Annotated in this window: 59 protein-coding genes (2 of these 59 running past the window's edge); 19 read left to right on the top strand and 40 right to left on the bottom strand. The window is 43.7% G+C overall.

Annotation, left to right across the window (positions count from 1 at the left end; genetic code table 11):
- The 16 genes from EV210_RS15625 to EV210_RS15550 all read left to right on the top strand — a co-directional run.
- Positions 1 to 107, top strand: partial view of an amidohydrolase gene (locus EV210_RS15625; protein WP_132082281.1) — the end only. The gene continues 1,174 nt to the left of window position 1, outside the view; 107 of the gene's 1,281 nt are visible here — the last part of the coding sequence; its start codon lies off the left edge, out of view; it ends in the stop codon at positions 105 to 107.
- Positions 108 to 132: 25 nt separating this feature from the next.
- Positions 133 to 969: a sulfide/dihydroorotate dehydrogenase-like FAD/NAD-binding protein gene (locus tag EV210_RS15620; protein WP_132082280.1), complete on the top strand. Its 837-nt coding sequence runs from the start codon at positions 133 to 135 to the stop codon at positions 967 to 969.
- Positions 957 to 2,351: an NADPH-dependent glutamate synthase gene (gene gltA, locus EV210_RS15615; RefSeq protein WP_132082279.1), complete on the top strand. Its 1,395-nt coding sequence runs from the start codon at positions 957 to 959 to the stop codon at positions 2,349 to 2,351. The genes EV210_RS15620 and gltA overlap by 13 nt, the downstream gene beginning before the upstream one ends.
- Before the next feature lie 67 nt (positions 2,352 to 2,418).
- Positions 2,419 to 3,591 carry an LL-diaminopimelate aminotransferase gene (locus EV210_RS15610; RefSeq protein ID WP_243650581.1) on the top strand — a complete coding sequence of 391 codons (1,173 nt, stop codon included), beginning with the start codon at positions 2,419 to 2,421 and terminating at the stop codon, positions 3,589 to 3,591.
- A gap of 16 nt (positions 3,592 to 3,607) precedes the next feature.
- The gene (locus EV210_RS15605; protein WP_132082278.1) at positions 3,608 to 3,955 is read left to right on the top strand and encodes an ASCH domain-containing protein; all 348 of its coding nucleotides are present in this window, start codon (positions 3,608 to 3,610) and stop codon (positions 3,953 to 3,955) included.
- A 37-nt stretch (positions 3,956 to 3,992) separates the two neighbouring features.
- The gene (gene pduL / locus EV210_RS15600) at positions 3,993 to 4,571 is read left to right on the top strand and encodes a phosphate propanoyltransferase (protein WP_132082277.1); all 579 of its coding nucleotides are present in this window, start codon (positions 3,993 to 3,995) and stop codon (positions 4,569 to 4,571) included.
- Positions 4,572 to 4,722: 151 nt separating this feature from the next.
- Positions 4,723 to 5,490 carry an IclR family transcriptional regulator gene (locus tag EV210_RS15595; RefSeq protein WP_132082276.1) on the top strand — a complete coding sequence of 256 codons (768 nt, stop codon included), beginning with the start codon at positions 4,723 to 4,725 and terminating at the stop codon, positions 5,488 to 5,490.
- Between the two features lie 42 nt (positions 5,491 to 5,532).
- Complete coding sequence (locus EV210_RS15590) at positions 5,533 to 5,736, top strand: 4Fe-4S dicluster domain-containing protein (protein ID WP_132082275.1); 204 nt, start codon at positions 5,533 to 5,535, stop codon at positions 5,734 to 5,736.
- Positions 5,737 to 5,757: 21 nt separating this feature from the next.
- Positions 5,758 to 6,825: a 3-methyl-2-oxobutanoate dehydrogenase subunit VorB gene (locus EV210_RS15585; RefSeq protein ID WP_132082274.1), complete on the top strand. Its 1,068-nt coding sequence runs from the start codon at positions 5,758 to 5,760 to the stop codon at positions 6,823 to 6,825.
- Position 6,826: 1 nt separating this feature from the next.
- Positions 6,827 to 7,579: a thiamine pyrophosphate-dependent enzyme gene (locus tag EV210_RS15580; RefSeq protein WP_132082273.1), complete on the top strand. Its 753-nt coding sequence runs from the start codon at positions 6,827 to 6,829 to the stop codon at positions 7,577 to 7,579.
- Positions 7,576 to 8,112 carry a 2-oxoacid:acceptor oxidoreductase family protein gene (locus EV210_RS15575; protein ID WP_132082272.1) on the top strand — a complete coding sequence of 179 codons (537 nt, stop codon included), beginning with the start codon at positions 7,576 to 7,578 and terminating at the stop codon, positions 8,110 to 8,112. Before EV210_RS15580 ends, EV210_RS15575 begins: the two co-directional genes overlap by 4 nt.
- 135 nt (positions 8,113 to 8,247) lie before the next feature.
- On the top strand, positions 8,248 to 9,723 hold the full coding sequence (locus tag EV210_RS15570; RefSeq protein WP_132082271.1) for a GGDEF domain-containing protein: 1,476 nt from the start codon (positions 8,248 to 8,250) through the stop codon (positions 9,721 to 9,723).
- Between the two features lie 57 nt (positions 9,724 to 9,780).
- Positions 9,781 to 10,491, top strand: a complete 711-nt coding sequence (locus EV210_RS15565) for a class I SAM-dependent methyltransferase (RefSeq protein ID WP_132082270.1) — start codon at positions 9,781 to 9,783, stop codon at positions 10,489 to 10,491.
- Between the two features lie 121 nt (positions 10,492 to 10,612).
- Positions 10,613 to 11,539, top strand: coding sequence for a patatin-like phospholipase family protein (locus EV210_RS15560; protein WP_132082269.1), 927 nt, complete (start codon positions 10,613 to 10,615; stop codon positions 11,537 to 11,539).
- Between the two features lie 42 nt (positions 11,540 to 11,581).
- A complete protein-coding gene (locus EV210_RS15555) occupies positions 11,582 to 12,586 on the top strand; it encodes a chymotrypsin family serine protease (RefSeq protein WP_132082268.1) in 1,005 nt (334 codons plus the stop codon).
- 197 nt (positions 12,587 to 12,783) lie between these two features.
- Positions 12,784 to 13,767 (top strand): site-specific integrase, encoded by a 984-nt coding sequence (locus EV210_RS15550; protein WP_243650580.1) that lies wholly within the window; start codon positions 12,784 to 12,786, stop codon positions 13,765 to 13,767.
- 77 nt (positions 13,768 to 13,844) lie between these two features.
- Here EV210_RS15550 and yneA read toward each other — a convergent pair whose 3' ends face one another.
- Positions 13,845 to 14,147 (bottom strand): cell division suppressor protein YneA, encoded by a 303-nt coding sequence (gene yneA, locus EV210_RS15545; protein WP_132082267.1) that lies wholly within the window; start codon positions 14,145 to 14,147, stop codon positions 13,845 to 13,847.
- 168 nt (positions 14,148 to 14,315) lie between these two features.
- On the opposite strand from yneA, the gene lexA reads away from it, so the two are divergent.
- A complete protein-coding gene (lexA, locus tag EV210_RS15540; RefSeq protein WP_132082266.1) occupies positions 14,316 to 14,930 on the top strand; it encodes a transcriptional repressor LexA in 615 nt (204 codons plus the stop codon).
- A 78-nt stretch (positions 14,931 to 15,008) separates the two neighbouring features.
- Here the strand turns inward: lexA and EV210_RS15535 are convergent, their stop codons facing one another.
- The 26 genes from EV210_RS15535 to recA form a co-directional block, all read right to left on the bottom strand.
- A complete protein-coding gene (locus EV210_RS15535; protein WP_132082265.1) occupies positions 15,009 to 16,382 on the bottom strand; it encodes a VanW family protein in 1,374 nt (457 codons plus the stop codon).
- 73 nt (positions 16,383 to 16,455) lie between these two features.
- Positions 16,456 to 17,262, bottom strand: a complete 807-nt coding sequence (locus EV210_RS15530) for a PRC-barrel domain-containing protein (protein WP_132082264.1) — start codon at positions 17,260 to 17,262, stop codon at positions 16,456 to 16,458.
- Between the two features lie 30 nt (positions 17,263 to 17,292).
- Positions 17,293 to 18,567 (bottom strand): tetratricopeptide repeat protein, encoded by a 1,275-nt coding sequence (locus tag EV210_RS15525; protein WP_132082263.1) that lies wholly within the window; start codon positions 18,565 to 18,567, stop codon positions 17,293 to 17,295.
- A gap of 101 nt (positions 18,568 to 18,668) precedes the next feature.
- Positions 18,669 to 19,871, bottom strand: coding sequence for a methionine gamma-lyase family protein (locus EV210_RS15520; RefSeq protein WP_376746806.1), 1,203 nt, complete (start codon positions 19,869 to 19,871; stop codon positions 18,669 to 18,671).
- 47 nt (positions 19,872 to 19,918) lie between these two features.
- On the bottom strand, positions 19,919 to 21,715 hold the full coding sequence (gene hflX / locus EV210_RS15515) for a GTPase HflX (RefSeq protein ID WP_132082261.1): 1,797 nt from the start codon (positions 21,713 to 21,715) through the stop codon (positions 19,919 to 19,921).
- A gap of 89 nt (positions 21,716 to 21,804) precedes the next feature.
- Entirely contained in the window at positions 21,805 to 22,116 is a 312-nt protein-coding gene (locus tag EV210_RS15510) for a hypothetical protein (RefSeq protein ID WP_132082260.1), read from the bottom strand.
- Between the two features lie 57 nt (positions 22,117 to 22,173).
- A complete protein-coding gene (locus EV210_RS15505; RefSeq protein WP_132082259.1) occupies positions 22,174 to 22,386 on the bottom strand; it encodes a hypothetical protein in 213 nt (70 codons plus the stop codon).
- Positions 22,379 to 22,972 (bottom strand): hypothetical protein, encoded by a 594-nt coding sequence (locus EV210_RS15500; protein WP_132082258.1) that lies wholly within the window; start codon positions 22,970 to 22,972, stop codon positions 22,379 to 22,381. Before EV210_RS15500 ends, EV210_RS15505 begins: the two co-directional genes overlap by 8 nt.
- Entirely contained in the window at positions 22,953 to 23,555 is a 603-nt protein-coding gene (locus tag EV210_RS15495) for a GTPase domain-containing protein (RefSeq protein WP_132082257.1), read from the bottom strand. The genes EV210_RS15500 and EV210_RS15495 overlap by 20 nt, the downstream gene beginning before the upstream one ends.
- Positions 23,552 to 24,505, bottom strand: coding sequence for an AAA family ATPase (locus EV210_RS15490; protein WP_132082256.1), 954 nt, complete (start codon positions 24,503 to 24,505; stop codon positions 23,552 to 23,554). Before EV210_RS15490 ends, EV210_RS15495 begins: the two co-directional genes overlap by 4 nt.
- Before the next feature lie 99 nt (positions 24,506 to 24,604).
- Complete coding sequence (gene hfq / locus EV210_RS15485; protein ID WP_132082255.1) at positions 24,605 to 24,868, bottom strand: RNA chaperone Hfq; 264 nt, start codon at positions 24,866 to 24,868, stop codon at positions 24,605 to 24,607.
- A gap of 51 nt (positions 24,869 to 24,919) precedes the next feature.
- A complete protein-coding gene (gene miaA, locus EV210_RS15480) occupies positions 24,920 to 25,849 on the bottom strand; it encodes a tRNA (adenosine(37)-N6)-dimethylallyltransferase MiaA (RefSeq protein ID WP_132082254.1) in 930 nt (309 codons plus the stop codon).
- A 1-nt stretch (position 25,850) separates the two neighbouring features.
- On the bottom strand, positions 25,851 to 26,636 hold the full coding sequence (locus EV210_RS15475) for a class I SAM-dependent methyltransferase (RefSeq protein WP_132082253.1): 786 nt from the start codon (positions 26,634 to 26,636) through the stop codon (positions 25,851 to 25,853).
- A gap of 12 nt (positions 26,637 to 26,648) precedes the next feature.
- Complete coding sequence (mutL, locus tag EV210_RS15470) at positions 26,649 to 28,463, bottom strand: DNA mismatch repair endonuclease MutL (RefSeq protein ID WP_132082252.1); 1,815 nt, start codon at positions 28,461 to 28,463, stop codon at positions 26,649 to 26,651.
- The gene (mutS, locus tag EV210_RS15465; RefSeq protein WP_132082251.1) at positions 28,460 to 31,066 is read right to left on the bottom strand and encodes a DNA mismatch repair protein MutS; all 2,607 of its coding nucleotides are present in this window, start codon (positions 31,064 to 31,066) and stop codon (positions 28,460 to 28,462) included. Before mutS ends, mutL begins: the two co-directional genes overlap by 4 nt.
- A 19-nt stretch (positions 31,067 to 31,085) precedes the next feature.
- Entirely contained in the window at positions 31,086 to 32,468 is a 1,383-nt protein-coding gene (gene miaB, locus EV210_RS15460) for a tRNA (N6-isopentenyl adenosine(37)-C2)-methylthiotransferase MiaB (RefSeq protein ID WP_132082250.1), read from the bottom strand.
- Between the two features lie 223 nt (positions 32,469 to 32,691).
- Positions 32,692 to 33,036: a DUF3870 domain-containing protein gene (locus EV210_RS15455; RefSeq protein ID WP_132082249.1), complete on the bottom strand. Its 345-nt coding sequence runs from the start codon at positions 33,034 to 33,036 to the stop codon at positions 32,692 to 32,694.
- Between the two features lie 16 nt (positions 33,037 to 33,052).
- Positions 33,053 to 33,877 carry an Asp23/Gls24 family envelope stress response protein gene (locus EV210_RS15450; protein ID WP_132082248.1) on the bottom strand — a complete coding sequence of 275 codons (825 nt, stop codon included), beginning with the start codon at positions 33,875 to 33,877 and terminating at the stop codon, positions 33,053 to 33,055.
- Between the two features lie 56 nt (positions 33,878 to 33,933).
- Complete coding sequence (locus EV210_RS15445; RefSeq protein WP_132082247.1) at positions 33,934 to 34,227, bottom strand: translation initiation factor 2; 294 nt, start codon at positions 34,225 to 34,227, stop codon at positions 33,934 to 33,936.
- Positions 34,228 to 34,260: 33 nt separating this feature from the next.
- Positions 34,261 to 35,109: a PHP domain-containing protein gene (locus EV210_RS15440; RefSeq protein ID WP_132082246.1), complete on the bottom strand. Its 849-nt coding sequence runs from the start codon at positions 35,107 to 35,109 to the stop codon at positions 34,261 to 34,263.
- Positions 35,110 to 35,115: 6 nt separating this feature from the next.
- On the bottom strand, positions 35,116 to 36,609 hold the full coding sequence (locus tag EV210_RS15435) for a leucyl aminopeptidase (protein ID WP_132082245.1): 1,494 nt from the start codon (positions 36,607 to 36,609) through the stop codon (positions 35,116 to 35,118).
- A 99-nt stretch (positions 36,610 to 36,708) separates the two neighbouring features.
- The gene (locus EV210_RS15430; RefSeq protein WP_132082244.1) at positions 36,709 to 36,969 is read right to left on the bottom strand and encodes a stage V sporulation protein S; all 261 of its coding nucleotides are present in this window, start codon (positions 36,967 to 36,969) and stop codon (positions 36,709 to 36,711) included.
- A gap of 185 nt (positions 36,970 to 37,154) precedes the next feature.
- Positions 37,155 to 37,673: a hypothetical protein gene (locus tag EV210_RS15425; protein WP_132082243.1), complete on the bottom strand. Its 519-nt coding sequence runs from the start codon at positions 37,671 to 37,673 to the stop codon at positions 37,155 to 37,157.
- Positions 37,674 to 37,813: 140 nt separating this feature from the next.
- Positions 37,814 to 39,358 carry a ribonuclease Y gene (gene rny, locus EV210_RS15420; RefSeq protein ID WP_132082242.1) on the bottom strand — a complete coding sequence of 515 codons (1,545 nt, stop codon included), beginning with the start codon at positions 39,356 to 39,358 and terminating at the stop codon, positions 37,814 to 37,816.
- Positions 39,359 to 39,543: 185 nt separating this feature from the next.
- On the bottom strand, positions 39,544 to 39,999 hold the full coding sequence (locus EV210_RS15415; RefSeq protein WP_132082241.1) for a regulatory protein RecX: 456 nt from the start codon (positions 39,997 to 39,999) through the stop codon (positions 39,544 to 39,546).
- Positions 39,986 to 41,014, bottom strand: coding sequence for a recombinase RecA (recA, locus tag EV210_RS15410; RefSeq protein WP_132082240.1), 1,029 nt, complete (start codon positions 41,012 to 41,014; stop codon positions 39,986 to 39,988). The genes EV210_RS15415 and recA overlap by 14 nt, the downstream gene beginning before the upstream one ends.
- Positions 41,015 to 41,154: 140 nt before the next feature.
- Between recA and rpmE the strand changes: the two genes are divergently transcribed.
- Complete coding sequence (rpmE, locus tag EV210_RS15405) at positions 41,155 to 41,361, top strand: 50S ribosomal protein L31 (protein ID WP_132082239.1); 207 nt, start codon at positions 41,155 to 41,157, stop codon at positions 41,359 to 41,361.
- Positions 41,362 to 41,366: 5 nt separating this feature from the next.
- Here rpmE and EV210_RS15400 read toward each other — a convergent pair whose 3' ends face one another.
- The 4 genes from EV210_RS15400 to EV210_RS15385 form a co-directional block, all read right to left on the bottom strand.
- Positions 41,367 to 42,944 carry a DEAD/DEAH box helicase gene (locus tag EV210_RS15400; protein ID WP_243650579.1) on the bottom strand — a complete coding sequence of 526 codons (1,578 nt, stop codon included), beginning with the start codon at positions 42,942 to 42,944 and terminating at the stop codon, positions 41,367 to 41,369.
- A 7-nt stretch (positions 42,945 to 42,951) separates the two neighbouring features.
- On the bottom strand, positions 42,952 to 44,193 hold the full coding sequence (locus EV210_RS15395) for a competence/damage-inducible protein A (protein ID WP_132082237.1): 1,242 nt from the start codon (positions 44,191 to 44,193) through the stop codon (positions 42,952 to 42,954).
- 128 nt (positions 44,194 to 44,321) lie between these two features.
- A complete protein-coding gene (gene rimO / locus EV210_RS15390) occupies positions 44,322 to 45,650 on the bottom strand; it encodes a 30S ribosomal protein S12 methylthiotransferase RimO (RefSeq protein ID WP_132082236.1) in 1,329 nt (442 codons plus the stop codon).
- A 16-nt stretch (positions 45,651 to 45,666) separates the two neighbouring features.
- Positions 45,667 to 46,698 carry an extracellular solute-binding protein gene (locus EV210_RS15385; RefSeq protein ID WP_132082235.1) on the bottom strand — a complete coding sequence of 344 codons (1,032 nt, stop codon included), beginning with the start codon at positions 46,696 to 46,698 and terminating at the stop codon, positions 45,667 to 45,669.
- Positions 46,699 to 46,913: 215 nt separating this feature from the next.
- On the opposite strand from EV210_RS15385, the gene EV210_RS15380 reads away from it, so the two are divergent.
- On the top strand, positions 46,914 to 47,309 hold the full coding sequence (locus tag EV210_RS15380; protein ID WP_132082234.1) for a hypothetical protein: 396 nt from the start codon (positions 46,914 to 46,916) through the stop codon (positions 47,307 to 47,309).
- A 16-nt stretch (positions 47,310 to 47,325) separates the two neighbouring features.
- On the opposite strand, the gene EV210_RS15375 is transcribed toward EV210_RS15380, so the two are convergent.
- The 9 genes from EV210_RS15375 to EV210_RS15335 all read right to left on the bottom strand — a co-directional run.
- On the bottom strand, positions 47,326 to 49,215 hold the full coding sequence (locus tag EV210_RS15375; RefSeq protein ID WP_132082233.1) for a YgiQ family radical SAM protein: 1,890 nt from the start codon (positions 49,213 to 49,215) through the stop codon (positions 47,326 to 47,328).
- A 64-nt stretch (positions 49,216 to 49,279) separates the two neighbouring features.
- Positions 49,280 to 50,023, bottom strand: coding sequence for a helix-turn-helix domain-containing protein (locus tag EV210_RS15370; protein WP_132082232.1), 744 nt, complete (start codon positions 50,021 to 50,023; stop codon positions 49,280 to 49,282).
- A gap of 97 nt (positions 50,024 to 50,120) precedes the next feature.
- Complete coding sequence (locus EV210_RS15365; RefSeq protein WP_132082231.1) at positions 50,121 to 52,286, bottom strand: FtsK/SpoIIIE family DNA translocase; 2,166 nt, start codon at positions 52,284 to 52,286, stop codon at positions 50,121 to 50,123.
- A gap of 107 nt (positions 52,287 to 52,393) precedes the next feature.
- Positions 52,394 to 52,633: a YlzJ-like family protein gene (locus EV210_RS15360; protein WP_132082230.1), complete on the bottom strand. Its 240-nt coding sequence runs from the start codon at positions 52,631 to 52,633 to the stop codon at positions 52,394 to 52,396.
- Positions 52,633 to 53,421 carry a ClpP family protease gene (locus EV210_RS15355; protein WP_132082229.1) on the bottom strand — a complete coding sequence of 263 codons (789 nt, stop codon included), beginning with the start codon at positions 53,419 to 53,421 and terminating at the stop codon, positions 52,633 to 52,635. The genes EV210_RS15360 and EV210_RS15355 overlap by 1 nt, the downstream gene beginning before the upstream one ends.
- 101 nt (positions 53,422 to 53,522) lie before the next feature.
- Positions 53,523 to 55,187, bottom strand: coding sequence for a ribonuclease J (locus EV210_RS15350; RefSeq protein WP_132082228.1), 1,665 nt, complete (start codon positions 55,185 to 55,187; stop codon positions 53,523 to 53,525).
- 239 nt (positions 55,188 to 55,426) lie between these two features.
- Positions 55,427 to 56,311: a 4-hydroxy-tetrahydrodipicolinate synthase gene (gene dapA, locus EV210_RS15345; protein ID WP_132082227.1), complete on the bottom strand. Its 885-nt coding sequence runs from the start codon at positions 56,309 to 56,311 to the stop codon at positions 55,427 to 55,429.
- A gap of 13 nt (positions 56,312 to 56,324) precedes the next feature.
- Positions 56,325 to 57,545, bottom strand: coding sequence for an aspartate kinase (gene dapG / locus EV210_RS15340; RefSeq protein ID WP_132082226.1), 1,221 nt, complete (start codon positions 57,543 to 57,545; stop codon positions 56,325 to 56,327).
- Between the two features lie 10 nt (positions 57,546 to 57,555).
- On the bottom strand, positions 57,556 to 57,671 hold the 3' portion of the coding sequence (locus tag EV210_RS15335) for an aspartate-semialdehyde dehydrogenase (RefSeq protein WP_132082293.1). It continues 916 nt past the right edge of the window; 116 of the gene's 1,032 nt are visible here — the last part of the coding sequence; the start codon falls outside the window, past its right edge; the stop codon is at positions 57,556 to 57,558.

Below are 57,671 nucleotides of genomic sequence, written 5' to 3'. Positions count from 1 at the left end.
TTATCGTAGACGGTAAAATTTTGCTGGATAACCGTACGCTTACAACAATTGATGAAGAACAGATGCTGAAGGAAGTACAACAGCGTGGCATGAGACTTATACAATAGATGAATTGGCAGGAGGAGAGAATTAGTGTATACCATTGTTTACTCAGAAGAACTGGCACCTAGTGTAAAGCTTTTTCATGTACAAGCGCCTCTGATCGCAAAAAAGTGCCAGCCAGGGCAGTTTGTCATTGTCCGGATGGATGATGAGGGTGAACGAATTCCGTTAACTATTGCTGATTTTGATCGCGAGAAGGGTACGATTACGCTTATTTTTCAAGAAGTTGGTCACAGTACGCGGCAGATGGGCAGCTTAAAGCAAGGGGATCAATTCCTGGATGTGGCAGGACCGCTGGGGAAAGCCACGCATATTGAAAAGTTCGGCACTGTCGTATGTATTGGCGGAGGCATTGGTGTAGCGCCTGTGTATCCGATTGCCAGAGCGTACAAAGAGGCGGGCAACAAAGTTATTTCGATTATTGGCGCCCGTAATAAAGACTTATTGATTCTCGAAAAAGAAATGGCAGCAGTCAGCGACGTTTTCCATATAACGACTGATGACGGTTCTAAGGGTCGTAAAGGTCTTGTCATCGATCCGCTTAAAGAGCTGATCGAAGCAGGAGAAGAAATTGCTGTCGTTATGGCAATTGGACCAGTAGTCATGATGCGCAGCGTAGCGGAAGTTACCCGTCCGTATAGTATCCATACGATTGTAAGCCTCAACCCGATAATGGTTGATGGTACGGGAATGTGTGGCGGCTGCCGGGTAAGCGTTGCCAATGAGAATAAATTTGCCTGCGTTGACGGACCGGAATTTGATGCTCACGAAGTTGATTTTGCAGGACTAATGGCCCGGCAAAGAATGTATCATCATCATGAAAAGCAAGAACGTCCTCAAGGGGGTAGCTGCAAATGTCATGGGTAAAAAATAAAATGCCGGAACAGGAACCGCAGGAAAGACGGAGAAATTTTTCGGAAGTTGCTTTGGGGTATGCACCTGATACGGCACAAAGCGAAGCGAAACGCTGTTTGCAATGCAAAACTGCCCCCTGCCGTCAAGGCTGTCCGGTAGGGATAAATATCCCGGAGTTTATCAAGCATATTAAAGATGGTGATTTTGATTCTGCAATTGCTGAGATAAAAACAAAAAATAACCTTCCTGCAGTATGCGGCCGTGTGTGTCCGCAAGAAGATCAATGCGAAAAATACTGCGTTGTCGGCAAAAGAGGCGAACCAGTAGCGATTGGCAGATTAGAGCGTTTTGCTGCTGATCAATTCCGCTTATCAGAAACTAAGCAGCCTGCCCAACCGGCTGAACTTAACCAGGGGAAGGTTGCCATTATTGGAGCTGGCCCGGCAGGACTGGCGGCAGCTGGTGATTTAGCCCGTTTAGGCTATAAAGTAACCGTAATGGAAGCCCTGCACGCTCCTGGTGGTGTCTTAATGTACGGCATCCCGGAATTTCGTTTGCCCAAAGAAATTGTTGCCAGCGAAATTAATGAATTAAAAGAGCTTGGCGTAGAAATTATGGTTAATGCTATTGTTGGAAAAACATTTACCATAGATGAGCTGTTAAACGAAGAAGGTTACGACAGTGTGTTTATTTCAACAGGTGCTGGTCTGCCTCACTTTCTGGAAATACCGGGTGAAAATCTGAATGGTGTTTACTCGGCTAATGAATTTCTGACGCGGGTTAACTTAATGAAGGCTTATAAATATCCGGCAGCAGGCACACCTGTACATGCTGGCCAAAATGTAGCGGTTGTGGGAGCTGGCAATGTTGCGATGGATGCTGCCCGTACTGCTTTGCGGCTGGGGGCCGAGAATGTTTATATTGTCTATCGCCGCTCAGAAGATGAAATGCCTGCCAGAGCAGAAGAGAAGGAGCATGCAAAAGAAGAAGGCGTTCAGTTCCGACTGCTTACAAACCCTATGGCCATAGTTGGTGACGACAAAGGCTGGGTAAAGGGCTTAGAATGCATTCGCATGGAATTAGGTGAACCGGATTCATCGGGACGCCGCAAACCGATTGCCATTCCGTCCTCTAATTTTGTTCTTGATGTTGATACTGTTATTATGGCAATCGGGCAGGGCCCCAATCCACTTGTTCAACAAACGACTCCGGGGCTGGAGGTAGATCGTCGCGGTAATATCAAGGCTGATGAAAACGGTCAAACATCTAAAGAGGGTGTTTTTGCCGGCGGTGATATTGTTACAGGAGCTGCAACCGTTATTTTAGCAATGGGAGCAGGGAAGAAAGCGGCTCTTGCTATTCATGAATATATCCAGAAAAAGAAAGGCTGCTAACAGGATTTAACGGTTTTTTTCTGGAACTAATAGAAAGAGTACGGATTCTTGAGGAAGGTGACTGGAAGTGGAGTTTCGCCAAGCACAGCGTATGCAGGGCCTGACATCGGCTATTTTTACTGAAGTAGATAATTTGCGCAAAGAGCAGGTTGCCGCAGGCAAAGATATTATTACGCTTAGTATCGGCAGTCCTGACTTAGCACCTGCGGGTCATATTATTGAGGCTCTGCAGCAAGGGGTGGGGAACCGGAATAATTATGGCTACACGTTATCCAAAGGAATACCTGCTTTTTCCAATGCAGTTTCCAACTGGTACAAGAGCCATTTTGATGTTGATCTGGATGCACAGACAGAAGTGTATTCGCTTATCGGCTCTCAGGACGGACTGGCTCATATTGCATTATGCCTTGTGAATCCTGGAGATGTGGTATTAGTTCCTGATCCCGGATATCCGATTTTCAGTGCCGGGCCGCTTATGGCCGGAGCGGAATTGTATCGGATGCCTCTAACGGCGGCGAATCATTATCTGCCGGATCTTTCTGCAATCAGTGAGGCGGTGCTGAAGCGGGCAAAAATGATGATTATTAATTATCCTAATAATCCGTTAGCTGCAACTGCACCGCGCGAATTCTTTGAGCAAGTCGTCGCATTTGCCAAACGCTATAATATATTGGTTTGCCACGATTTTGCTTATAGTGAATTGGTTTTCGATGGCTACAGACCAGATAGTTTCCTTAGTATTCCTGGCGCAAAAGAAGTCGCTATTGAATTCCATTCCTTGTCGAAAACCTATAATATGGCTGGCTGCCGTGCTGGAATGGTTGTTGGTAACAAAGAAGTTATTGCTTTACTGGGCAAAGTAAAGTCAAATTTCGATTATGGGATCTTTCAACCGATTCAACAAGCTGCTGTAGCCGCTTTAACCGGACCGCAGGATTGTGTTAGAGAGACGGCATTGACTTATCAGCGGCGTAGAGATATTATTGTTAATGGATTGAATCAAATGGGATGGCAGGTTAACCGCCCTCAAGCTTCGATGTATGTTTGGGCTCCGGTTCCGACGCAACAATCTTCTTTTGATTTTGTTGTGGATTTACTAAAACATGCAGGTGTGGCATTGATTCCGGGCAGTGGGTTTGGTCAATTTGGTGAAGGTTTTGTCCGAATTGCTCTCGTACAGCCTGAAGACAGGTTGTCGGAAGCTGTCCATCGTATTGAATCATGGCTGGGCAAATTATAATGAGGAGAGAGCTAGCATGCGAGCCTTAAATTTTTATTCTTCGAACTATCATAGTCAATTGGTTTGCCGTCGTAAAACCTGTACAATTCGTTTAGGCGATAAAACCCATAAATATACAGAAGGCGATATCGTCTGGGTTACAGTAGGGAAACGCTTTGCACAGAAAAAGAAAATATTTACGGCGATGATAGATCGTGTTCTGGTTAAACCCATTTCCCAGCTTACCTCAGATGACCTTCAAGGCGAAAACCCGGATATTGCCAGTGTGGAAGATTTCCTGGTTTTTATTCAGTCTATTTACGATAAAGTAATCACACCTGGTGACATTGTTACCGTTGTATATTTTTCCGAGATCATTGAGTAAATGATTATAGATTAGACGCAAAAGGAGTGCTGCTCAAGTGTTAGAAATTAAAGTTCCTATTGGTGTATCGGGTCGTCATGCCCACGTTTCGCGTGAACATTTGGATATTCTTTATGGAGAAGGCTATGAACTTACTTCTATTAAAGAATTGTCTCAGCCCGGGCAATTTGCTGCTCAGGAAACGATTGATTTAGTAACCGAAAAAGGATCCTTTAAAAATGTCCGCATCTTAGGACCGGTTCGCAGCAAGAGCCAAGTGGAAATTGCTCTGACTGATGCTGTCAAATTAGGTATTAAACCACCAGTTCGTGATTCTGGAGACCTTACAGGCTCTCCCGGTGTAACACTCGTTGGACCGAAAGGCTCTGTTCAATTGCAAGAAGGTGTTATTGCCGCCTGCAGACATATTCATATGACTCCAGCAGATGCAGAAAAAATGAATTTGACTGATAAAGAAATTGTTCAGGTGCGCTGTGGCGGGGATCGGGGACTTTTGTTTGATCAAGTCCTTGTCAGGGTCAGCCCATCGTATCAGCTGGAAATGCATATCGATACCGATGAAGGTAATGCAGGCATGGTAAAAACCGGCGAAATGGTAACTGTAATTAAAAAGTAAATTCTCCAATACCCCGCGCGAAAGCGCGGGGTATTTTGTATTCATTAATATATTTCTGCTAAAAAGCAGGATTTTTTAACAAATTTTAGAATATATTGATAACAAGAACAAGAACGATGTTCGGTCAGTGGAAACGGTAGGTGATAAGTTATTGGATAAACAAGTACAATATACGGTAGCTGCAGTAGACCGCGCCTTGGAAATCTTAAATTTATTAGGTAAATCTTCACGTGAACTGGGGATAACGGAACTGGCAAAGGTGTTAGGCGTGCAAAAAAGTACGGTTCACAGCTTGTTACAAACTATGCTGGCACGGGACTTTGTACAGCAGACGGAATCAGGGCGGTATGCATTGGGTGTTAAGTTATTGCAGCTTGGTGAGTTGTTTGCTCAGCGGCTTGATATTCGAACAGTAGCAAAACCGATTTTGACACAATTGGCAGATGAGACAGGAAAAGTTGCTTTACTGGCAGTGCTGTCAAAACAGGAATTAATTATTATTGACAAGGTTGAGCCTGAGCGGCCTTTTCTGATTATTCCCAAATTTGACTTCAGCCTGGCTTTTCATAGTACGGCTGTCGGCAAAGTCCTGCTGGCTTTTGCCGCCGAAGAAATTAGAGATGCCATCCTGGAGAAAGAGCTGGCTCCTTTCACTCCTTTTACAATTACTGATGTCGATGAAGTTAAAACAGAATTGAATAAAGTATATCTTGATGCCTATGCGATAGGCTGCGATGAAACAATCGAGGGCGTTACTTGTTTTGCAGTCCCTATTTACAATGCTGCCAATCAGGTTGTTGCCGCCTTGTCGGTATCAAGTGCCAGCTCTTTAGTAAACTTTAATGGTTATGACCCGATACTTGCAGTTTTAAAACAAAAGGCGGCCATTATTTCTCAGCGTCTCGGGCAACAATCATAAAAGTAAAGCCTTATATTTTATTAGTTTAAAGGAGGAGTTTCAATGCCAAGACCTGTATTTACGGAAGAACGCTGTAAAGGGTGTGCGTTATGTACAAAAGCATGCCCCAAAAAAATTATTGAAATTTCCACTCGCTTTAACAGCAAAGGATATCAGCCTGCGACCTGTACGGATGAAAGTAAGTGCATCGGCTGTTCCTTGTGCGCAAAAACATGTCCTGATATTGTAATTGAAATCCATAAATAAATTCAGAACGGGGGGATCACTGTGTCCGAAAAGGTACTAATGAAGGGGAATGAAGCCATTGGGGAAGCGGCTATTGTTGCCGGCTGCCGTCATTATTTCGGATATCCAATAACACCGCAGACCGAATTGACCGAATATATGGCCAAACGGATGCCGCAAGTCGATGGCGTATTTGTGCAGGCTGAAAGCGAAGTTGCTGCCATTAACATGGTATATGGAGCAGCGGGAGCCGGAGCCCGGACCATGACATCGTCTTCCAGTCCAGGTATTAGTCTCAAGCAAGAGGGAATTTCGTATATAGCGGGTGCGGAACTGCCTTGTGTGATTGTCAATATCATGCGCGGTGGACCCGGTCTTGGCGGTATTCAGCCTGGTCAGGGAGACTACTTTCAAGCTACTAAAGGCGGTGGACATGGCGATTACCGCAATATCGTTCTCGCGCCTAACTCCGTACAAGAATTAGTTGATATTACAATTCTATCCTTTGATTTAGCAGATAAATATCGGAACCCGGTCATGCTTTTGGGGGATGGGGCTTTAGGGCAAATGATGGAACCGGTAGCATTTACTCCCAGCTCATCTGTTCCACCGGAGAAACCTTGGGCTGCAGGAGGAATGCGGGGACGTAAAGAGCCTAATATTATTAACTCGCTTTATTTGCAGCCAGAGCAGCTGGAAAAGCACAATATACGGCTGCAAGAGAAATATGCAGTGATTGAAGAAAATGAAGTCCGTTATGAAGAATTACATACTGATGATGCAGAATTAATTATCGTCGCCTATGGAATCACATCACGAATTGCCAGATCAGCAATTGAAAAGGCACGGGCTGATGGTGTAAAAGTAGGGATGTTAAGACCGATTTCACTTTGGCCGTTCCCGTCTGCTCCCTTGGCAAGACTTGCATGTTCAGCCGAGGCCTTTCTTACTATTGAACTAAGTGCCGGCCAAATGGTGGAAGATGTCCGTTTGGCGGTTAATGGGGCCAAACCAGTATATTTTTATGGGCGTACCGGCGGCATGATGCCTAATCCCAAAGCCATCTATGAGCAAATTCTTAACGTCATGTCCGGTAAAGGAGGTAAATAGAGTGTCTGATAAAATCTTTCAAAGACCTCAAGCCTTAAAAGATGTTTCGTTTCACTACTGTCCAGGATGTCATCACGGTATTATTCATCGACTGGTAGCCGAAGTCATCGACGAATTAAACGCCAGCGATAAAACGATTGGTATTGCACCGGTAGGGTGTTCTGTTTTGGCATACGAATACTTTAACTGCGATATGTTTGAGGCTGCTCATGGCCGTGCGCCTGCTGTTGCTACAGGCGTAAAACGTGTTCATCCAGATGCATTGGTCTTTACCTATCAAGGCGATGGAGATTTAGCTGCTATTGGCTGTGCCGAAATTGTTCATGCAGCGGCACGAGGCGAGAAAATCACTACTATTTTTGTTAATAACGCGATTTATGGAATGACGGGAGGCCAGATGGCGCCTACCAGTTTGCTGGGGCAAGTTACCAATACTTCTCCCTATGGCAGAAGCGAAACCAGTGCGGGATTGCCAATTCGCGTATCAGAAATGCTGGCTACATTAGATGGGGCAAAATTTATTGCCCGTGTTGCCGTTAACAATCCGGCGAATATGGCTAAAGCAAAAGCTGCTATTAAAAAAGCTTTTGAACTCCAGCAAAAAGGAGAGGGTTTTTCTTTAGTTGAAGTGCTGTCAACCTGTCCAACCAATTGGGGAATGACTCCATTGGATTCGTCCGAGTGGCTGGAGAAACATATGATTCCTTATTATCCGCTGGCAACTTTTAAGACTCCTGAGGGGGTATCGAAATGATTCATGAAATCGTTATGGCAGGTTTTGGCGGGCAGGGGGTTATGCTCATCGGTCAGTTGATGACTTACGGAGGGATGCTGGCCAATAAACAAGTATCCTGGATTCCTTCGTATGGACCAGAGATGAGGGGCGGAACGGCCAATTGCTCTGTAATTGTTTCTGATGAGCCTATTGGTGCGCCGATCGTATCAGAGCCTACAGCTGTAATTGCGATGAATTTACCTTCTCTTGACAAATTTGAACCCTTACTTGTGCCAGGTGGAGTTTTAATTATAAATAGTTCCCTTATTGAGCGGAAGGCCAAACGTGATGATATTCACGTTTATTACGTTGCCGCAAATGACATTGCAGCTGAACTGGGGAATGCAAAAGTGGCCAATATGGTCGTTTTAGGGGCTTTACTTGAGGCCACGGCTGCAGTGGACAGCGATTCGGTGCTGCAGGCATTTGCCAAAATGTTTGCCAAAAAGCCGGAATTGCTGAGCATTAATCAACAGGCACTCAGTCAAGGTGCGAAGAATATAAAGAAATAGCTCTCTTTAATGAAAAAATCCCGGCCTAATCAGCCGGGATTTTTTCATTAAAGGGCTTATTTTTCCCCTATGAAGGATTTCTTTACCACATAGCGAATCCATTATAGATAATGAAGCTTTAGGTGGTCGATTCAGGTGAGTCAAATATCTCTCTATACAGCGATGCTGAATATGGCTATTGATACAACGCCCTCTGCTTTTATCGCTACTGATATGCTTGGAAATATTACGCATGTGTATATTTCGAAACAATCACAGCATAAACTACAATATCTGCTTGGTCAAAATGTCTTTCGAGTCAGCCGCTTGCTTTTTGGCGGCGATCGAGCTGATCAAATCATTGAAAACTGGCAGAAATGCGTTACTGAGCGGAACTCTGCAGAGATTAACCGCTTTGAGCATATAACATCTCACGGCCTTCCTGAGTACCTGGAATGGCGTTTTACGGCACAACCAAACATAGATAAAGTTATTATCTATATCCGCAGTACGACTGAAAGTGTTTTGATCGATGAAGAATTTGTCTGTTTTACGGAGCAGCATGAATCGGTTAATCGAGAGCTTTGCATTGCCATATCCAATCTCGATTTTCACTTAATGGATTTGGAGCAGGCGCGGAAGAAGCTTGCTGCTCTTTACCGGATAACGGCAATTGCCCAAAAAACGGTGAATGAGCACGAAGTGCTGGAAGAGATTCTCGATGGTATTACCCGGGAGCTTGGCTTTACCAATGCGGCAATCCTGTTGCTTGATGAGAATACGCAAGAATTAAAGGCACGTGCGCATCGTGGTTATCCGGAAGGAATTTGTGTACCCATAGGGAAAGGGATTACTGGCTATGCTGCACTTCATCGTGAATTAGTTTATGTGCCTGATGTCACAAAGGATGAGCGTTATATATCAGGGGCAGCTTCAGGCGTCAGTGAAGTCGCGGTTCCTTTAATTGTGGATGACCGGGTAATTGGTATTCTGGACGTAGAGTCATCGCAGGAAAAAATACTGCAGGACTATGATTTGGACATGCTGCGTTCCTTAGCCAGCCAAATCGCCATGACGATCGATCATGCCACACACGTTAGTAAAGTGGAAGTGCAGGCTATAACGGATGGAATGACAGGATTGTTTAACTACCGGCACTTTCAAACAATCCTGGAACGGGAATATAACCGGGCTACCCGTTATAATCGCATGATGTCACTTATTATGATTGATATTGATCATTTTAAAATATACAATGATACTAATGGTCATTTGCAAGGTGATGAAACATTACGCAAAGTAGCAGCATTGATTAAAAGCTCCTGCCGGGATGTTGACTTCGCTGTGCGCTATGGTGGTGAGGAGTTTGCTCTGCTGTTACCGGAAACTTCGGTTGAAGAAGCACAGTCGATTGCTGAGCGTATTCGTCAATCCATTGCTCAATATCCGTTCGCTAACCGCGAAAAGCAGCCGAATCACTGTCTTACGATAAGTCTGGGGATTGCTAATTATCCTACCGATGCTACTACGGTACTCGAACTGGTTGATCATGCTGATGCTGCGCTGTATCAAGCTAAGCATTCGACCCGTAATTGTGTATGCTTGTACCGCAGATATACTAATCCGCTATAATTTTTAACAAATTTCTTCTGCAATGCCAATTGCTTAAATGGTGGTGTCTATTCCAATATGCATGAAACTTTTGATGATTGGAAAACTTATTCACTGGCTGGAACCGAACAGGAAGTTCGGTTTATTGCTGATGTACTAAATCTTCCGTCACACTCTTTAATCCTTGATCTATATTGTGGTTATGGCCGTCATGCAATAGCCTTGGCGAAACGCAACTATATGTTAACCGGTGTTGATGCCACACAGGATTTTCTCGATATAGCCAGCCAAAAGGCGCAAGAGGAGGGTGTTGAAGTCACTTTTCGCCAGCGGGATATGCGGGAACTGGATTATTGCAATCAATTCGATGCCGTAATTAATATGTTTGCTGCATTTGGCTATTTTACTGATGAGGAGAACTCACGGGTATTGCAGCTGGTTGCTCAGTCGCTAAAACCAAATGGTGTTTTTTTAATTGACTTATTGAATCGGGAATGGATGGTACATAATAACCTGAATCGTTACTGGCGGCATCCAAGTGGTGAATATGTACTTTCTTATAAAGTGGAACTAAACCAGGGCATCGTTACGATGAAACGTCAGCTGATTAATCAAGTTACTGGTAAAAAAATGCAATATGAATTTGTTTTGCGGGCCTATTCCTTAACAGAGATGACGGATATTTTGACGCAAGCCGGGTTGTCAATCGAAACTACCTACGGTGGCTTTGATTACCGGCCGTATGATGCAGAAGCTCCCCGGATGATTATCCTGGCCAAGAAAACATAGAAAAGTAACTGCATACGTGATCAGTGAAAAAGACCATCCATGTTTATTACATGGATGGTCTTTTTCACCCTTCGCACTGATCTTCATAAGATAATATAGGAGGTCAGTGAGAGGTGATTGCATGATTGTACGTGTCAATGGAACAAATCACGAAAAAGGACGCCCGGTAAAAGTAGGCCTTGCTTTAAGTGGCGGGGGATTGCGAGGCGCCTCTCATATAGGTGTATTAGCGGCCCTAGCGCGTGAACGTATTCCGATTGATATGATATCCGGCACAAGTGCCGGGGCTATTATAGCGGGAATGTACGCTTGTGGTTATACGCCAAAACAAATGGTGAATTATGCACAGGCCTTAAAGACAAATGAATTAATTGATCTTAAGGTTACCGTAGGAGATCTGATCAAACATGGGGCAAAGTGGCTTTTTAGCGGAAAATTCCGCTTTTGGTCTGTTTTACCGACAGGCTTAATTAAAGGGGATCGTATCGAAAAATATTTATATAATTTTTGGCAAGAACGCACTGTACGGGATACGAAAATTCCTCTTGCCATTACAGCAGTGGATATTAATTCGGCAGATACGGTATTTTTTACTACGCCTATACCAGGCAGGCGGGATATACTAAACGCCCGGTATTATCACAATACATCACTTGTTGAAGCCGTACGGGCAAGCATATCTATTCCTGGGGTTTTTTTTCCTAAGAAATACCGGGGAATGACATTGGTAGACGGTGCAGTGAAGAATAACCTGCCTACTGATATTTTGCGTCATATGGGAGCAGATATTGTGATTGCTGTTGATTTAGGCTATGACGGTCAGCCAAATAATGAGATTAAAACTGTTGGTGAAATACTCATGCAGTGTATCGAGATAATGGGGCGTGAAGTTACGCTTTTAAAAGGAAGCCAATATGCAGATGTTGTAATTCGCCCTGGAGTTTATGATTTGGATATGAAAGATTCCAATTATATGCTAACGGCAATTGAGCGTGGTGAAAAAGCAACAAAAGAAAAAATCAATGAAATTAAAAAATTGCTTCCTTAGTCATCTGCAACAGGCAAGCCAGGGAGCAGGAGGGGATTGTTAGTGGCAAAACGAGGCATACCACCTCTATTTCAGGAGCTTTCAGAAAATGATAATATTATAGGGATTGGCGAGGGACATAAATGGATACGGGGAGAAAACACCGGGCAAAAAGCGACTGTGGTCTTAGTGAGAAAAAAGCTTGGAAAAGATAATTTGCTGCGTGGTTCGATCATTCCCCAGCGGCTTAATAATCGTCCGACCGATGTAATTGAAGTTGGCGATATTCGACTGTATAACGACCGAACAGGAATGATGCGGCCTGCCCGGCCAGGAATCAGTATTGGACATTATAAAGTTTCGGCAGGCACTTTGGGAGCAATTGTAAAAGATCGCCTGACAGGAGAAACATTGATTCTATCGAATAACCATGTCCTGGCTAATAGTTCTGATGGCACAGACGACAGAGCTGCCGCTGGCGATATAATCTTGCAGCCAGGCTCAATTGACGGGAGTAGCGATCCCGCAGAGGCAACAATCGGTTATTTAGAGCGGTTTATACCATTGAACCGGCGGGTAGCCGCTTCGCAGTGTCCTATAGCCAAATTATTTGAAACAACACTCAATAAATGTATTGCAATTTTCCGGCCTAATTATCAGATAAAAGTACTCCGGGAGAATGATGCAGTGAACGTTGTAGACTGTGCAGTTGCCAGGCCGGTGAGTGAAGCTGTTGTTACAGACGAGATCTTAGGTTTGGGAAAAGTAGCCGGCATTAAAGAACCGGAAATCGGCATGGAGATAAAGAAAAGTGGCCGCAGCAGTGGAATTACTTCCAGTTTTATCTTAGCAACCGACGTAACTGTACGAGTAGACGTAGGTAATAAAGAGTATGGCATCTTTACTGATCAAATCCTAGCCGGACCGATGAGTGTGCCTGGAGATAGCGGCTCATTGATTCTAACAGAAGACAATCATGCTGTTGGCTTGTTATTTGCTGGCTCAGAAAAAGTCACAATGCTGAATCGCATCGATCATGTGTTCGATGCCTTAAATATTCGCTTCTAGTCGTTTAAAAACCAGGAAGAACTCCTGGTTTTTAAATTTTAACTAAAAAAAGAATTTTGAGAATATTCAAGAGGATTGTAGGACGCATTTCATACAAAAAAATGCTTTTTTATAACTTCCGATAATTTATAGTTATCGGAAGTTGACAATGGATTTAGAATAGGTTACTATCAAATTAGATCATTGTGAGGTGTTTAGTGTTGCAGGTAAAAACAAAACAATTTTTTCTGCGAGAAAACGAATTTATTGAAAATAATGAAAAGCTAACGGAAAAAAGCAAACGCCGTATGAAGAAATCCAAAGCCGATAATACACTGCGTGCTTATGAAGCTGATTGGCTGGATTTTTATGATTGGTGTTTCCATCATGGTCACCAAGCTCTGCCGGCCGAACCGGAAACAATTGTCAATTATATTAATGATCTGGCTGACGATGCCAAAGCCAATACTGTTTCCAGACGTTTGAGCGCGATTTCGGAAAATCACAAAGCTGCCGGCTGTGAAGAAAATAATCCATGCCGTGGCGGACTTGTGAGAAATGCCTTAGATGCAATAAAAAGAGAAAAAGGAACGATCCAGCGAGGTAAATCCCCTCTTCTCATTGAGGATTTACAAGATATAGCCTGCTATTTCGATACTGCAGATATTGCTGGAATCCGTGATAAGGCTCTTCTGCTTACTGGGTTTATGGGAGCCTTTCGCCGCTCGGAGCTGGTTCGGATTGACTTCGAAGACTTAACGTTTGCCCGTGAGGGGGTTATTATCCTGGTTCATCAATCCAAAGGTGACCAGGAAGGTCAAGGCGAATATGTCGCCATCCCTTATAATTCCGATTCGGATGTTTGTGCAGTAATTGCGCTAAAGGAATGGATTGCGGCAGCTCAAATTAAAACAGGTGCCCTCTTCCGGCCTCTAAATAAGTACAAGCAAGTTCGACCACAGCGCCTGACAGATAAATCGGTAGCGCTGATTGTAAAAAAATATGCTGCTCTTGTGGGACGAAATGCTGATGACTTTGCCGGTCACAGCTTAAGGCGTGGTTTTGCAACCAGTGCAGCTCAACATGATGTGGACGAACGCACGATTATGCAGCAAACCAGGCATAAATCGGAAAAAATGGTTCGCAGATATATTGAGCAAGGTAATTTGTTTAAAAATAATGCTCTAAATAAAATGTTTTAAGAAAATGCCTGTCGCCATTCTAGGCGACAGGCATTTTCTTAAAACAAGTATACATAATATTTATTATCGGACCTTACTTACTCTTTCTGTCTAATGCTTGCCCAGCCGGAAATATCGGCGACTGGAATGCGTAAAGTTTGTCCCGGATATATTTGGACAGACTGATCTAAATGATTCGCTTGCTTTATCACCGCAATTACGTTCCGAATATCTTCCTGCTGTGTAGTATGTTTCGCGGCGATATTCCAGATGGTATCGCCTTTTTCGACAACAACCGTTTTATAGTGAACTACAGCTTCTTCATTAAAGTCAGTAAAAACATCGACCACTGATGTGGCTAATAGTACGAGGAAGAATATAAAAGTAAATTTATTCAACATTCATCAACACCCCTGAACACTTGTTCGCTCTCTTGGATTTATCATAACATAGTACATATGTTCTGGTCAAGCGATTTATGACTATTTTTCGAACGAGTGTTTGCGTTTTTATGCATAAATTGGTATAATAGGTTATGAGTTTTATCCGTTGATTAGGAGTGGATTCCTGTGAATAAAGAATGTTTGATAAATAATCGTCAGAAGCAAATTTTAAAACATATTAAGGATACTCTGCGTTCCAAAGGCTACCCGCCTTCCGTCAGGGAGATCGGTGAAGCAGTTGGTCTAAGTTCCAGTTCAACTGTTCATGGCCATTTGGCAAAATTAGAAGAGCTGGGCTTTATAAAACGGGATCCGACTAAGCCTAGAGCAATCGACGTACTCGATGAAGCTCCCTGGCGGCAAAAAAGCCTTACTCCTATACCGCTGATCGGGAAAGTGACAGCGGGGCAGCCTATCTTAGCAATAGAAAATATTGAAGAAACCTACCCCCTCCCTACCGAATTAGTTGGCGAAGCGGAAACATTCATGCTTACCGTTCAAGGTGATAGTATGATAAATGCCGGAATTTTAGACGGCGATCTGATTATCGTCCGCGTTCAGCGTTCAGCTAATAATGGCGATATTATCGTTGCCATGATTGATGAAGAAGCTACCGTAAAGCGTTTTTATAAAGAGCACGACCGGATCCGGCTGCAGCCGGAAAATCCCGCTTATGAACCCATTTTCAGCCGTGATGTTACAATCTTAGGAAAAGTGATCGGAGTTTTTCGTCTATTATAGACAGTAAACCCGCAAAAAAGCAACAACCGTTTCACGGCTGTTGCTTTTTTGCTTTTTGTGAGGCTATGATTCTCTATTCTATTTGGCATTTTGCTTGGGTAATGCCTTTATTCCAACGCGGATGACTTTATCGACTGGTTTAAATTCATCATTTGCCAGTAATTCACGACTAATTTCCTTATTATCATTTGCTTTTTTTATACGGTATGTGGTAACTTGAAAGCCCTTCTGCCCTTCCACCTCGGTAATCTGTGTACCCAGGTCGAGCGTGGAATCTTGCTTAATAATCGTTCTGGGTTCAAGTACCTTCGTATCCGTCGCAACTACTTGAATATCGGGACGGTGCTCCAGGCGTTTCCCCAGGATGTAAATAGTTAACTGATTGCCACTAACCTCACTTTTAATATATATATTCCCTTCAGAGGAATTTTTAAATTGAAAATCCAGTAAATTATCAGCAACTGTTGCATCTTGACCAATTGGTACATAGCCTGGCGGATAAAAATGCGAGGTTCTTTCTTCAATAACCATATCGGCCAGTAATACGGCATTGTACAAGGTGCTGCTCACCTGACAAACACCACCGCCCCAATCAGGTACAATCTTACCTTCAATAAATACTGGGGCTTCCTTATAACCATATTCGGCAAGACGAGGGCCTACATTACGGTTAAAAGAAAAGATTTCGCCTTGTTTGACAAGCATACCGTTAATACTACGAGCTGCCAGTGAAATATTTTCAGTACGGTTTGCATTAAACGCATCAAACTGTGTGCTGTAAGAAGCAAGCAAACTATCAATAGACTCTAAATCAGCAGCAAAAACAGTGGGAGTAATTTCCTCTACCACTAAGGGTATAGAAAAATTTAATTCATTATTAAACTGGGCAGTTACAGTTTCAATCGTTTTAGGAAGGGAAAGTCTTCTACCAGTCACTTCCGGCACAATAGAAACATCTACACCACTGTAGGCGACAGTCGCATTGCGAGCATTTCTATCCAGCGACTGAGCAATGATCTGAAGGATCGACTCCAGCTTAGTAGCGTCGTAGGCAACTGTTATTGGTATAGTAAAGCCACGATTTACAGTTAAGTAACGCTCTTGCAACTGGTGAAACATATTGCCATTTCGGCCTACTTTATAGGCCTCTTGAGCAAGCGATGATGCATCTATTGATAAACTGATTTCGTCGGCTGAAATGGACCATGATTTGTCTTTATATTTGAGTTCAATTGGCTGTGACATTTTAGAAACGATTTTTTCGCGGATTTTTTGTTCCGCCTCGTTTACTGAAAGGCCGCCAACTGGAATATCTGCTACGGTAACGCCACTATAAATTTCATTTGCGACGATGAATGCGGTATTAGCTGCAACAAAACTGATAATGCTAAATATAATAATTAGTCCTAAAAACAATATTAAATTCGTTCTGCGCGTAGTTGTTGCAGACATTTCTTACACTCCGATCTGTATTCCACTGCTAAGAATAAAGCCCCCATTAGCAAGGGGGCTTTTACTTATTAGACTAAATGCTCATTGATAACTCAACAAATTTTCCTGCCAGCTTTGCTTTCTGAAGGACTTCTTCTGTAATTTCTCCACCTTGCTCAATGATAACCATTCCGTTATCTGTTTCAATGCGACGGTTAGCTTTTTTGCCTAAAAGATATTTGCGGTGCTTATCGTCAAATTTCCGGGCTGCTTCTGAGCTAGCTTCATTCGGAGCAGCCGGCGCAGCAGGTACTTCAACCGGTGCTTCTGTTGCTGCCGGGGTCGAGACTGGTGCAGCTACGGGCTCAGGTACTGCTACTGGTGCAGGTTCGGCTATGGGCTGAGCAACAGTAGCTGCAGCTAAAGGTGCCTGCTCATCGGTATTTTCTTTTATGATCAGTACATCTTTACCATAGGTAAGAATGCGTTGGGCAGAAATCTCAGCTGGCTGTCCTGCTACGTCTTCTATTTCACAGGCAGTAATTTGCCCAGCATCATCAATAAGAATTTCCGTTACTTTGCCGTGAATACGGCCGCTTTTGGTCAAAATTTTAGTGCCAATTACTTTTATATCAGCAGCTAGCAATTTCTCAAATTCAGGAGCAGTTGAAATAGATGCCACTGCACTGCTATCCTCAATTGTTACAGCATATTCGCCAATACCGGTAATTGCTGAAAAAGGGAGTAATTTGGCCTCAAGGTACCATTTAACTTCGTCTCTAACCAGGGCGGTTACAATACCGCCATTTGGGTTTATCACCAGGCTTTTAACATTACCTAGCTCCTTGCCTTCCATTATGCTAATGACCGGTAATCCAAGAATATCAGTGCTTTTTTTCATATAAATTCATAACCCCCTATTAATTTTTAACTATATTAAATTACGCCACTCGCGAAATTCGGCATTAATTTCGTCCAATATATTAGCTGGGATTTTATGATAAGGAATGAGTCCAAGACGATGATGAATCAAGGCATTTTTAATAATTCGTAAATAGGCAATGGTATTGATAAATTCCTGTTCAAATTGATAATCAGCATGTACGGCTACATTAGCTCTTCCATCAACAAATACTTGGATAGCATCATCATAGGCGCCTAATTGTTTCAGGATATTGCCAATTTCAATCAAAACAAATGGGGCAGCTGCATCTTCCGGAAAAAGCTGCAATATGTAGCGGAATGCTGCCAGCGCTTCTTCATAAGCCTTATTTTCTTTATGCAAAAATGCATAATCAAGCAGGGAATCTAAATCCTGTGCAACCGGTAAGACCGGTTCGAAGGGATTAGACATTCGTTGAGTCATGGTACCAGCAACCTCTGTTACATTATGATAATTTTCACGATAAATATCCAGCTCTTGAGCAGCCACAGATTCTTCAGCAACCGGCTCTTGAGCAGCCACAGGTTCTTCAGCAACCAGCTCTTCAACAGCCACAGGTTCTTCAGCAACCAGCTCTTCAACAGTCACAGGTTCTTCAGTAATCAGCTCTTCAATAGCTACAGGTTCTTCAGTAACCGTCTCTTCAACAGCCACAGGTTCTTCAGCAACCAGCTCTTGAGCAGCCACAGGTTCTTCAGCAACCAGCTCTTCAATAGCTACAGGTTCTTCAGCAACCAACTCTTCAACAGCCACAGATTCTTCAGCAACCGGCTCTTGAGCAGCCACAGGTTCTTCAGCAACCAGCGCTTCAACAGCCACAGGTTCTTCAGCAACCAGCTCTTCAATAGCTACAGGTTCTTCAGCAACCGGCTCTTCAATAGCTACAGGTTCCTCAGTAACTAGCTGGGTCGCAAATGGCAAAGGTATAGCATCCGGTTTTCCAGGGGTAAAGCCTATGTCTTCCACAAGGGTTGAAAAAGATGGCGCCGCTTGTGGTGCAGGTTCATCCGTTTGCGCATCTTCGTAATAAGCAACAAAATAAGCAAATATAATGGCAAAAACAGCCAGCACGCCAATCGTTCCGGCTAATCCGGCAAACCCAACAATAATTCGTGGAAGAACAAGACTAAGAAATAGTGAGCAGATACCACATAGTGCCAGTGGTTTGATTCCCAAGCGAATGCCTAGAATGCGATTAGCTAGTTGGTGCACAAACAGCGTGGTAATCACTATTGCGAAAGTTGTAATTAGTGTATATTCCACACAATCCCACCAAACATGGTTTTTAGATACGTTATCTCATTCGACAAGATTAATTATTTTCCTGTCGAATAAAAGGCGTCATAATAAATATGTAAAGAAAATTATACTTTTTTATCGAGAATTGCCGAAGCTGCTCCCATCACGCCAAGCACAGCGTGTTCAAAGGTTAATCCCCCCTGGAGATAAATACTATACGGCGGTCGCAGCGGACCATCGGCACTAAGCTCAATTGATGAACCTTGCACAAAAGTACCCCCAGCCATTATCACGGCATCAGAGTATCCGGGCATAGCACTTGGTTCAGGACGCACAAAAGCATCTACTGGGGAGTAACTCTGCAGGCCCTGGCAAAATGCAATCATTTTTTCCGCAGAATCTAATTGAATGGCTTGGATAATATCACTGCGTTTTTCATCAAAAGCCGGTGTTGTTTCGTACCCCATCAAGGAAAACAGAGCAGCGGCGAAAATAGCCCCTTTGATGGATTGTGCTACAATATGTGGTGCTAAAAATAATCCTTGAAAGAATAGCCGATTGTCACTAAGCGTTGCACCTACATGGCTGCCAATACCCGGTGCAGTCAAGCGGCAGGCTGCCAGTTCAACCAAATCAGCCCGTCCTGCAACATAGCCGCCGGCTGGTGCAATTCCCCCGCCGGGATTTTTAATTAAGGAGCCTGCCATAATGTCAGCCCCTACTGCCGTTGGTTCCTTTGTATCAACAAACTCACCGTAGCAGTTATCAACAAAGCAAATGCAGTCTGGTTTAATTTGTTTAATAAAAGCACATAATTCAGCAATTTCAGCAATTTGCAGAGGCGGACGCATACTATAGCCCCGTGAACGCTGTATTAAGACTAATTTGGTTTGGTCGCTAATGGCCTGCTTAATAGCATCATAATCAACCTGATCATTCAGCAGGGGAATTTCATTATAATGAATCCCGTATTCTGTAAGTGATCCTACTGAAGGACTAGCAGAACCTATGACTGTCTGCATAGTGTCATAAGGAGCACCGGTGACAGCCAACAGCTCGTCTCCCGGTCTTAAAATACCAAAAAGTACGGAGGCCAGAGCATGTGTACCGGAAACAAAATGGCTGCGAACTAATGCCTTCTCCGCCCCACAAAGCTTTGCCCAGACCTCATCCAATTTATCTCTGCCGGCATCACCATAGCCGTAGCCGCTGGTGCTGCGAAAATGATAATCCGATACTTGTAATTCACGAAAAACATGTAGGAGTCGTTGGGTGTTATGTTCAGAAATTTGGTCGACAATCGCGAAATAAGGTTCGGATTGCCGCATTGCCTGCTCACGGTACGCTAGAAGCGCGGAAGAAAAATCGTTCACTTTTACTCATCTCCTGTGAAGTAACAACTAAACCGGGTAATCATTTCCGGAGCGGCAGATAACGTGATATAAATACCTGTTTCACGATATTCCGTATTGTGAACTTCCCCGATGTCATAAAGTTGTGAAATTATACCTGTGTCATTATAGGGTATTACCAGTTCTATGTCAACTTTTGATTGACGGAGAGTCTGCTGAATCAAGTCGAGCAGTTCCGGCAACCCGTGTCCAGATAACGCGGATATACCGACACTTGCGGCGTCGGACTGAAGCTGCTCTGTAACAAGTGGATTCTGGGCGGTATCCATTTTATTGTAAACGGTCAGTGTCAGTTTATTATCAGCACCAAGCTTACGGAGCACATCATGAACTGCTTTCATTTGCTCCTGGAAGCGTGTATGACTTGCATCGACAATATGTAAAATTAAGTCTGCTTCCAGCACCTCTTCCAATGTAGCCCGGAAAGCGGCAATAAGCTGATGGGGAAGTTTTTGAATAAAACCGACAGTATCTGTTAAGAGCATCTCTTGTGAATTCGGCAACGTTATTCGACGCGTAGTCGGATCTAATGTGGCAAATAACTTATTTTCCGCCAGTACGCCAGCTGCGGTTAGCGCATTTAATAAGGTCGACTTTCCTGCATTTGTATAGCCTACAAGCGCGACCGTAGGAATTCGACTGTTGATACGTCTTTTTCGCTGCAGAATACGCTGTTTTCGAATGGATTCAATTTCTTGTTCAATATCACTGATCCGGGAGCGAATCCGGCGTCTGTCAACTTCTAATTTTGTTTCTCCCGGCCCTCTTGTGCCTATTCCGCCGCCAAGCCGGGATAGTACCAATCCCTGGCCGCCTAAGCGGGGCAAATTATACCGCAGCTGAGCTAGTTCGACTTGCAATTTACCTTCATGACTGCGGGCCCGCTGTGCAAATATATCAAGAATTAAGGCTGTCCGGTCGACAATCTTACAGCCCAGCTCATGTTCCAGATTTCGCTGCTGCGCTGGTGATAATTCATCATCGAAAATGACGATACTGGCTCGTTGCTCCTGACGTAGATGATTAATTTCCTCTACTTTCCCTTTTCCGATAAATAAAGCAGCATCTGGTTTATCTCGCTTTTGCCAGGTCATGCCTGTTACAAGAGCGCCTGCTGTTTCAGCCAGCTGCTTTAACTCCCGGAGTGAATCCTGTACATCCCAGGCTCCTTGTCGCTCCACGCCTACGAGAAAAGCTCTCTCAATGGAAACCAGCTCGTCAGTCTGGGCTTGGTCGTCAAGTTGACGCTCAATCTCAGCTGTTAAATAAACAAGATCAATGCGTAAGAAGTCATCCACCGTTAATGGACCAACAGTTTGTACAATATAGTCACTTTTATTTGTTCCGTTAATAAATCCAAAACTGACTTGAGTCGGCTTGCCATCTTGAACACCAATGGCGGCCATCAAATCAAAGCGCAGCTCTTTTAATGACGCCACATCTAAACTGCTAAGCTGACTGTCGCCGCCGGGGTGTGTATGTATGCAGCGAATGCCGCATAGCCGTGAATTTGCTCGGCGTCCTTCTGCATCTGGAAGACTTACTGTACGAAGATCGCCAATTGCCACATGGGTAATTTGTCCCCTTCTATTTATGTATAAGGCGATTTCTCGTTTACTATCTTCTGTTAATCTGGCTAATATAGTAGTTAGTTCATCTGTTATCGTTTGTCCAAAAGGAATTTGCTGTTCATAAATTGCTTCAAGCTGCGCAATGTAGCTTTTTTTTAATCCTTTAGTATCTCCATAAATTTCGGCCATTTTCGCTCACCTCGTCTTATTTAATTTGATTTATCTTGTCCAAAATCCTGCCAATAGAGATAAGACTTGGTTTTTTTACCAAGTCTTATCTATCTCTCCAGACTGCTAAGTTCGCTCATTAATAAAATAAACATCAGGACATAGACAACAATTGTTGACGTCTTCAGCCAGCGGCTGGAAGCAGAAAGACCAGGAAGGTAAGAACGTATCTTATAAACGTTAAGCATAAGGAACTGAAAAAAAGTAAACATACCGGCTAACGTAAAAATCAGGGGACCGGGAAAATACCACGCCCAGTACAAAAATACTCCCCATATCAGGCCAGCCAGAGACAACATGAACTTACGACGCACCCTTTTACAGGCGGACTCTCTTCTTTGCGTGCGGGATAGCTGCATCATATTCCTCCTCGGAGTTTATTATGAGAAGGAGGTTCTGCTTTTATTCCCTATCTATTCCTATACGTTACGTTGTTTTATCTCCTTGCCGTCCTTCGACTGTGAGACAGTTTCCCGGCACAACAAGCAATATCCTTTTTCATACGATTGCTGACGCAAAGTAAGCGGATAAGCGGTGCGGAATTCTTGTTCTCCCAGGATGCGGCCGTTCTTCTTGCCGATTATATAGCCGGCAAAGAATGCCAATAATACCAGAACCAGCAACTCAAACATGATTGTTCACCACGGTGAATCGCAATAATCCGGCATAAGCCAGCACGATGCCTGTCACTACAGGGAAAAACAGCGCTTCATTCAGCCACCAGGCAAAGAGCAAGGCACATACAGCTGTTAAAACACACTCTACACAGCCTAAACGGCAGGCATAATTACGCTGGCCGCTGTGGGAATCAACATTTATATCAATACAATCATCGATAAGCTGCACTGCGAATACCAGGGCCAGCGAAAACACTGTGATTTCCCAGCCTAATAAGAGCAGACTGATGAATAGCGTCAGCAAGGATTCTTGCCAGCCTGTCAGTCCTAGTGGAAAACGACTCTGAAAATCATTAAACATTCCGATAATATAACTGGCAAAGAATAAGGAAAGACTGATATTGCTATTGATTGCGGCAGCAATGCTAAGAAAAAATATCGCATAAAACATGGTGCCAGGTCCCAATATATTCGTCCAATTCGCCTGTCCGGCCAAACGATCCTGCTCCTGATCCAGGTAATCGTCAGCAAGCTTTACAGCAATAGCACAGCAGGCTACCGCCGCAACAATGCAGATAAAGTCAAATATTGCGAGCCACATACGCTTTCACCTCTTTAAAGCCATCACTATACAATGCTGAAATTGGAATAACCTGAGCATGCGGAAATTCGGCGGACAATCGGGTGATATTTTCCTTAACCATTGGCAAATCAGTTTTATTAGCCAGCATAATATAATTTTGACGAGCAATTCCATATTGATAGATTTCCTGATCAATTTGCTGATCCTGCACTTCATTCTTGCGCATGCGGGATAAATCAATAATATGTAAAATGAAGTCTGCACAGCGTACCAGGCCCAGCGTTTGCGCCATTGCACAACGAATAGTTTGATCGCTGTGAATTTGTTCGGATATTCCGCATGTATCTGTTAATTTAAACATTACCGTTGCTTTACCAATCGGCATTTTAAGGACCATAGACTGTAAGAGGCGCGTTTTATGCAAGGCCATGCTGCATAATTCATTTTTGGCATCGGCTATCGATAAGTGACGGCAGGTCAGCAGCCCATCATAACTGCGAGCAGTAATGTCAACTGATTTGCTGCCAAGAAAACAGGCAAAATTCAGTGCAAACAGAGTTTTGCCAGAATTGGGATAGCCAACTATGACGCACTCTTTCATGTCTTCACCTCCGCAAAATCAGCAATCTCCAATAACATTAGCTCTTCCCTTGTTATATGCGATTTTGCTATTAACCGGACTGCTTGCTTGCGTATTGCCTTTTCGATCATATTTCTCACAGTCCGGGCGTTACCAAAATGATTATCTGCCTGTTCTTTCGGCGACTGCAAGCGCTTCAGAAGGAAAAGTTTTGCTTCATCACTTAGCTGATATTGTCGTTGCAGGCACATCTTTTCAGCAATTTTCATTAACTCATTCTGGCTGTAATCGGCAAAATGAATATGGATAGGGAGCCTTGAACGCAGCCCTGGATTTGTTTGCAGGAATGCTTCCATTTCCTGCTGATAGCCTGCTAATATGAGAATGAAATCATCCTTTTTGTCTTCCATCGCTTTCACTAGACAGTCGATTGCCTCTTTGCCAAAATCCTTTTCCCCGCCCCGGGCAAGTGAATACGCTTCATCGATAAATAAAATTCCGCCTTGCGCTTTTTTTAACTGCTCCCGTGTTTTTTGTGCAGTATGACCAATATACTCACCGACAATATCCGCTCTTTCCACTTCTATTAGATGCCCTCGGTTTAAAACACCCATTTCGCGAAATACTTTACCAATAATCCGGGCAACTGTAGTTTTCCCGGTACCCGGATTCCCCTTGAAAATCATATGTAAAACCATAGGATCTGCGATTAACTGTTCTCTTTGTCTGCGTTTTTGTATTTCAATGAATGCATGTATTTCGCGAACTAAGCTTTTTACTTCTGTTAGTCCGATTAACCCGTCTAATTCACGGAAGATATCTTCAAGTCTCTGTTGAGGAGTATTGGCCGTGCTGGTTGTACCGGATTTTACTTTCATGTCCATTTCCCTCAATTTTCGAAAGGCTTCAACAGGAGTTATTGCACCATCAGCCATTGCTGATAATACATCTTGAGGCCATACTGTTGTCATTTCCATCACCTCGCCTCAGTGTCATCGGTGATATATAGTATATGCTCGAGTGTCTAAAGCGTGAAAAAGTCCTGAGACTAAGTGTCTCAGGACTATTACTTACGGATTATTGCTTTTTAGCTCTTCCCGCCTGTCATGCTGCAAATTGGGAGACAGCGGCCGAAAAGGCGTAATGGTAGAAATGGCATGTTTATAAACCAACTGCTGCTTGCCCTCATTCTCCATTATTACTGTAAAATTATCAAATCCTTTAACTGATCCACGGAGTTGAAAACCGTTTACCAAGTAAATAATTACCGGAACGTTTTCTTTACGAACTTGATTTAAGAAGCTATCCTGTAAATTAATCACTTTTGTTGTCATGGATACTGATTCCTCCGCCACATTTGTTTTTACTACTTTATTCTACTAAAGTTAAAATCTTCCTGCAATAAGGCTGTAAATATATGCCAGCATTTTATTATACTCCGGAAACGAGTCTGCTTCGACCCATTTAATATATGGCATTCTACGGTACCACGTCAGTTGGCGCTTCGCAAAATGTCTTGTTGCTTTTTTTATATTTTCTATCGTAGTTGGTAAATCACACTCCCCCTGCAAATATTGGATAACTTCTTTATAGCCAATTCCTTGCATAGCCTGACTTCCAGGTGATACGCCCTGATCCAGTAATCGCTGCACTTCCTCAATCAGGCCTTGTGCGATCATGATGTCAACGCGTTTATTGATGCGTTCATATAACAGAGGTCTCTGCATTGTCAAGCCGATTACAACCGCATCATAGAGCAAATTGCCCTGTCCCACGCTTGTCGTTTCACTTACCGTCTTTCCTTCAACTTCATAAACTTCCAATGCGCGAATAACTCTGCGGACATCGTGAGGATGAAGTTTAGCCGCTTTTTCTGGGGAAACTTGTGCCAGCATATTATGCAGATAGTAATGATCGTGTTCTTTAACGATATTCTCCAGCTTTTGGCGAATGGCTTCATCACCGGCTGTTGAATTAAAGCAATAGCCCTCTAACAAAGACTTCACATATAAGCCCGTACCTCCTGCTAATATAGGTATTCGGTCCTGGCTGTTTATAGAATGAATAAGTTGTCCGGCTTGCTGTTGAAAATCCACTACACTAAAAGGTTCTGTTGCTTCCAGTATATCGATGAGATGATGGGGAATGCCCTGCTGCTCGGCGGGCGTAGGTTTGGCAGTGCCAATATTCAAGCTGCGATAAACCAGCATAGAATCGCCTGAAATAATCTCGGTATTTAATTTTTTTGCCAGATCAATGCTGACCTGTGTTTTACCAACAGCAGTGGGCCCAACAATGACGATTAATCTCTCCATATTATTGCCGGACCTCCATTATGCCATATTGGACACTGCTGTACTTCCCGCCGGCAAATTGGCTAAAGCCAAGACGCTCAAATTCAGAGCTGCCTTGCATCTCTTTTAACACAATCCGCTGCCTGGCTACCCGCTTCGCCTCTGCCAGAGTAGCGAGGGAAAGGGGGCGTTTATCTGCAAGCAGGCGAATCGGCTTTAAATTGGAGCTGCTTTCAATAGGCTTGCGAAACATTGGATCAAAGTACACAATGTCATAGCATTCATCCGGCAGAGAGCGGAGATATTCTTCTGCATCCGCCTGTACGACTTCAATGTTGCGCAGCGCTTCCGTGATGTCCGGAGATTCACCGATAAACTCTGTTAAACCAATACGTGCAATCAATTCGATCAGCAGCGAGTTTTCCAAACCGGTTACCTTACCAGACGGTCCAGTAATAAAGCTGGCAACAATGGCATCTGTGGCTAATCCTAAGGTGCAATCTAAAACAGCCATGCCGGATTGTAATTGCATTGCACTGATCATATGGTCATGTTTACCATTTTTGAGATTTTTTATACGTAAATCAGCCATACTCAAATGGAAAAAGTAGTTTCCGTCTGGTGTATAAATGAACGGCCCTTGCTTCGAAAATATCAAAATTACATTCACTTGAAAGCTTTTTTGTATAGCTGCAAGTGAGTTTCTGTCACGGGGGATAAATTCAACCTGAAGCTGCCCGGCGGTTTCACGCGCAGCTTGTTCAACAGCTGCTGTTGGATGATAGCCTGTGGTTATCACAAAATTCATATGTTCACCTAATTATGTTCGTTTAAACATTTTTGCCAGCTCGTCAGTAGAAAAACGGATAATTGCGGGTCTGCCGTGTGGGCATGTAAAGGGTAGGGTTGTTGTGCAGAGCTCGCCAAGGAGAGCCTGAATCTGCCTCATATTTAAAGTATCACCGGCTTTTATGGCTGCACGGCAGGCGGCTATTTGCAGGATTGCATGACGCAGTTCCTGTCCGGTTGGTTGTTGATTGTTGCGAAAAGCCATAATGATCTCCCGCAGGGTTGCCTCGATATCAGATTGGGGTAAGTCGGCAGGAAGCTCACTGACCCTAAGTAAGCTGGGACCGACCTGTTCCAGTGAAAAACCCAGCTCACGCAGTGTGCTGTCATTTTCCATAATAATATGAATATCGTTCTCATCTATTGTTATCAGTAACGGAACCAAAAGCTGCTGCGCCGGTATTCTTCCGACACTCTGGCTAAACCTGTCATATAAAATCCGTTCATGCGCGGCATGCTGATCAACAATAAACAAGCCATCTTCCCCTTGGGCAATAATATAGCATTCACTTACCTGCCCCAAGGGCCGCAGGTTAAATTGCGCTTCCGAAGGTGATTCCTGATGAGGTAAACTCTCATAATTGCTTTGAAGAGCAGAATCAACACCAGCCAGATCACTTTGCTGCAGACGGGCAGTTTGGGCCGCTTGGATCGGCAGGGAATCTTCCTTCCACAAGGAAGGCGCGGGTTTGTAGGCCGGTATCACACTTGCCGGAGCGGTATCGGAGGGTTTCCAGGCAGACACTGGCGGAGTGTGAGCAGCCCGAATCGGCGTCGCAATCGCCAGCGGTGCATGCTGAGACGTCAATGCATTGACAATTGCCCGGTACACTGCACGAAAAATACTTTGCTCATCGCTGAATTTTATCTCACTTTTTTGTGGATGAACATTTACATCAATGGTTTCCGTCGGAACTGTGATATGCAAAATAGCCAGCGGATAGCCCGCTTTGGGAAGCAGTGAATGATAGGCATTATCTAAGGCCTTGGACAGCATGCGGCTGCTGACTACGCGATTATTTACCACAAAAGTCTGCCATTGACGGCTGCTCTTTAGTAACGTCGGTTTGCCAACAAAGCCGGTGACCTCGATGCCATCCTGCTCATGGCTTACACTAAGCATTTCCGCAGCTGCCTGGGGGCCATATAGACCGGCAGCCGTTTCCAGCAGATTTCCGTTTCCGGGCGTAGACAGTACCAGTTTATTATTGTTCAGCAGCTTAAACGCAATAGCGGGATGGGATAAAGCTGCTTTGCCAATAACAATGTTAATATTGCTGCTTTCTGTATTAGCCGACTTCAAAAACTTTTGCCGGGCTGGAGTGTTGAAAAACAGCTCGCTTACGGTAATTGTTGTGCCAACGTTTGCTCCGGCCTCTCTTACCTGTTGAATAACTCCACCGGCAATCTCAATATGAGTTGCTAAAGGAGCATCGTGCTGGCGGGTTATCATGGTGAACTTCGAAACGGCGGCAATACTGGGCAACGCTTCCCCGCGAAAGCCTAACGTTTGAATATGATATAAATCCTCTACAGCTTGAATTTTACTGGTTGCATGACGGAGAATCGCCAGCTGAGCATCCTGGCTGTTCATGCCAATACCATCGTCAGTAATGCGGATGTAGGCTGTGCCTCCATCCGCTATTTCGATTTCAATCTTAGAACTGGCAGCATCAACAGAATTCTCAATTAGCTCTTTGACCACTGATGCAGGCCGCTCTACTACTTCACCTGCAGCAATTTTATTTGCCGTATTCTCGTCTAGAATATGAATCATTGAGGTCATCCTTGTCCGACCTCCTCCTTGGCTTGATTATGAAGCCGATACAACAGATTCATCGCTTCAATCGGAGTAATGCTTAATATATCAATACTACGCAATTCATCAGTAACTGCTGAAGAAAAAAGACTGGGGCCAGCGTGATTGACTGAGGCTGTTGCTGCCGCAATTTGCTCGAAACCGGCTTCTTTATTTGTCTGGCAGCTTTCCAAATCAGCCAAAATTTGCTGGGATCTCTGTATTAACTTTTTAGGAAGCCCTGCGAGCTGGGCGACATGGATACCGTAGCTTTTATCTGCTCCGCCGGGAATAATCCGGCGCAGGAAAATAACTTCGTTGCCACGCTCCTTCACAGCAACAGTAAAGTTTTTAATCCCCGGGTACTGGTCGGCCATTTCGGTTAATTCATGATAATGTGTAGCAAATAATGTTTTGGCCTTTATGCGCTCTTTTACATATTCAATTACAGCCCGGGCAATGCTCATCCCATCGAAGGTACTGGTTCCTCTGCCGATTTCATCTAAAATAATCAGGCTGTTGCCTGTTGCATATTTAAGGATATGAGCAACTTCATTCATTTCTACCATGAACGTGCTTTGACCGGTGGCTAAATCGTCACTGGCACCAACGCGGGTGAAAATCCGGTCAACAGGGCTGACGAAGGCTTCTCTGGCCGGAATAAAGCTTCCTATCTGGGTCATTAAGACCAGAATAGCTACCTGCCTCATATATGTAGATTTGCCAGCCATATTGGGTCCGGTTATGACAGCAATTTCCGTGTCGTAATGATTGAGTGAGACATCGTTCGGCACGAACATTTCCCGGACTAAAAGTCTTTCGACAATGGGGTGGCGGCCATCTTTAATATGGATTTCGCGATTGGTGCCGATGACCGGTCGAACATAATTATATTGAAAGGCGGCTTCGCTCAAGCTGATCAAGGCATCAAGGATTGCTATCTGTCGAGCCGTTTCTTGTATTCCTTTTATCTGACACTTAATCTGTTCCCGTATTTCGTTCAGTAGGTGATATTCAATCGTTACAATTTTCTCCTGAGCGCCGAGGACTTTGATTTCAAACTCTTTCAATTCTGGAGTAATATAGCGCTCGGCATTGGCAAGTGTTTGTTTCCGGATATAATGGGCAGGAACCGCAGCGGTATTCGCATGCGTAACCTCTAAATAATAGCCGAATACCTTGTTAAAACCAACTTTTAATGATTTAATACCGCTCTGCTCTTTCTCGCGGGCTTCCAACTCCTGAATCCACTTCTTACTATCACTGGCAATGGAGCGCAACTCATCTAATTCACTGTTATAGCCCGTTTTTATCATGCCGCCGTCGCGGACAGATAACGGAGCATTATCCACAATTGCTTTATCGATCAAGGCAACAATGGCTGCATGCAAGGGTGTATTGTGACAAATCCGGGTAAGAATTCCGGATTGGGTCTCTGCCAGATTAGCAATGATGTCAGGCAGAACAGCCAATGATACTTGTAAGGCGTTTAAATCACGGGCATTGGCGGCACCAATTTCAATCCGGGTTACAATTCTCTCAAAATCGTAAATAGCTGCCAGCAGCTGTTGAAGTGATTTCCGGAGGATGGGTTTTTCTACAAGCTCAGCTACCCCTTCCTGCCGGGTTATAATTGGTTGTGCATGGAGCAGCGGATATTCCAGCCACTTGCGCAGCAGGCGTCCTCCCATAGCGGTTTTCGTAAAATCCAGCACATCCAAAAGCGTGCCTTTCTTCCCCCCGTCCCGGATGTTACGGGATATTTCCAGGTTGCGCAAACTGGAGGCATCTAAGATCAGGTAATCATTGTTGTCCAATTTGACAAGATGATTGATATGGGAAACATCACATTTGATTGCTTCGTGCAAGTAATGCAGCAAGCAGGCGACCGCAAGATAGGCTATGGGGCAAGTAGGAATTTCCACCGCATCAAAATGCTGTCTTGGCAGCTCTCTTACGTCCTGAGTGCTGGCTAAGTCCAGTGCTGCTATTGAGCAGCTGGGAATACGGGTCTCTAAGAAATTCTCGATTTGTTTTTGCAGCGGAACCGTGTTGATCCAAACCAGTTCAGCCGGGGACAAGCGAAATAGATAATCACACAAAGTCGCAATACGGTCAGCGCCGGTAAACGTTGCCCACGAGCATTCGCCGGTAGTAATATCGGCTGCACATATGCCAATGATTTCTCCTTCACCGTACACTGTAACCAAGTAGTTATTGCTTTTGTCAACTAAGGCTGCTTCGGACAGAATCGTTCCGGGAGTAATAATTTTAACTACTTCCCTGCGGACAATTCCTTTTACCTGCTTGGGGTCTTCTACCTGCTCACAAATTGCGACCCTGAACCCTTTATTGATAAGTCTGAGAATATAGTTTTCAGCTGCATGATAGGGAACACCGCACATCGGAACACGGTTGCCTGCTCCGCCATCTCTGGCAGTAAGCGTTATCTCCAATTCACGACTGGCAGTTTCTGCATCTGTAAAGAACATTTCATAAAAGTCACCTAGTCGGAAAAACAAAATTTCCTGGGGATGGCGGCTCTTAATCTCCCGGTATTGTTCCATCATGGGCGTATAGGTTGGCGTCATCTCTCATCTTCCTCTTCCGCTAAACCATTTGGCCCTTAAAAAGCCATGTTTGGGCCTGCATGATTTTAATCATTTTTAAATCTCCAATACATTCCTCGCCTTTATCCCAAATAACAATTTTATTAGTACCGGTTCTTCCCATCCAGCGGGAAGCATCATTTTTACTGGGACCTTCTACCATTACTTCCACTATCTGCCCTTCTGACTTACGGTTAATGGCTAAGCTAATCTCATTTTGGATGTCCATCAGCTGCTGGAGACGAGCTTTTTTCACCGGCAGCTGAATTTGCTCGTCCATACTAGCTGCCGGAGTTCCTGAGCGGATGGAATACAAGAAGGTATAAGCGGCATCAAATTGGATCTCTTTAATAAATTCCAGCGTTTCGGCAAACAATTCGTCCGTTTCACCGGGAAAGCCGATAATTAAATCAGTTGTAATACTTGCGTCCGGGACTAAATCTCTAATTTTCTTTACTAACTCTATGTAATATTCGACCGTATAACCGCGATTCATGCGCTGCAAAATCGCGTTACTGCCAGATTGAATCGGTAAGTGAAAGTGCTTGCAAATCTTGCTGCTCTGCGCAATGGTTTGAATAACCTTATCAGACATATCTCTGGGATGAGAAGTCATATAGCGAATACGGGCAATCGATTGAATTTTATCAACAGCTTGTAAAAGATCTGCAAAATCAACATTTTCTTCGCTGTCTTTCCCGTAGGAATTAACATTCTGGCCTAGAAGGGTAATTTCTTTAAACCCTTCCTTACCAAGCTGCTCAATTTCCTGCACAATATCTTGTAATGGCCGGCTCCGCTCCCTGCCACGCACATAGGGAACGATGCAGTATGTACAGAAATTATTGCAGCCATACATGATGGGTACCCAGGCTGAGATTTGATTTTTCCGAATGGTAGGAACTTCAGGGGCAAGCCGTTCGGCCTGATCCCAGACCGCAAGTACTTTGTCCCTTGATTGCTCAACTTCCTGCAGCAGCTCGATCAGCTGATGAGTATTGTGTGTGCCCATAACAATATCAATATGGGGTGCCTTTTTAAATAATTTGTCACGGTCTTTTTGCGCCATGCACCCTGCAATACCAATAACTAGATTCGGATTTAAAGTCTTCAAGCGCTTAAGTTCGCCAATTTTTCCATATATCTTTTTTTCTGCGCTTTCCCGCACGCAGCAAGTATTAATTAAGATAACATCAGCCTGTTCCATGTTATCGGTATGTTGATAGCCGGTGCTCCGCAGTTGACCTGCCAGGCGTTCGGAATCATTCTCATTCATTTGGCACCCAAATGTATAGGTGAAAAAATATTTTTCTTTTCCCAAATCCGCTACAGTATCTGTCTTTTTATCTGTTGGCCCGGAGAAAACTTTTATATGATTCGACATTTATCAACAACTCCTAGAATTATCCTTCAAGTTATTATACCCGAAATAAGTAGGTCAAACAAGGCTAGTACCTTGTCAGGTCTAAAACGCTAGGATAATAACTACCATCGAGGCCGTTCCTGCCTAAAGACGACAAAAGAGCCCAGTTCACCGGACTCTCTCTTACTTATGAATAAATGAAATTTTCGCACTTTCACACAGCTGCTGTTAGGTTGCCGCTTGATTAATCAAGTATGCTTGGTGCAGTTCCTTCTTTAAAACTGCGGTATTTATCATAGATAATTCTCAGCGCGGTTATAATAGCTTTTTTGGCGCTTCCCTGATACACTTGATCAATTAATCTGAGCGCTTGGTCAGGACCGTTCTTTAAGGATTGTCCCACAAGCATTAATGATACATGACGGCGGGCGACATGCGTGGCTAGTGTGCAGTCTGCTTCAATGATTTCTCCGGTATCGATATCAATAACCAATATAAGTCCAATTACTTTGTACATCTCACTTGCTGTAATGCCTGTTGGTAGTTTGGCATAGCCAGAAAACAATACATGTTTAATTGGTTTCTCCATAAACCCTCCTGCTGGCTTATTCAATACTAAGCCGTTTTACTTCAATATTTACTTCTTTTACCATCATGCCTGTCATGTATTCTACCGTTTTTTTGATGCGTGCCTGAGCCTGGTGTACTACTTCCCAAATAACATTTCCATATCTTATAGTTACGTCTAAAGAAATCGAAATTCCTTTCTCACGGTCATGAGAATTTTTAATAATTATTTGCCCTGTCCGTGTAATTGCCAAATCACTAACTGCTACATAATCAACAATAGCAGAAATTGCTGCATCGGAGATTAACAGTTTCCCATAATAGCTAAATGTCGGCCTGACGATTGACTTTTCCCCTAAACGGCGTTTTTTATGATGCGACTTTTTAAAGAAGATTTCCAATGGATCAATTAAATATCCTGAAAAATGCGGCTTTAATTCAATTGTAGGGACCGGTATAATATGTTTGCCTTCTTTAAGCCGGCTTTCCCTGGCCTTGGCAATCTCAGCTTTCGTGGCAATATCTTCAATCCGTATAACCGTGCCGATATCCGGCAAATCCAAAGCAGTGGTAATCTTTTGAATCATATTAACCGAGGTTCCCAGAATTAAAATACGCTTAGGCTGTACTGACTGTATCGCTTTCCGAACTTCTTCGGCATGCCCGGCATCCATAAAAATGGCTCTTTTGACTGCCCTAATCTTACTAGGTTCTTTTTTAGCTGAATATCCGGCAATAATTTTGCTGTCCTTGATTAGCAAGCCGTCATCAATAATAGCGTCTATATTGTTTTCATGGGCAACAATAAGAGCCCGATGACTTTTGCCCGTCCCACTTGAGCCTACTAACGCAACGACATCCATGTCCAGCCTCCTCTATTAGTCGTACATAAAAATAAAACACCTTTTTACAGGTGTTGTCAAGTAGAAGAATTACCTGTTCGATTATTTGCGGTTCTTGCAAGACGCAATTTTTCCTCTAATTCAGTGATTTTCGCATTACGACACATAATAACCTTGGCATAGCGGCAGTTGTTTTTTTGTAGTCGCTCATTCTGAATTTCAAGATTATTAACTTGTTCACGCTTTTCCCGCTCTAAAGAATCAATTAGATTCATCAGCACGCGGCGGCTAATACGCAATGCCTCCACTTTATCTTCCAAATCTTCAATTCTGGCGCGAAGTACCTCAGCCAGGTTCCTATCTTCGCCCATAATCAATCCTCCTAAAGTTTCTATACAAGGATGTTATTCGTGCGTAGGCTTTTTTATGTCTGAACGTTTTTGGACAGCGTGCTGCAAATTGACCGCAAGCTGATCCGGAATGGTAAATATTCCCAGATCTTCAGGAAACCTGCCGGGAATCGCATGGAAATCAGAACCACCGGTAATGACAAGCCCGTTTGCCTCTGCCAAAGCGGCGTATTTGTTTGTTTGCGCCTCATCATGGCTGGGGTGATGAACTTCTAAACCATCGATCCCAAGTGCAATAATCTCCTGAACAATTGCATCACTGCCGACTAGGCCGGGATGAGCAAGAATCGCTAATCCACCTGCCAGGTGGATTAAATCGATTACCTCTTTCGGACTCAGCTTATAATGGGGAATATAAGCCGGGCCATTCTTTTCCAACAACCCGTTAAAAACATCCTGGACAGTTGAAAAATACCCGTTTTCTACCAACGCTTTTGCTACATGCGGTCTTCCCAGTGCCTTGGCTGTACCTGCTATTTCTTGTACTCTGGCAAGTGATATATGATAACCTAACTCTTGTAAACGTTTAACCATTTTTTCAACTCTTGTAAGCCGATCCTGAATAATAAGCTGTAATTGCGCTTGGAGAGTCAGATTGGTTACGTCAATACAATAACCTAAAACATGAACTTCATTATACGGTAAATCGGTGCTGAATTCAATGCCGGGTATGATCGTCAGCGGCAAAATATTGCTGTGGCTGACTAAAAGCAATCCATCTATGGTATCGTGATCTGTAATAGCAATAAACGTAAGACCTCGTTCAACAGCTCTTGCTATGACTTCCTGTGGAGCCAGACGTCCATCGGAAGCTGTTGTATGGATGTGTAAATCGGCAGCCATAGAAAATCACACTTTCTGCAGGGTTTCCGCCAGGTAAACAAGCGTTCTGACACCTACTCCGGTTGCACCTGCATTATGATAGCCCTTATCTTTTTGTGTAGTAACAGTGCCGGCAATATCGATATGTACCCATGGCGTATCAGCAGCAAATTGGGCAATAAACAAACCGGCTGTTATCGCCCCGGCATGACGTCCGCCGGAGTTCTTTAAATCGGCAATGGTACTTTTAATTAGTTCCATATAATCTTCGTCATTTGGCAGCTTCCACATTTTTTCACCGGTATGCTTAGCTGCGTCCAGCACTTGCTGACACCAATCATTATTGTTGGAGATCACGCCTGAAGTCGTTGTCCCCAAAGCAACAACACAGGCCCCGGTTAATGTTGCCAGATCAATTATTTTGGTTGCTCCCAGATAGCGTGCATAGGATACGCCGTCTGCCAAAACAAGCCGGCCTTCAGCATCCGTATTGATTATTTCAATCGTCTTCTTATTCATTGCCGTGATAATATCACCCGGCTTAAGTGCTTTTCCGGAAGGCATGTTTTCTGTGCAGGGAACAATGCCAATCACATTAACCGCCAGCTTTAAGCGAGCAATTGCTGCCATTGCTCCCAATACCGCAGCTCCACCGCCCATATCATCTTTCATATCTTGCATGCCTTCACCAGGCTTCAGGGAAATTCCGCCACTATCAAAAGTGATGCCCTTTCCGACGAAGGCAACCGTTTCATTGCTCGTTAAATCTCCCATATGCTTAAGCACAAGAAGTTTTGGCGGCTGTTCACTTCCCTGGGCGACTGCGAGCATTGCCTCCATATGTAAAGCCTTCATATCCTGCAATTCCAACACAGCAAGCGACATGCCGTACTGCTCGGCCAACCGAGAAGCTTCCTCGGCCATACGAGTAGGTGTCAGCACATTTGCCGGATGATTGACCAGATCACGGGCGAAATTAACACTCTGTCCAATAATTACCGATTTTTGAATTTGCTCTTCACTAATTTGCTCTGTTTCCGATTGGACAATTAGCACTTCATCAATTGCCTGCAAATTATCTTGATTTGACTTGTAGTGATTAAATTGATAAGCTCCTAATACAATTCCTTCGACAAGCGCTTGCGCGGCTGCTAGGCCCTCCTGGCTGCGATAATGACCATAATTCATGGTGGCTATTGTTGCAGGCCGGATTTGCCGGGTCGCACGCAGCGCAATTGCACTTAAGGCACGGATTCTATCCGTAGTCATTGCTTGGCGTTTCCCCATGCCAAGCAAAAGCACACTTTTCGGTACAATTTGATTTAACGTATAAATGAACGTTGTTTTTCCATACTCTGCTGGATTCGGCAGTGTTTTGCCTAGCGCAGAAATTTGTCCTCTTAATGCTTGGTCCAGCTCTTGCAGCCCCGCTGCCAAAACGGCTTCATCTTCAAACTGTCCAATTACCAGAACATCACATGGTATATTGATAAGTGCTTCTGATGTAATTGTAATCTTCAATATAACGTACCCCTTTTATTATTGTATACTTATATTATAGTATGTCATAAACACCTTTGCAAAACACAAAACCTGTTCTTTACGAACAGGTTTTTTATTCTACCTTGGTTCTACTATCAATTTAATTGCCGTTCGTTCTTCACCATCAATCATTATATCGGTAAAGGCAGGGATACAGATTAAATCAACACCGTGTGGGGCAACAAATCCTCGTGCAATTGCTACTGCTTTTACCGCCTGGTTTAGTGCTCCGGCGCCGATGGCTTGCATTTCAGCGCCTCCCCGTTCTCTCAGCACTCCAGCCAAGGCACCTGCTACAGAGTTGGGGTTAGATTTTGCTGATACTTTTAATACGTCCATGTCCTTTAGTACCCTCCTTTGAATAATCAAACAATGAGGAAATTATCGAATGATATAAAATATTCTTTATTAACTAAAAAATACCTCTATTCAAAAGAGAAAATTTCAAATATTTACAATAAAATTCAATATATTTACAAAAAAAATAAAGAGACCACGGTAAAGTCTCTTTTAATAGGCGCTAATTATTTATTAAACACCAAAACCCGTCCATCTTCTCGGATCCCGATTAAGCGATTGACAGTATGGTTACTCTTCACGTTCTGCAGCATGTTGTCAATCAGTTCTTCTTGAATAAGCAGATCTTCTTCCAGCATGGCATCGTTATTGTCTGTAACTAGTACATCACGGAATTTATCCCGGAGTAGCGTAATTAACAGAGTTATTTCCCCTTTGGATAAGGTGGCAACATCACGCGATACGACGAGCATAGTTACACGATCGTAGCTGCTTAGCTGAACGTCGGCTTTATGCTCACCGGCACCTGATAGCATAAGGTAAGCTTTTATGCTGTTTAATACCACCGTTTTTATTGCTTCAAACTCCTGGGCGGTCAAAATACTTGACAACATAAATGTAAGCTTAATAGAATTATGCAGCGGATCGAAACTTATTGTTCCAATTTCCGGGTAGCGAACTAAAATAGAAATAAGTAAATTAACGCCGTCTGATATTTGTTCATCGTCTTGTGTATATTTAGGCATAGTGTCACCGTCCATCCAATAAATAAAATAGCATGTCACACATAATTGCTGAGGATACATATTCTCTAATGTAATAGCAATTCCTGCTTTTAATTATTGGAAAAAACAAAGGACCTTGTAAATAACAAGGTCCTTTGTTTTTATTTTGCATAATCAACGGCACGTGTCTCACGAATTACCGTTACCTTTATTTGACCCGGGTATTCCAGTTCACTTTCAATCTGTTTAACAATATCACGTACTAAACGAATAGAAGCTAAATCGTCAATTTTATCTGGTTTTACCATAATTCTGATTTCTCGTCCAGCCTGAATAGCAAACGATTTTTCTACACCATCAAAGGATTCTGCAATTTCTTCCAATCGTGTTAACCGTTTTAAATAGCTTTCCAGTGTTTCTCTGCGGGCACCAGGGCGAGCAGCGGAAACAGCATCAGCAGCAGCAACAAGCACAGCTTGTATAGTTTTAGGCTCTTCGTCACCGTGATGGGCTGCAATAGCGTTGATAACCTCGGCAGATTCACGATATTTCTTCGCTAAATCGGCACCGATCGTTACATGTGGTCCCTCTACTTCATGGTCTACTGCTTTACCAAGATCGTGCAGTAAGCCCGCACGCTTAGCCAGCATATGGTCAACACCTAATTCAGCAGCCATAACACCAGCCAGGTGAGCAACCTCAATGGAATGCTTCAACACATTTTGGCCGTAACTGGTACGGTATTTAAGGCGGCCAAGTAATTTAATAACTTCAGGGTGCAATCCATGGACACCAGTTTCGAAAGTAGCCTGTTCGCCAGCTTCTTTAATCTTTTGCTCAACTTCTTTTTGGGCTTTTTCAACCATTTCTTCAATACGAGCTGGGTGAATGCGTCCATCAGTAATCAATTTCTCTAAAGCGATACGCGCCACTTCACGGCGAACGGGATCGAAGCCTGAGAGAATAACAGCTTCAGGGGTATCATCTATGATGAGATCAATTCCCGTAAGTGTCTCTAATGTACGAATATTGCGACCCTCGCGGCCAATGATGCGGCCCTTCATTTCGTCATTCGGCAGAGCTACGACAGATACAGTAGTTTCGGCTACATGGTCTGCAGCACAACGCTGAATTGCTAACGAAATGATTTCTCTCGCTTTCTTATCGGCTTCTTCCTTCGCCTGCTGTTCCAGATCCTTAATCATGATCGCTGTTTCATGTTTAATTTCTTCCTGAACATTTGCCAGGAGTAAATTACGGGCGTCTTCAGAAGTTAAACCGGAGAGCCTCTCCAGTTCAGCTAATTGCTTGGTATACAATTCATTGATTTTTTCTTGACTTTTATCTACATCAGCCTCTTTGCGGCTGAGAATCTCCTCTTTCTTTTCTAGAGAGTCGATTTTCCGGTCAAGATTCTCTTCTTTTTGTACCAAACGTCGCTCCAGGCGCTGAAGTTCATTGCGGCGCTCCTTACTTTCTCTGTCAAGTTCGGTGCGCAGTTTATGCATTTCTTCCTTGGCTTCAACTAAAGCCTCTTTTTTCTTCGATTCGGCAGAACGCCCGGCATCTTCTAAGATTTTCTTTGCTGCATCTTCAGCTGCGGCAATTTTTGCCTCAGCAATATTTTTGCGAATATAATAGCCGACTGCAGTACTCAGAATACCGACGATGACAGCAGTAATAATAATCTCTACGATATTTTCCACCTCCTTTAACTACATAATATTAGGGAAAAGCCGAGTATAAAACTCGGCTTTTAAAAGCATCATGAAATTGCTCCCTTATGCTTCAGGCTCTTAAAAGTAAACAAGCAATATATGGTTACACGACTGACTACTTTAATTGTAAATGTTTTTCAAAGTAGTGTCAAGTTAACCAGAATTGGAATTGCTTAATCCTGTCTGGTAATCTCATTAATAACCTTGACTACAGTTGAATCGGCAAATCCTCTTGCAAGCAAAAAGCGGGCCATCTTATGTTTAACCAACTCAGTCTGTCCGGCAAATTTTCGTTGTGCCAAAGCGAGTGCCCGACTATACTCGTCCTGATAATTATAATCTGCAATATCGTCTTGAATGAGGCTTAGATCCAATCCACGGCTTTTCAATTTAGCAAGGATATACTTTACGCCGTGTCTTTTGCTGCCGGCGTATGAGGCAAATAGTTGCCTGCATAAAGCTTCATCGTTTACATAGCCGCGCAGCCGAAGCTTATGTAAAGCAGCAGCTACCTCTTGCTCATTCCATCCTTTACGCTTTAATTTTTCGCGTAATTCTTTTTCACTGAGCGACCGGCCTGCAAGCATTTTTACAGCATCCTGCAGAGCTGTAGAACTATTCGGTATCATCTTCTTCAGCAGAGACTGTCACGCTCATATCACCAGTCGACAGGGATTGACGAATTTTGCTTTCGATTTCATTTGCCGTCTGCGGATTGTCTTTCAGATATTCTTTAGCATTCTCCTTGCCCTGCCCTAAACGGGTACCCGCATAAGAATACCAGGTACCGCTTTTAGCGATAATCTCCATATTAGCACCAATATCAATAAGACTTCCTTCACGGGAGATACCGACACCGTACATAATATCAAATTCGGCCTGCTTAAAGGGCGGTGCAACTTTATTTTTAACTACTTTTATTTTAGTGCGATTCCCTATGACATCATTACCGGCTTTAATTGCCTCACCCTTACGAACTTCCAGACGAATGCTGGCATAAAATTTCAACGCCCGTCCGCCAGTGGTGGTTTCCGGGTTGCCGAACATAATGCCGACTTTCTCGCGTATTTGATTAATAAAGATCGTGGTCGTTCTGGATTTGCTAATGATACCGGTGAGTTTTCTTAATGCCTGGGACATTAGACGGGCATGAAGCCCCACATGAGAATCGCCCATTTCTCCTTCTATTTCTGCCCGGGGAACAAGTGCAGCAACAGAGTCGATAACGATAATGTCAATCGCTCCGCTGCGAACCAGTGCTTCAGCAATTTCTAGAGCCTGTTCGCCATTATCGGGCTGAGAAATGAGCAAGTTATCAATATCGACGCCCAGCTTCTTGGCATAAACAGGGTCGAGTGCGTGTTCGGCATCGATAAAAGCAGCAATTCCGCCCAATTTTTGCGCTTCAGCTATTACATGGAGAGCAACTGTTGTTTTACCTGAAGACTCAGGTCCGTAAATTTCAATAACCCGGCCGCGCGGTACGCCGCCAACTCCTAAGGCTATATCTAAAGCCAGTGCACCTGAAGGAATTATCTCTATATTCATTTTAGCCGCAGCTTCGCCGAGTTTCATAATGGAGCCCTTACCATGATCTTTCTCAATTTGGCGAAGTGCGTTTTCCAGAGCCTTTTGCTTGTCCATTCTTGTCCTCCCCAAGTTATTACTAAGACAATTGTACAAACGTTTGTTCGCAGTGTCAATTTATTTTAATTTATAAGGAATCGCCTGTACATTATCGGAATAAAAATGTAATGAATCAATGAAAGGCGGAGGTGTATCGGATGAAAGAAAAGATTCATCCACCCTACTATCAAACAACCGTTACATGTGCATGCGGTAACTCATTCGAAACCGGGTCAACCAAAAAGATTGTAAAAGTTGATGTTTGTTCAAAATGCCATCCCTTTTTTACCGGCGTGCAAAAAATTGTCGACACCACAGGACGTCTGGAGAGATTCACTAAGAAATACGGCTTGGATAAGCTGTGATGAATTTAACGGCCACGGGCAGGCTCAACATTTACTCGATAGCCCTTTATTGAGTTTTTATGCATTACTGATAAAACCCGCTCAGCAACATCTTCCGCGATATCGACAAAAGTAAACTTTTCATAAATATTAATGACACCAATCATATTGCCCGATATATCTGCTTCTTCGGCAATCGCTCGCACCATATCCTCGGGACGTATCTTTTGTGCTTTGCCAATATTAAAGAAAAGTCGGACCATTCCCGGCTTGCCGCCTGTATTGCTGAATGCAGGCGCTTTTTCTTCTTTGTCCTTAAAACCTTCCTGCCATAGCTTTAAAGCTGCCGCTGCAAGATCCATTGGATCATAATTCACAGCTAAATCAGCAACAATGGAATGATAATCAGCAAAATTTTCTTGTTCGGCCGTTAGCATCAGCTGACTTTTAATAAGATCGCGCTGCCGCTCGAGTACATCTGCGGAAGACGGCAGTTGTCGTCTCATGATACGCGCTTTCACCAGTTGTTCGATTAACCGCAGCTGGCGGTACTCACGGGGCTCGATAAAGGTGATGGCAACACCTTTTTTGCCCGCTCTCCCCGTGCGGCCAATTCTGTGGACATAAGATTCAGGGTCCTGTGGTATATCATAGTTAATTACATGCGTAATATGCTCAATATCAATACCTCTGGCAGCTACGTCTGTTGCAATCAGAATTTCAAGCTTTGCATCGCGGAACTTACGCATTACGCGGTCGCGCTGTGCCTGACTTAAATCGCCGTGCAATCCGTCTGCCAGGTAACCCCGTGCCTGAAGAGAAGCAACTAGGTCATCGACCCCTTTTTTGGTACGGCAAAAGATAATAATACGCTCCGCATCTTCTACGTCAAGCACACGGCACAAGCCCTCCAATTTGTCCCGCGTTTCGTAATAATACTGATCAATCAATGGAACGGTAAGCTGTTCCTTGCTGATCGTTACTGTAACCGGCTGCCGCATATAACGCTCTGCCAGCCTTCTAATTGGTGTCGGCATAGTGGCAGAAAACAATAATGTCTGCCGGTTTTCACTGGGAATGTGCCTCAGAATATTTTCAATATCTTCAACAAATCCCATATCCAGCATTTCATCTGCTTCATCTAAAATCAGCATTTTAACAGAATTTAGTTTAATGGTGCCTCTGTTAATATGATCGAGAAGACGTCCTGGAGTGCCGACAACGACTTGAACGCCAAATTGTAATGCTCGTATTTGCCGATCAATTGCCTGTCCACCATATATGGGAAGCACTTTCATTTTTTTAAACTTACCTATTTTAGCCAGTTCTTCCGATACTTGAATAGCAAGTTCCCGTGTTGGGGTAAGAACTAACGCTTGTACAAACCGTTGATCGGTTGCCCTTTCTACAATAGGTATGCCAAAGGCAGCAGTCTTGCCAGTACCGGTTTGAGCCTGGCCAATAACATCATGCCCTTCCATAACCAACGGAATCGTTTGACTTTGGACCGGAGACGGTTCCTCAAAACCCATGGCAGCGATTGCTGCCATAGTTTTTTTACTTAATTCAATAGAGCCAAAAAGACCTGATTCTTTCAACAACATTTCCTCCTTATATTTCAAGCGCATATCTTCGCAGTTCAAATAAAGCTGCCTGTGATGTGCGTTGTTTTATTTCTTTGCGTTCCCCTGAAAACTGAAATTGGAAGCAGCGACTGCCTTTCGGCCCATCTATAGCAATATAAACCAGGCCCACAGGTTTACCGGGAACTGCCCCGCCCGGACCGGCTATACCCGTTATACCGATGCCAATTGAGGCACCAAATTTATTCCGGATATTTGCAGCCATACTGACAGCGGTAGGCTCGCTCACCGCACCGTGAGCTTCTAATAGGGTATCCGGCACACCGACAAAATCGCTTTTTATCGCATTGCTGTAGCAAACTATTCCTCCAATTACGTAATCAGAGCTCCCTGCTATGTCAGTCAAGCGGCTGCTAACCAAACCACCCGTACAGGATTCAGCTAGAGACACAGTCAAGCCTTTCTCTCTTAGCAACCGGCCAATTACCATTTCAAGTGAATCAGAATCCCCGCCAAACACCAAATCCCCTAACCGTTCCAGTATGATCGGTTCAATCTGTTGAATTGCCATTTGTGCTTCACTGGCATTCTCTCCTCTGGCAGTAAGGCGAATATGAATTTCGCAGTCCTTTACTAGCAGAGCAATTGTGGGATTGCTTTGGGCTTCAATTAAATCCTTCAGTACAACTTCCAAACTGGATTCACCGATCCCATACACCCGCAAAACTCTGGACGCAATAACCCCCTGCGCCAAATACCGGCGATTTAAATAGGGAACTACCTCTTGACTGAACATGGCCTTCAATTCATTAGGCGGGCCAGGTAAATGAATAATACTCTTGCCTGCCTCCTCGATGATAACGCCAGGAGCTGTGCCGCAGTTATTCGCCAATATAATAGCATCCCTAGGAGCAAGGGCCTGTCGCAAATTGCTTTCAGGCATATCAAGGCCGCGGCTGCTAAAATACGTTTGTATACTGGCAGCGCTTTGTTGGTGCAGGCAAAGATCCCGGTTCAGTAATTTTGCCGATACCTCTTTGGTTATATCCCCTAGAGTCGGCCCTAGTCCGCCGGAAGTGACCACGATATCCGCTCTTTGTAAGGCAGCAGTAAAAACCTGGGCCATCCGTTCCCGATTATCGCCAACTGTGGAATGATACATGACGTTAAATCCCAAGGCATTTAATTGCTCGGAAAGCCACGCGGAATTTGTATTGATAATTTGGCCTAATAATAATTCCGTACCTGTGCTGACAATTTCTACAATCATTGTCGTGCCTCCTTATTATTAGCATTCGAGTAGGTTAAAAAAAATCCTTTTTCCTTTGCAATCAGCCACGATGCCAACGCAAAAAACAAAATAGTAGGAAATCCTACTATTTTGTTTTTAAAAATGTATTATAGTTTTTCTGCTACTAAATCATAGGTAAAACCTTGCATAATCTTTACTTTTACAATTGTTCCGATTTTTATCTCTGCTGCATTTTCAATGAAGATTTGACCATCAACGTCAGGTGCTTCCCGATAGGAGCGTCCAAAGACAATATCGCTCTGTTCAAGATTTACTCCTTCTACCAGCACCTCAACTTCCTGACCTTCCATGGCACGGTTAATGTCTTCAGAAATCTGGCATTGGAGAGCCATTAAGTCATGATAACGTTCTTCTTTAATTTCTGGATCAATTTGGTTTTCCATTACCCCAGCAACGGTATCCTCTTCCTGGGAATAGGTAAAAATACCGATATGCTCAAACTGTTGTTCAGAAATAAATTGACGCAAGGTATCATAGTGCTCCTGTGTTTCGCCTGGGAAACCAACAATAAAGGTTGTCCGGATTGCGACGCCGGGAATCCTGCTGCGGATTTTCGCAAGCAATGTACAGATTTCCGCTTTAGAATCGGGTCTGTTCATGTTTGCCAAAATATCATCATGAATATGCTGTAACGGCAAATCGATATAATTACAGATTTTCGGTTCCTGAGCGATTAAATCAATGAGTTCATCAGAAAAATATTTTGGATAGCAATACAATAAACGGAACCAATGATCGCCTTCTATCTTTACGAGTTCTTTCAACAGAGCTGTAAGTTGAGGCGCACCGAACAAATCACGCCCATAACTGGTTGTATCCTGAGCAATTAAATTAATTTCCTTAACACCTTCAGCGACTAACTGGCGTACCTCGGAAACAATTGATTCCATTTTTCTGCTGCGAAAGCTTCCTCTTACCCTGGGGATAATACAGTATGAACAGCAGTTACTGCAGCCTTCCGCTACTTTTACATATGCACTATAGCGGGGGGTGGTTTTTATGCGAGGCATAGTTTCATCATATAGTGTATCGGCTTGTCCGACTAGCATAATTCGTTCGCCGGCTAAAACAGAGTCAACCGCTTCCGTGATGCGATGCCAGGCACCGGTACCGATAATGGCATCTACTTCCGGCAGCTCATCCAGCAATTCTTGCTGATAGCGTTGACTGAGACAGCCGGCAACGATTAAACCGCGGCATTTTCCAGTAGTTTTATATTCGGCAAGTTGTAAAATGGTAGCAATTGATTCGTCCTTAGCGGATTCAATAAAACTACAGGTATTAACAATGAGTATATCGGCATTGGCCGGATCATCGGTCAATTCAATCTTTCTTTCAACCAGCATACCTAACATAATTTCTGTATCGACAAGGTTTTTGGCACAGCCAAGGCTGACAAACCCGGCTTTTAACATAATACTCTCCCCCAAATCATTTACCTAACCGCACGGTTTGCACCCAATTATCCAAAAATTTGTGCTGTTGTTCAGTAGTAAATTCAAATTCCTTTTCAAAAAGCTTTACAGCTTTTTGTTTATAATCTTTATATTTTTTTAACTCCGGATTGGTTGGTATGAAATAAAAGCGATTTTTATCCAAGGTTTGATAAGCTTCCGCTTGTAAAAGCCAGTCAATAAATTGTTTGGCTTCCAGCTGATGAGAAGCATTTTTTACCAAAGCAGCTCCTGTTAGTACATATGCAGTTCCTTCGCCCGGATAAACAATCTGCAGCGGAAACCCTTCCTGCATATAACGCAGGGCTTCACTTTGAACTGCTATTGCAACATCACATTCACCCATTCCTGCCATGCGGATCGGAGTCGCGAGAAATTTAGCATATTGAATCATCTGAGGATGCAATTTTTTAAAAAACTGCAGAGTTTGCTCTTCGCCATAAATACTAATAAAAGTATATAATAGATTAGCTGCAGCATCTGCCGCAAGAAAATCTGTCATAGCTAAGCGCACTTTGGTATCACTTGATAAATTCGTCCAGTTTTCAGGTAGTTGCTCCGTTTTTTTTAAGTAGTCCTGATTGACAGCAAAAATGATTGGATCAAGCCAAAGCCCGGTCCAAACATCCTGTTCATCTTTAAAACGGTAGGCAACAATGTCAGTCTGTTCTGATGCATATGGCTCCAGCAGATTAAACTTGCCAACCTGCTGCAAAACAGGTTTAGCCGTCACAACTGCATCAGCTCGCGGATTGTTTACTTCATTTTTCAGCCGGTTAATAAGCTCTTGCTCGCTTAAAGGGACTAAATTTACTTGGATGGCCGAGCTTTTCTCGAACTGCTGCGCTAACAGTGCAGCTTGTTCAACAGGCAGACTGGTGTAAACCGTCAGGCTGTTAACATTCTCTTTTTTTGTACGTCCTGCAAATCCTTCTAAGTATGTGGTTCCTACCAACACAATTACCAATAAAAAAACAGTCATTAATAATATAGGCAGATACCGACGCATAAGGCACTCTCTCCTTACACTAACGTATATTTGTACAAGCACTAAATTATATTATATCTGATTGTAACTTGCTAATCAATATAATTAATTCGTATTGCCGGCGGGAAAAGGTGCGGAACACTGGTTAACTTCGATAAATTCTCAGCTTAAGTTATTCCCAATTTTTTATAAATTATGTACAATATAATAAGTGCATAAGAAAGGAGCTGCTATACATGAGTGATCGTCCGCGATGGATGACCATCTTCCATCCTGATTTAACTTGGCCATTGTTTGTGATTGTAGGTTATTTATTTTTAGTTGCCATCGGCAACTTGTTAGCTGCATATAATAACCTCGTATCACAATCCAATCTCGTAATGACATTCGGCAATCTGATATCCATGCTGTTATATGCCTTGCCAGCCTATGGACTAATAAAATTAAAACCCTGGGCGCGATTTTTAGAATTAGCTCTCTCTATTCTGTCTGTTATTTTAGGTATCGTTCTCATGCTGCAGGGAATGCTGGGAATGGGTGTGCTTGTCGTTGTCCCGCACGGTCTCATTGCGATTTACCTGTTGTCAGATACATGTAGAAAATTGTTTGCCATAAAGCCTGATATTCAATAAACCACAAAAAAGCAAGCTAGCGGCGGCTAGCTTGCTTTTTTGTTGATTGCTTCTGTGCAGCAGATGGCTTGCCTGGTTTTTTATGTGTCAGCGCTCTTGGCTGAGCAACATTTCGCTTTGGTCGAATGAGACATTTCGGACCAAAGCCAATCAAATCTCCCCGGTGAGCTTTGCTTAATGCTTCAAAAACAAGTTCGTAATTCTTCGGATTGCGGAACTGCATCAAAGCCCGCTGCAGTTTTTTTTCATGAGGATCTTTAGCAACATAGACTTTCTCACCGGTCAATGGATTCAACCCGGTATGATACATGACCGTAGATAAGCTTCCTGGAGTAGGGATGAAGTCCTGGACTTGCTCGGGCTGGTAGCCGATATCGCGTAGAAATTCAGCCAATTCGACAGCCTCTTTTAAACTTGAACCCGGATGACTGGACATGAAGTATGGCACTAAATACTGTTCCTTACCGAGAGCAGCATTCGTTCGCTTATAGGCATTCATAAATTTTACATAAGTTTCCTTACCCGACTTGCCCATCAAACGTGTTACTTTAGCTGCAATATGCTCCGGCGCAACCTTTAATTGCCCGCTTACATGATGTTCGCAGAGCTCCGTCAAAAACTCATTATCTTTGGCAGCCAGCAGATAATCGTATCGTAATCCTGATCTGATGAAGACTTTCTTTACTCCCGGGAGAGCCCTCAGGGTTCGCAGTAATTGCAAATAGTCGCTATGATCGGTAGCGAGATTCTTACAAGGGCTCGGGGCTAAACAGTGCCGTCCCTTACAAGCTCCCCGAACTTCCTGGTGACTGCAAGCCGGCATGCGAAAATTGGCTGTTGGTCCACCGACATCATGAATATAGCCTTTAAAGTCAGGCATTTTTGTAATTAATATTGCTTCGTCAATAATGGACTGTTGGCTTCGGCTTTGAATAATACGGCCCTGATGAGATACAATTGCACAAAAACTGCATCCGCCAAAGCAGCCACGATGACTAACTAAACTGAATTTCACTTCCTGAATGGCGGGTACACCGCCATCTTTTTCGTAATTGGGATGAAAAGTACGTATATATGGCAAGTCGTAGATTTCATCCATTTCTTCAGTAGATAGCGGCAATGCCGGGGGATTCTGTACAATAACAGTCTCACCGTGGCGCTGTATTACCGTTTTTCCCCGAATTGGATCCTGCTCTTCATATTGTATTTTGAAAGCTTTTGCAAAGGCCTGCTTGTCTAAATTTACGGCTTCATGAGCAGGAGTTTCAATATAATCCCATAAATGCTCTACATCATCTGCCGGATAACAAGTGCCGCGTACGTCACGAATATGCGCTACGGCGATTCCCTGGGAAAGCTGTTCAGCAACCTCTTTTATTTGCTTTTCTCCCATGCCGTAAATTAATAGGTCGGCTCGCGAATCAATCAGGATCGAGCGCCGAACACTATCTGACCAATAGTCATAATGCGAAAACCGTCTTAAGCTGGCTTCAATGCCACCAATAATCAGCGGTATTTTCTTCCAGACCTCCCGCACCCGATTGCAATACACAATCGTGGCCCGATCGGGTCGCCGCCCAGCCTGTCCGCCCGGTGAGTAATTATCGGTACTGCGATATTTTTTAGCGGCCGTGAATTTATTCAGCATAGAGTCCAGATTTCCTGCAGTAACCAAGACAGCCAGACGCGGCTTACCAAGCCGCTTAAAGTCAGCGGTAGAACGCCAGTCGGGCTGAGCAATAATGCCAACTTTATAACCTTGCTTCTCTAGCAAACGCCCGATAATGGCCGGTCCGAAACTGGGATGATCTACATAGGCATCACCACTGATTAATAAGAAATCAAGTTGCTCCCAACCGCGATCCTGCATGTCTTGTTTACTTGTCACCAAAAATTGTTTTAACATATCATCTCTCCAGTAAGTAAATAGGACTTGGAGTACATACCCAAGCCCCAGGAGTATCGTTAATCTAACGCGTGAATTTTTTAACTACAACTTCTCCGAGAGAACCCAGCTTTCCAACCGGTTGTCCATTATGAACTAATTCGGCGGCACCAGCATTGCCCAATTTAACAGTAATAGTTTGCTCCGCCTCCCATGTTTTTAATGCGCCAGCTTCGACCATTCCCTCAAACACTTCTTTACCGTCAACAGTAATTTGTGCCCAGCATTCAGCAGTAAACTTTGCGGTAACTGCGACTGGTTTGGTTTTAGCAGGTTGCTGTGCAGGCAGGGGAGACGGTATTGGTGCTTGTGCTTGCGACTGTATGGGGGCCTGCTGCTGAGCAGGAGCCGGAATTCCAGCCTTTGGCTGAACCGGATTTGATTCTTTGCCGGTCGTAAGCCACCAGGCACCGGCAGCAAGAATAACTGCTGCTGCGCCAAGTATAACCCATTTGGTACCAAAGCTGCCGGAATTAGCAGCTGCCGGGCTCGCATCAGTCTCTGGCATCGGTGGCTCAGCAAAAGTTTCACTAGGCGGAAGTTGCTGTTTTCTATACAAATCAACCATTTCCTGGCCATTTAGTCCTAAGTAATTAGCATAATTTCGTATAAAACCTTTCAGATACACTTCACCAGGGATTACGGTAAAATTATTGTTTTCAATAGCACTTATGTATAATGCGCGAATACTCGTAGCAGCTTCTACATCTTTTACCGTCAGACCTCTTTTTTCCCTCTCGGATAGCAGTATTTCTCCTACCGTCTCCACGAAACTACCTCCTCCAACTATTGTACAAAATCAATTATTGCCGTGATTGCTGTATCGGTCAGCATTAATTATCTTACGGAATTAACTCTTTATACTATTATTGCCTGAAATATTTCGTATAAACCTGGTCAGATGTCATGATTATTTCTCTTGCCTTACTGCCTACATTGGGGCCGACTATCTTCAATTCTTCCATAGTATCAATTAATCTTGCAGCTCGCGTGTAGCCAATCCTAAATTTACGCTGCAGCATAGATACAGAGGCTTGCCCGGTTTCGAGGACCATTCGCACAGCTTCTTCCAGCATTTCATCTTCGAACTTGTCCTGTTCTTTATCGTCAGCGGCTTCTGGGCAGCCAGCAGTAACTTCCTCGGTATATTCCGGTTCAGCCTGACGTTTGATATACGTAACTAGCTCTTCTACTTCGTTGTCCGCAATAAAAGCGCCTTGAACCCGGAGAGGTTTAGCAGCTCCTACGGGATAAAACAGCATATCTCCTTTTCCAAGTAATTTTTCTGCACCGGCCATATCCAGTATTGTACGTGAATCAACTTGTGAGGATACAGCAAAGGATATACGGGAAGGAACATTTGCTTTTATCGTACCGGTAATGACATCAACAGAAGGTCTTTGGGTTGCAAGCACCAGATGAAGTCCGGCAGCGCGAGCCATTTGTGCTAAACGGCAAATCGCATCTTCGACATCAACAGGAGCAACCATCATTAAATCAGCTAATTCATCAATTATAATGACGATCAGCGGCAGCTTGTCATCGACGGTAACTTCATTATACCGGCTGATATCTCTTACGCCTGTAGAGGCAAACAAGGCATAACGCCGCTCCATTTCCTGAACAGCCCAGCGTAGAGCTGCTGCCGCTTTTTTAGCATCCGTTACTACCGGAGTCAATAAATGAGGTACGCCGTTGTAATTAGAAAGCTCAACAACTTTGGGATCAATCAATACAAACTTCACTTCGCTCGGGTGTGCACGGAATAAAATACTGGTAATTAACGTATTGATGCACACACTTTTCCCGGAACCTGTGGCACCTGCAACGAGCAAATGAGGCATTTTGGCCAAATCTGCTATAATCGGCATACCGGCAATATCCTTGCCTAAGGCTACGGTCAGGCGGGAAGGGGCTTTTTGAAATTCTTCGCTTTCCAGCACTTCGCGTTGATGTACACTGGCAACATCCTTATTAGGAACTTCAATCCCGATTGCGGCCTTGCCAGGAATTGGAGCTTCAATGCGCACACCCGGAGCTGCCAGTTTTAATGCAATGTCGTCTGATAAATTGACAATCTTGCTCACTTTTACTCCCGGGGCAGGCTCAAGCTCATAACGGGTTACTGCCGGTCCCTGGCATGTATTCACGATTTTTATACTTATCCCAAAGCTGGCTAGCGTTTCTTCGAGAATCCGGGCATTATCGCCGACTTCTTTACTTTTATTTTGTTTTGGCTTTAGTGACTTCTTTAATAGGGTAAGCGGAGGAACCGTATAAGGCTGAGTTCCAGCCACAGGAGTAACTGTGGCCGGTACCGAATTTGGCATATCCGCATCTTCAGTTACAAGCGGTTCATCCGGTATAATAACCGGCTTATTAACCCGTGGGGGTGCTGCTGAACGCTCAGTCTGCTCTTTCTCTTGATTATAGAATACGGTTTTTGACCGCTCGTTCTCTTCATAATGCTCTGCCATCTGTTCATAAGTACAGGCAATGGCCTCTTTAGCGGTCTGTAAGCTGTCTGCAGCCTTTTCTTTAGCCAGTAATAAAGCTTTTGCCAAGGACCATGTAGTAGCCAAAAGCAAGGCAGAAATTGATAATGCAATCAGTACAATTAAACTGCCGTCTAACCCAAATAATTTGCGAAGTGAAAACAAGGTAATTCCACCGATGAATCCGCCACCAGGAACAAGACTCTCCGGTAAAATCTCTTTGCTTTCAGCGATTACAAAATGATGGTAGATAGTCAGCAATAAAAAGTAAAGTAAAGCAAGCCCCCAAAATCTTGCGGAATAAACAATTGGCTGGCGGCTCCAAATATACCGGGAACCGATAAGAATGGCAACTATAGGTAAAATGACTGCTCCTACACCAAAAGTATACTTCAGCATTTTACTGATAAAGATACCAACAGGTCCGGCATGAAAACCAATTAAGCTGATAAAAGATATAAGTCCTGCGGTTATATACAATAGTCCTAACAATTCATACTTTAATTCCGAATTAGACTCTGTAATCCATTTCAACAAGCCGCACCACCTCTGAAATTACGTATATTCGACAAATTTATTTAAATCCCTTTCCTTTTCCATAAAAAAGGAAAAGCTCTCCACATGAAAGCTTTTCCCTTCTTTTCTTAGCTAGTTGTCTGTTCGTAAGATGGTTTATAAGTCAACAAAGTTCCCGGCTGGAACTCTGCCAACAGATAATCATCAGGGCAGGTGGATATTAGTTTAACAATTTTTGACTGGTTAGGTGAACACCTTTCCACAATAACTTTCTTACCGGCCAAATCGACTTCTTCATAGACAGGCGCTACCGCCGCGCTTTGCTCCTGGAAAATAAGTTCAGAAGGGATAATGGTCCATAATACCATTATTGCTTCAACCCCTTACTTTCCTTTTGGGCTTTAATTAACTGCTGTAGTTTGACAAGCGCATTAGAAACACCGCCGACTTCGTTGATTAGGCCGTAATGAACCGCGTCCTTGCCGACAACATTCGTGCCAATATCGCGGGAAAGCTCTCCTGTCTTAAACAATAGTTCTTTCCATTTCTTTTCGTTGATACTGGAATGGCTTACAACAAATTTATTAACTCTATCCTGCATTTTCTCTAAATAGTCAAAAGAACTGGGAGCGCCAATAACCATTCCGGTAAGTCGAATCGGATGGATTGTCATGCTGGCACTTTCTACAATAAATGAGTAGGTGGCTGACACGGCAATCGGAGCACCGATGCTGTGTCCGCCGCCGAGAACAATGGAAACGGACGGCTTAGACATGCTGGCAATCATTTCTGCAATCGCCAAACCGGCTTCAACATCGCCCCCAACCGTGTTTAACAGCAGCATTAACCCTTCAATTTCCGGATTTTGCTCGATAGCAACCAGTTGCGGCATAATATGTTCATATTTTGTGGTTTTATTCTGAGGTGGAAGCACCATATGGCCTTCAATTTGTCCGATAATTGTCATTACATGGACATTTGATTTAGCAGTAGGCACCTCAGTACTGCCGAGTTCCTGAATATTTTCGACGGCTGTCCCTTTTTTTGCTGAAGCTGACCGGTGTTTTTTGGGTGTCTCTGCCGGTAAAGCCGGCTCAGTGGGATTTTCCGGATTTGTTCCAGGAGGAGCTATAACAGGGTTGTCATTATCTATCATAATTTCCCTCCAACTAGTAATATCCTTACTAGTATGGACCCGGATTCAAGTTTCATACCGAAATCAAAAAGATAAACCGAGGATTTAACCTCGGTTTTGGATCAGACTTCCATGATTATTGGTAAAATCATAGGCCGGCGGCGTGTTTTTTCATATAAATATTTCCCCAATACCTCACGGACACTAGTTTTAATCGAAGCCCATTCGGTAATACCATTGACCTCACATTTTTCCAGAGCCTGCTTTACACGCTCCTTTGCCTCTTCCATTAATTGCTCTGATTCCCGTACATAGACAAAGCCACGCGACACAATATCAGGTCCGACCAGTATCGAACCACTTTCTTTATCCATTGTAACAACCATGATTAGTATACCATCCTGAGATAACTGGCGCCGGTCTCTTAAGACAATATTGCCAACATCACCAACACCTAGTCCATCAACAAGGACACTGCCAGCTGTTACTTTGCCGCTCAACTGTCCCTTTTCACGTGTAAATTCGAGAACGGATCCATTATCAGCCAGGAAGATGTTTTCCCTAGCCATTCCTAAATCCTGTGCTAACTTAGCATGTTTAATTAAATGGCGGTATTCTCCGTGAACGGGTATAAAAAACTTGGGCCTCACTAGGTTATGGATTAATTTTAACTCTTCCTGGCTGGCATGACCGGAAACGTGAATACCTGCCTGAGACTCATAAACGACTTCAGCACCTTGGCGGAGAAGGTGGTCAACATTACGATATACCAGTTTTTCATTACCGGGAATAGGTGTTGCGGAAATAATTATCGTATCCCCCGGAGCAATATCGACTTTTTTATGATCCGACATCGCCATGCGCGTCAACGCCGACATTGGCTCTCCCTGACTGCCTGTTGTTATAATGACAATTCCTGAAGGCGGGTAATTGTTTATTTCATCAATATCAATCAATACGCCGTCCGGAATATGCAGATGTCCGAGTTCAATCGCGATAGTGACAATATTAATCATACTGCGACCTAAGATGGCTACTTTTCTGTTATATTTACAAGCAGCATTAATTGCTTGTTGAATGCGGTGGATGTTGGAAGAAAAAGTAGCAATAACAATGCGTTCGCGTGCCGTCCGGAATGTTTCTTCAAAGGTTGCCCCCACCGTTCGTTCACTCATTGTGTAGCCAGGACGTTCGGCATTTGTACTGTCGGCAAGCAAAACGAGAACGCCTTGATCACCTAACTCCGAAAACTTATGCAAGTCACTGCTCCGGCCATCAACAGGGGTCTGATCAAACTTAAAGTCCCCGGTATGAACAATCGTCCCCACCGGTGTTTTTATCGACAACGCCACAGAATCGGCAATACTATGATTGACATGGATAAAACCGATTTTGAAATGTCCTAAAACAATTTCATCACCTGCCGCGACAGTATGTAAAGCACTGTTGGCAATATTGTTTTCTTTTAACCGGTTACCCACGATTCCCAAAGTCAGCCGTGTTCCGTAAACAGGTACGCTCAATTGCTTCAGTATATAAGGTAAGGCTCCAATGTGGTCTTCATGTCCATGAGTTAAAATAATAGCACGTACTAAATCCTTATTTTCGAGCAAATAGGAAATATCAGGTATTACTAAGTCAATACCCGGCATGCTATCCTCCGGAAACATCAGACCCGAATCAATTACGATGATGTCGTCCCCGCAACGAACGACAGTCATATTTTTTCCGATCTCACCAAGCCCGCCAAGAGGAATTATCTGTAATTTTTGCGGTAATTTGGCCAAAAAAAGTTACACCTCCGAAAGATCAATTGTAAAATAAAGCAAAAAACAGCGAAAAGACAACCCTATTTCTCTATACCGCCGCCCATGTCGAAATAGTTAAGGACTACGCCGTTCCGTCCACTTGATTTTTATTATATCGTATTCTGGCATTTACAACAAGTGGCAAATATACTAGGTTATTATATGCAAATTCCCCTTATAAATACTTCAGCCATCCCCTAAAAGGGGATGGCTGAACTTTACGCCAAAGCGCCAACATCCTGCATCGCTTTTTTTATATAATCCACTTCACTGTCGGTTGCTTCCACCATCGGCAAGCGAAGCGGTCCCGCATTCAAGCCAATTAGATTAACTGCTGTTTTGATCGGAATAGGATTAGTCGTCACAAAAATAGCCCGGAAAAACGGGTGAAGCTCTAAATGAATTGCTTGAGCCTTTGCCAGATCCCCCTGGAAGAAGGCTGTAATCATCTCTTTCATTTGCTTACCAACAATATGTCCGGCAACACTAATTACCCCTGCTCCGCCAACCGCTAACACCGGCAAAGTAAGGCCGTCATCGCCGCTATATACTAAAAAGCCCTCTGGTGTAATCCGAATAATTTCGGAAACCTGATCAAGGCTTCCACTGGCTTCCTTAACAGCGATAATATTTTTACATGCAGTAAGCCGTGCAATAGTTGGCGGCAAAATATTGGAACTTGTACGGCCTGGCACGTTGTATACAATGAAAGGCAAAGCACTGGAATCGGCAATTGTTTTAAAATGTTGGTAAAAGCCCTCTTGAGTTGGTTTATTATAATAGGGACCGACAAGCATAGCACCATGGACACCTAGCTTTTCAGCTGCCTGCGTTAGTGCTATGGAAGCACGTGTATCATTTGACCCTGTGCCGGCAATCACCGTAGCTTTATCGCCAATAGCATCCAGCACACTTGAAAATAACCTGAGTTTCTCTTCATTGCTTAGTGTTGCAGACTCACCGGTACTTCCAGCAACCACAACTCCATCAGAACCATTTGCAACAAGATATTGGGCTAATTGCGCTGCTGCAGCATAATTTACAGTTTGGTCAGAATTAAATGGGGTAACCATAGCCGTTAGAATTCTTCCGAAATCTTTCATATTATCCTCCCCTTTAATTGGATAAACCGAACCGTTCATGCAAGGCCGTAACAGCTTTATTGACATCATCGTTTTTAACAAGAACTGAAATGGATGTATGAGAATCGACCGTCTGCAGAATCGGTATATCGTTAAAAGATAACGCTTCAACAAAATTGGCCATCACTCCAGGAACTTCACGCATTCCGCCGCCTACTACCGATACTTTGGCACAGTTGCGAGTGGTTTCGACCTGATAGCCAAGAGCAGCTAACTTAACAGTTGCCGCATCTGCTACGTCTTCCATAACCGTAAACATGATTAACCCCGGATGCACATTTATTAAATCAACACTGATTCCACTTTCGGCCATAGCACGAAATACTTTAAAACTTTCATTGTGAGTCGTTGAGGCCTCTAAAATAACCTTAATCTGCATAACCCCAGGCAGGTATGTAACTCCTGTTGCTACACGATCAGACACGGCTGTTTCACTGGTTTCCTGCTGAACAACATTAGTGATCAATGTGCCTGGCGCATCAGAAAATGTAGATTTAACCACAAGCGGAATATTTTTTTGCATAGCAATTTCAACAGCCCGCGGATGAATAACTTTTGCCCCCTGATGAGCCAGCTGACAAACTTCACCATAACTAATTTGGTCTAATATTTTGGCATTTTTAACAATTCGTGGATCAGCGGTCATTATGCCGTCCACATCGGTATAAATTTCAACTAATTCTGCATTAAGAGCCGCTCCCAATGCCGCAGCAGTAGTATCGCTGCCGCCACGCCCCAGTGTGGTCAGTTCCCCATCAACAGTCATCCCCTGAAAACCGCAGACAACCGGCGTTTTTCCTATTTTCAAAAGATTAATCATTCGCGTCGGGTCAACTTTTAAAATACGTCCATTATTAAAATTATTATCAGTGATCATCCCTGCCTGGCCACCGGTCAGCATAACCGCATCGATACCCGCAGCTTGCATTGTGCCAGCCATAACAACGGCCGATATCATTTCACCGCAGTACATAATTTGATCAAGTTCTCTTGCGGCAATGTGCTTATAAGCATTTTTTGCCACGCCGATCAAGGTATCTGTTGCATAGGTGTCACCTTTACGTCCCATAGCGGAAACTACCACTACGGGACGATAACCTTGCTGACGTGCCTGTTCAATCTTTGCCAAAACCATTTGTCGAACTTCCGGTGAGGCGACTGATGTCCCCCCAAATTTTTGCACGATAATACGCATTCTTTGCACCTCAAATTAAGTTTTGCTCAATCATATATTCGGCAATTTGCAAGGCATTTAAAGCTGCGCCCTTTCTTATCTGATCACCGACAACCCACATGTTGAGGCCGTGAGGTACGGAGCTGT

The organism is Anaerospora hongkongensis (assembly GCF_004339805.1).
Taxonomy (GTDB): domain Bacteria; phylum Bacillota; class Negativicutes; order Sporomusales; family DSM-15969; genus Anaerospora; species Anaerospora hongkongensis.
This window is presented reverse-complemented; position numbering and strand designations above follow the sequence as displayed.

What these genes read in the sequence shown, in the direction of transcription:
- gltA (WP_132082279.1), top strand. Translation starts at nt 957, where the DNA reads ATGTCATGGGTAAAAAATAAAATGCCGGAACAGGAACCGCAGGAAAGA.
- EV210_RS15605 (WP_132082278.1), top strand. Translation starts at nt 3,608, where the DNA reads ATGCGAGCCTTAAATTTTTATTCTTCGAACTATCATAGTCAATTGGTT.
- EV210_RS15590 (WP_132082275.1), top strand. Translation starts at nt 5,533, where the DNA reads ATGCCAAGACCTGTATTTACGGAAGAACGCTGTAAAGGGTGTGCGTTA.
- EV210_RS15575 (WP_132082272.1), top strand. Translation starts at nt 7,576, where the DNA reads ATGATTCATGAAATCGTTATGGCAGGTTTTGGCGGGCAGGGGGTTATG.
- EV210_RS15565 (WP_132082270.1), top strand. Translation starts at nt 9,781, where the DNA reads ATGCATGAAACTTTTGATGATTGGAAAACTTATTCACTGGCTGGAACC.
- EV210_RS15560 (WP_132082269.1), top strand. Translation starts at nt 10,613, where the DNA reads ATGATTGTACGTGTCAATGGAACAAATCACGAAAAAGGACGCCCGGTA.
- yneA (WP_132082267.1), bottom strand. Translation starts at nt 14,147, where the DNA reads ATGTTGAATAAATTTACTTTTATATTCTTCCTCGTACTATTAGCCACA.
- EV210_RS15535 (WP_132082265.1), bottom strand. Translation starts at nt 16,382, where the DNA reads ATGTCTGCAACAACTACGCGCAGAACGAATTTAATATTGTTTTTAGGA.
- EV210_RS15530 (WP_132082264.1), bottom strand. Translation starts at nt 17,262, where the DNA reads ATGAAAAAAAGCACTGATATTCTTGGATTACCGGTCATTAGCATAATG.
- EV210_RS15520 (WP_376746806.1), bottom strand. Translation starts at nt 19,871, where the DNA reads ATGCGGCAATCCGAACCTTATTTCGCGATTGTCGACCAAATTTCTGAA.
- hflX (WP_132082261.1), bottom strand. Translation starts at nt 21,715, where the DNA reads ATGGCCGAAATTTATGGAGATACTAAAGGATTAAAAAAAAGCTACATT.
- EV210_RS15510 (WP_132082260.1), bottom strand. Translation starts at nt 22,116, where the DNA reads ATGATGCAGCTATCCCGCACGCAAAGAAGAGAGTCCGCCTGTAAAAGG.
- EV210_RS15505 (WP_132082259.1), bottom strand. Translation starts at nt 22,386, where the DNA reads ATGTTTGAGTTGCTGGTTCTGGTATTATTGGCATTCTTTGCCGGCTAT.
- EV210_RS15500 (WP_132082258.1), bottom strand. Translation starts at nt 22,972, where the DNA reads ATGTGGCTCGCAATATTTGACTTTATCTGCATTGTTGCGGCGGTAGCC.
- EV210_RS15495 (WP_132082257.1), bottom strand. Translation starts at nt 23,555, where the DNA reads ATGAAAGAGTGCGTCATAGTTGGCTATCCCAATTCTGGCAAAACTCTG.
- EV210_RS15490 (WP_132082256.1), bottom strand. Translation starts at nt 24,505, where the DNA reads ATGACAACAGTATGGCCTCAAGATGTATTATCAGCAATGGCTGATGGT.
- hfq (WP_132082255.1), bottom strand. Translation starts at nt 24,868, where the DNA reads ATGACAACAAAAGTGATTAATTTACAGGATAGCTTCTTAAATCAAGTT.
- miaA (WP_132082254.1), bottom strand. Translation starts at nt 25,849, where the DNA reads ATGGAGAGATTAATCGTCATTGTTGGGCCCACTGCTGTTGGTAAAACA.
- EV210_RS15475 (WP_132082253.1), bottom strand. Translation starts at nt 26,636, where the DNA reads ATGAATTTTGTGATAACCACAGGCTATCATCCAACAGCAGCTGTTGAA.
- mutL (WP_132082252.1), bottom strand. Translation starts at nt 28,463, where the DNA reads ATGACCTCAATGATTCATATTCTAGACGAGAATACGGCAAATAAAATT.
- mutS (WP_132082251.1), bottom strand. Translation starts at nt 31,066, where the DNA reads ATGACGCCAACCTATACGCCCATGATGGAACAATACCGGGAGATTAAG.
- miaB (WP_132082250.1), bottom strand. Translation starts at nt 32,468, where the DNA reads ATGTCGAATCATATAAAAGTTTTCTCCGGGCCAACAGATAAAAAGACA.
- EV210_RS15455 (WP_132082249.1), bottom strand. Translation starts at nt 33,036, where the DNA reads ATGGAGAAACCAATTAAACATGTATTGTTTTCTGGCTATGCCAAACTA.
- EV210_RS15450 (WP_132082248.1), bottom strand. Translation starts at nt 33,877, where the DNA reads ATGGATGTCGTTGCGTTAGTAGGCTCAAGTGGGACGGGCAAAAGTCAT.
- EV210_RS15445 (WP_132082247.1), bottom strand. Translation starts at nt 34,227, where the DNA reads ATGGGCGAAGATAGGAACCTGGCTGAGGTACTTCGCGCCAGAATTGAA.
- EV210_RS15440 (WP_132082246.1), bottom strand. Translation starts at nt 35,109, where the DNA reads ATGGCTGCCGATTTACACATCCATACAACAGCTTCCGATGGACGTCTG.
- EV210_RS15430 (WP_132082244.1), bottom strand. Translation starts at nt 36,969, where the DNA reads ATGGACGTATTAAAAGTATCAGCAAAATCTAACCCCAACTCTGTAGCA.
- EV210_RS15425 (WP_132082243.1), bottom strand. Translation starts at nt 37,673, where the DNA reads ATGCCTAAATATACACAAGACGATGAACAAATATCAGACGGCGTTAAT.
- EV210_RS15415 (WP_132082241.1), bottom strand. Translation starts at nt 39,999, where the DNA reads ATGATACCGAATAGTTCTACAGCTCTGCAGGATGCTGTAAAAATGCTT.
- recA (WP_132082240.1), bottom strand. Translation starts at nt 41,014, where the DNA reads ATGGACAAGCAAAAGGCTCTGGAAAACGCACTTCGCCAAATTGAGAAA.
- rpmE (WP_132082239.1), top strand. Translation starts at nt 41,155, where the DNA reads ATGAAAGAAAAGATTCATCCACCCTACTATCAAACAACCGTTACATGT.
- EV210_RS15400 (WP_243650579.1), bottom strand. Translation starts at nt 42,944, where the DNA reads ATGTTGTTGAAAGAATCAGGTCTTTTTGGCTCTATTGAATTAAGTAAA.
- EV210_RS15395 (WP_132082237.1), bottom strand. Translation starts at nt 44,193, where the DNA reads ATGATTGTAGAAATTGTCAGCACAGGTACGGAATTATTATTAGGCCAA.
- rimO (WP_132082236.1), bottom strand. Translation starts at nt 45,650, where the DNA reads ATGTTAAAAGCCGGGTTTGTCAGCCTTGGCTGTGCCAAAAACCTTGTC.
- EV210_RS15385 (WP_132082235.1), bottom strand. Translation starts at nt 46,698, where the DNA reads ATGCGTCGGTATCTGCCTATATTATTAATGACTGTTTTTTTATTGGTA.
- EV210_RS15380 (WP_132082234.1), top strand. Translation starts at nt 46,914, where the DNA reads ATGAGTGATCGTCCGCGATGGATGACCATCTTCCATCCTGATTTAACT.
- EV210_RS15375 (WP_132082233.1), bottom strand. Translation starts at nt 49,215, where the DNA reads ATGTTAAAACAATTTTTGGTGACAAGTAAACAAGACATGCAGGATCGC.
- EV210_RS15360 (WP_132082230.1), bottom strand. Translation starts at nt 52,633, where the DNA reads ATGGTATTATGGACCATTATCCCTTCTGAACTTATTTTCCAGGAGCAA.
- EV210_RS15355 (WP_132082229.1), bottom strand. Translation starts at nt 53,421, where the DNA reads ATGATAGATAATGACAACCCTGTTATAGCTCCTCCTGGAACAAATCCG.
- dapA (WP_132082227.1), bottom strand. Translation starts at nt 56,311, where the DNA reads ATGAAAGATTTCGGAAGAATTCTAACGGCTATGGTTACCCCATTTAAT.
- dapG (WP_132082226.1), bottom strand. Translation starts at nt 57,545, where the DNA reads ATGCGTATTATCGTGCAAAAATTTGGGGGGACATCAGTCGCCTCACCG.